Origin of the sequence: Fictibacillus macauensis ZFHKF-1, assembly GCF_000269865.1 — a bacterium.
Taxonomy (GTDB): domain Bacteria; phylum Bacillota; class Bacilli; order Bacillales; family Fictibacillaceae; genus Fictibacillus_C; species Fictibacillus_C macauensis.
Genome location: NZ_AKKV01000022.1, coordinates 1 through 57671, shown reverse-complemented (window position 1 = coordinate 57671; position 57671 = coordinate 1). Strand labels below are relative to the sequence as shown.

Below are 57671 nucleotides of genomic sequence, written 5' to 3'. Positions count from 1 at the left end.
TACACGTAATTTAGCAGTGACTTCTCTTCCAAACTTGTAAAGCTAATACCGTTTTGCACCCCATAGTGTGGGCGCTCTTCGCGATGCACAGGACTGCGAGTTGTGGAATGGTAGGCCGTAACCCCAAGATGTCCTGCTATTTTCATAGGAATGTACATAAATTCCCCTGTGCCTAGACATAGCGTCCGTTCGGGCGAGATGACGAATGGCTGTAAAGAGCGAGCTACTTCGGAACAATACGTATCTACTGCTGCTTGCTGCTCTGCTTGTAAGCCAAATCGTCCCGTATAGACAAGGTACGGCGAATCATTTTGTTCGGTTCCAGCGCTATAAAGGGCGGATGCAGATACGTTTTGCCCTAGCGCATGATGCTTAATTGTTGGCGCTGGACTGTCTTGTAAAGCGTGATATTCATACGGTTTTTCTTGAGCAAGCGGTGAACCCTTTACTTCTATGTCGCCTCGCAATAAGGAACAGAACGTAATTGTAATGCCAAGTGCTTGCTCTACGGCTCGACAGGCTGCTACATGCTCACTCGTTCGCCAATCTAATAGTGAAAGAACGGTATAGGCTTTTCGTGGATAGCGCGCATGAAGATCTTCAATAATGTTGAGTGCTGTTTTCCCTGTCGTAATTTCATCATCAACAAGAACGACGGGTCCGTCATGTTGCAGCCAATTTTCTTGTACATAACAGCGCTGAGCCGTCGCATGCGAATGCTCCTCTTCAAAGGTAAGCGTCTCGGGCTGATGCAGAAGCTGTTCGCGGGTCGTATGAACGTACATACCGTTTTCAAACGCTTCAAACACAGCATGTCCAAGGGCCGTTGCCGTTTCCGCAAAACCGATAAATAGCGTCTGTTCTTGGAGACGATAGCGATCGTTACGAATGGTTTCATAGAAGGCAATCGCCGCCTGTTCTTCTCCTTGTTTCAACACTTCTTTTAGCGTTGGTTCATACGACAATGGTGCGAGCTGCTGCATATTTACATACGTAGCTGCCAACGCTCGACCGTATAAAAGAGAGACAGCAGGTACGACGGAAATATGCTTTCCAAGCACATTACTTACGAATAAAAAGCTCCGTTTTTTATTTTTTCGTGCCGCCATCGTAAACAATTGCGATAGCGCCAGATCATACGTATTTTCGGTCACACGCACATCAACTTCGATAGAATCCAAGATGTGGTACTTCTTTGTAATGGGACAGTAAGTCGATGCTTGTTTTGTCATGTCGTAACACTCCATATATCTTTGATTGTTGCATAACGTTTTTTGCCCAAGCATAATGTGGCTTGGCTTCATTCATTTTATTGCTATACGTGCTTTTCATCACGCCACCCGCACCTCGTTCGAGAATGCTTTTGGCATCACAATATTCTTCATGCGAGACGGTATACATGGCCTGCACCGGTATAATATGCGTTGGATGAATAATCGTTTTCCCGATGAAACCATTTAATTGATCGAGCCGCACTTCTTTTAAAAGTCCTGTAAACGATTGTAGAGATGGTTGCGATTCGAAATATTCCCAAACAGGACCAGAAAGTACGAAGGGATAGGGCTCCCGACGAAAGGTATTCACAAGATCGGCGAAGCAATCTGCAATCACACCGACATCATAAATCGTCTCATCCGGACGACGTCGCAAACCGAACAATCCGGAAAAATCAGTCGCTCCTATACGGATATTTAAAATCCATTCCTCATAGAGCAGAAAGAGTTTTAATAGCGCTTGCAATTCGTTCAGGCGACTTTCTTTATACATGATGACCGGTGATTCTAAAATGGGCATGCCATAAAGCATCGTGCGATAACGACCATTGAGCTGTGCTAATACTGCCAAATAACGCGGCCCATTTTCTGATGTGAACTTTGGAAACACAAACCCGGTTACGAGTCGCAAGGATTGATCTAATCCACGCGCAAGCCGCTCCATCTGCTCCTCGTTCCGCACACGGATAAAAAGAAAAGGCAGTGCTTCTTCCTCTAGCACTCCATTTGCTACGTACCGTGCTAGTGTTGTTAGTTCTTGAATGATATTGTGTTCTGCTTCTGGAACGCGCTCATCTTCAATGCTATCTTCTAAGCACAGAATCATCGTCATAAGACCTCGGTGCTTTTTCGTTACAATATCTTGCGCAATACGCGCTCGTGTTGCCGGCATATATAAAGCGGCCCCTAAGCCATGAGCAATCCATGCCTTATCACTGTTTTTCGAAAAGGATTGGGGAAGCTGGTAAAAGAGGCGCTGCTCTAGCTCCTGACTTAAATATTGAAAATGTCGCAAGCAAATCCTCCTTTCTTTCTTAAATTGAGTAAAAAGAAAGGCAAAGCACTGATTGCAGTGATTGCCTTTACTTTCTATTATTAATGCGTTTCTTTTGGTTTGCGCACAGCATGAACGATAAATGTTGCTCCAAAGATCGCTAGTAAAATACCAAAGAACAATAGTTCTGGTACGTGGAAGCCAAAGGCACCCGCAATCATTTTCACCCCAATAATGGCAATTAAAATGAAGGCTGTTTTCTCAAGCTCTGGTACTTTCTCAATTAATTTTAAGAACAATTGAGCGACACCACGCATCATCAGTACGCCAAGAAGTCCACCAAGGAACAATACCCACACTTGGTTTGAGACACCAAACGCTGCAATGACGCTATCTAAACTAAATGCGATGTCCATAATTTCAACAGCAATAACCGTTTTCCAGAAACCTTGCCCTTTGTTTTTTGTTTCGCCTTCCTCTTCACCATTTTTCAAGTTAGAATAAGCTAACCAGAGTAAGTACAGACCACCGATAATTTTAATGGCTGTAAATTTAACGAGGAATACCCCGATACCAATGGCAAGAAAACGGAAAACATAAGCACCAATAATACCATAGAACAAGGCTTTCTTTTGCTGATCTTTTGGTAAGTGACGAACCATAACGGCTAACACAAGCGCATTATCCGCCGACAGCAATCCTTCTAAAATAACAAGCGTCCCAATGACACCCCACGCAGCAGGATTTGTGAATACTTGTTGCAAAGCATCCAGCGAAAAGAATGATCCGTACGTTTCAACTAATTGTCTAAAAAAATCCATGTAGTTTAATGACCCCTTTGCTTAAAGCAACCTTTTTTTTCAATAGCGAAAGGGTGCATGTGCACCCTTCTCCCTCACTTACACGCTTAGTCCATAATTTTGACAAAGCGCTGCTAGTCCACCTTGAAACCCGCTTCCAATGGCATTGAATTTCCATTCACCATTATGACGATATAGTTCCGCGACGACGATCGCTGTCTCAATGGAAAAGTCTTCTCCTAAATCATAACGAAGCACTTCTCGATTCGTATCTTCATCTACAAGTCGTACGAAGGCATTTGATACTTGACCGAAGTTTTGCGAGCGCGCCAGGGCATCATGAATCGTTACGGTAATCGCAATGCGATGGACGTGCGCTGGCACTTTGCTAAAGTCGATTTTGATTTGCTCATCATCGCCTTCACCTTCACCCGTGCGATTATCCCCTGTATGAACAACCGCTTCGCTCGGATCTTGTAAATTGTTATAGAAGATAAATTCACGCTCGTTCGTGACTTTACCCGCTTCATCTGCCAGAAAAGCCGAAGCATCCAAGTCAAAATCATAGCCACCTGAATAGTTATTCGTGTCCCAACCAAGTCCTGCAATCACTCGGGTCAAACCTGGGTTTGTCTTCGTTAAATCAATGCGTTGTCCTTTTGATAGTTGAATCACTGTGCCGGCTCCCTTCGTTTGTTCTCTCGTAAATTAGTTAACTTGTAATCCGAAATTTGTTGCAAGTGCAGCTAGTCCACCTTGGAAGCCACTGCCGATTGCGTTGAATTTCCACTCGCCATTATGACGGTAAAGCTCAGCAACGACGATCGCTGTTTCAATAGAGAAGTCTTCTCCTAGGTCATAGCGAATTAATTCTTCGCCGCTTTGCTCGTTAATAACACGAACGAACGAATTTGATACTTGACCGAAGTTTTGGCTGCGCGCCTCTGCATCGTGAATCGTAATTGTAAAAGCAACCTTATCGATTTCAGCTGGAATCTTCGCAAGATCGATTTTAATTTGCTCATCGTCTCCGTCTCCAGCACCTGTTAAGTTATCGCCTGTATGTACGACAGAACCATTACCACCTTGTAGGTTGTTAAAGAATACAAAATCTTTTTCGTTGCCTACTTTACCTGTGTTTGTTAATAAGAACGCTGATGAGTCAAGGTCAAAATCAGAACCGCCGTCATACTTGTTCGTATCCCAACCAAGTCCGATTACAACAGACGTTAAACCAGGATTTCCTTTTGTTAAATCTACTTTTTGTCCTTTAGCTAATGAAATACCCATGTGGATCCCTACCTTTTAGTTTTATAGTTTATTAGTGTTTCTTAACGATAGCGGCGTACGATTTCTTCAAGGGAGGTATCTTTTGTCCCATCACCAATCGCATTAAATTTCCACTCTCCGTTGTAACGATAGATTTCGCCAGCGACGAGAGAAGTAAGACCGCCGTAATGATCGGATAAATTAAAATGAAGTAGTGACTCATTTGATGAAGAATTTAAGACGCGAATATACGCATTCTCAATCATTCCAAAATCTTGTTTTCTGCTCACACAACTATAGATGTTCACGACAAACACAAGACGGTGAATGTTTTGAGGAATACGGCTCAGGTCAACAAATACTTGTTCATCATCACCTTCGCCTTCGCCCGTGAGGTTATCGCCCATGTGCTTCACACTTTTGCAAAGACTTTGTTGGTTTCCAAAATAAATAACGTCTTTATTATTCGCCACTTTCCCCTGTTCGTCCAACATAAGCACGGATGCATCGCAATCAATATTCGCGCTAGGCTTTAATGAAGCGAAAAAACCGGCTTTCTTCGGTTGCACAGGATCCCAGCCTAATCCGACCATTAAGGACGTTAGACCTGCTTTACCTTTGGTTAAATCAACCTTTTGTCCTTTTTGTAATGTGATTGCCAAAATATTACCACCTTTTTTTGTTAGTCGCGAAATCACTCCAGCGTGATTCTACACAATAATCGTATCAAATATTACCTAAACTGACAAATTATTATCTTTTTCGTCGTCGTTCCAACACCATGCCTAAGCGCAACGAATGTCATTCTAGTCATTTGTACATACCTAGTATCGGAACAATGCTGAAGTAATTGAACTAGTGTACTAGCTTTATAGTACACCGTTTTTAACAGCTACAGCACAAATATGAAAATTTTTTTATACTATTGGTACAAAAAAAGCACTTTCTCTTCTTTACCCGAAGAAAAAGCACTCTAATGACGAGCAATCTGCACTTACATCCATCCAAACTTGCTAGAAATCATTAAAAACGCTGTATAAAGGACGCCGAGCGCACCCATGCCAAGCAGGACACTGGTCGCCATTAGGCGCCACTTCCCTTTTTCGGTGAGCAGCAGAAAAATGATGGCAAGAGCAAGCATGAATACAAACCAGAAATCGGAAGAATCACCTATGTAATCAGCATCAATCGCTATCCAATAAAAAAACAATACAGCAGCCAGTGAACACAGAACCGATAATAAGCCAGCTAGTCTTTTCACATTATATCCCCTTGTAAAATAGGTTGATTTAACATATATTAACATCACTATTCCTGTTGACACAATCGTTTTTCATAAAAGTATTTAGCATGCGATGCTGGAAAATCTTCAATTACACCCACTTGTACGAAGCCTTTTTTCTCGTAAAAAGCGGGTGCTTGAAAACTAAAGGTATCAACGACGATCAAGCGGCACTGCTCATCCCGCGCATATTGCTCCATGGAATCGATCAGCTGTGAGCCATAGTCTTGACCACGTAACGACTCATCTACCCATAAAAAATCGATATATAGATGTTGCCAATACATCGTTCCGGTAATACCGCCAACAATTTTGTCATGCTCGTCGCGAATGATATAGCTTTGTTTTTTCGTGGGCGTTATTTGACGAGGCCCGAGACACCGAAGATTATGTTCAATTACTTTGAGACGAATATACTCACTATCTTGGTCGTTCCACTGCTCTACAATTTTCACCAAAATCGCTCCTCGCTGTTATAACGTATGTTCTTCAATTAATTCAATGGAACGTTGTTGCTTTACATAGTCTAAAAGCTGAGGTGCGATATTTGCATAAAGCTCGACCTCATGCATCTGTGAAAGCGGCAACCAAACTACATCGACTTCATACGGATCGGGTGTAGCAGGTAAAGAGGGTACTGAGGATGCTTGTAGCTTGCAGTCAAATAACATGACGAGTGTATGCTGACTGCCATACTTTTTCTGATTATGTTGCGGTACATACTCATACACAACCGCGATAGGGCCTACGATCACGTCGGCATTCGCCTCTTCTTTTGCTTCGCGTAAAACCGTTTCGCTTAGCGATTCACCGGGCTCAGCTCCACCGGCGGGAAAATCATAAAACACACCGCGCGTCGGATGATCATATTTCACCATTAATAGCGCTTCATCTTGCATGATTAGTGCGCCTGCACGCACACGAATATGAGACAACATCATCATTCCTTTCCTATTTCTGTTGTCTTATTATACCAAATCTCTTACGTTACACATGAAAAAAACCGCCAATTGACGGTTTTTACACAGTAGTTATTGCTTTTTGCGGAGTATAATCAAGCGCCACAAAGTCTTTGCGCAGAACGCCCATCATGACCGTATCATAATACATACCGTCACAATACACATCTTCACGACGACGCCCTTCTTCTACAAAACCGCATTTTTTATACGATTGCACGGCCCGTTCATTCCCGCTAAACGTATCGAGTTGAACGCGGTGCATATTCATCGTTTGAAATAAATAATGCAGCAATGCTTTCATGGCATCGGTTCCGTAGCCATTACCCCAATATCGCTTGTCGCCAATCCCAATACCGACCGCACATTTACGGGAAACAAGATGCACATCGCGATAGCCGATCATCCCAATATGTACTGGTGTTTCTTCCTTCGTATAAATGGCAAACTCGCCCATTTCCCGCGCATCGAGCTTTAAAATTTCCTCATACGCCTTTTCAATGCGCGCTAATGGCACATGGCTATGACGATACAACCAATCCGCTGCCTCTAGTCGCGCAATTTCTTCATCATTGCGCCATTCATACGTTCGCTTAAAATCATCCATTGAAATGGGACGTAATTCTGTTTGTATTCCTTGAATCATACGTAACCCCCCCTTCTCAAATAACCTACACAACAGAATTTCTACAAAAGTTGACACAATCCTTTATTTACCACCCTTAGATTCATTGCTAATTTCCTAGTTTTCACAATGACTAAACTACCATTTTTCATATGTATTGTGTAAAAAATAAATAATCAGTTAATATCTGGTATAGTTTGAGGTATATGAAGAAAAGAGGAGGTTTTTACATGCGTAGTTCAAATCCAAGTTTACGAGAAAAAACGTTCCGACAATTGCGAGGACTCGGCGGCGATGCGCCTATGACAATTTCAGGAACCATTAACAAAACATTGATTCTCCTTGTATTCCTTGCAGCTACCGCGCTGTACACATGGTATCAAGCCTATCAAGGAATCGACGTTTCATCACTCATCATTGCCGGAGCCATTGGTGCTTTTATTACAGCTTTTATCTTAACGTTTGCTCCACAAGCATCGCCTTACCTCGGGCCACTATACGCGATGTTAGAAGGACTGGCACTCGGCGGCATTAGCGCCTATTATTCCATGCAATATAGCGGGATTACGACACAAGCACTGCTTCTAACCTTTAGTATATTACTAGCGATGCTCCTTGTTTATCGATTAGGATGGATCAAGGTGACCGCGAAGTTTCGCAGTGGTGTCATCGCCGCGTCATTTGGCGTGTTGCTCGTTTATTTATTTGATTTTGTTCTGCGTCTTTTTTCTATGAATGTACCGTTTCTACATGAAACGGGCTGGATTGGGATTGGCATTTCTTTAATCATTATCGGAATTGCAGCCTTGAATCTAATTCTTGACTTTAACTTTATTGAGTCAGGTGCTCACCAACAAGCGCCAAAATATATGGAATGGTATGCGGGCTTTTCCCTCATTCTGACACTCGTTTGGCTGTACCTTGAAATTCTGCGTTTTCTTTCAAAACTGAATCGTAACTAATACAAAAAGGACTTCGGACACACCATATCCACAGTTTTGTGACTAATTTGCTCTCTTTTTGGTCCCTTGCACATGGTCGGAGAGAGGATTTGACTTGTTTGCGCGTGAATTGAGTGCTCCTGCGCGCGAATCAAAGGTCCCTGCGCGCGAAACAAGTGCTCCTGCGCGCGATTTGAGGGTCTCTGCGCGCGAACCGAGCATCCCTGCGCGCGATTTGAGGGTCCCTGCGCGCGAATCGATCTTTTCGAGATCATCACATGGCTTACATGCTTTTTCACTCGTTTTTGGGTGCATTTACAAGCTTAGCTCTTGATTTTCTCTCTTTTTGGTCCCTTGCACATGCTCGGAAAGAGGATTTGACTTGTTTGCGCGCGAAACGAGCGTCCCTGCGCGCGAATCGGATGCTCCGGCGCGCGAACCAAGTGCCTCTGCGCGCGAATCGGGTTCCCTTGCGCGCGAACTAAGCGCCCCCGCGTGCAATTCACTTTTTCCAAGATCATTCAATATTATTTATAGAGAGTTCTACCCTCTCTGACATGCTTTTGCATTGGACCTACTACAGGTAAGAACAAAAATGAGACGTTGCGTTCACGACAGAAAACTTGAGCGCAAGCCGATCTAAAATGAAAAAGAACAAGCGTCACAAAAAAATGGCTTCAGCATCCAAAAACGATGATGAAGCCATTTTTTATGAGTTTGTCCCATCCTCTGTTGCTTATTCTACTGCCTCAGCTGACACTTGCCACATCACTCCGAACCGATCGGTTACTTGACCGTACGCGGGGCTCCAAAATGTAGGCTGTAGTTCCATCGTAACCGTGCCACCTTCTTTTAACCGTGAGAATACGGCTTCTGTTGTTGGCTGATCGGAGAACGTAAGCGCCGCTGTTACATGCGAGCCTACGTCATGTCCTTGACCTGGAAAGGTATCCGACAGCATAAACTCCGCTTCACCAATCGTTAAATGAGCGTTCATGATACGATTTTTCACTTCAGCTGGCAAAGGTCGTTCTTGATCTTCCGGTAAATCACCAAACGTTTGTAAGCTCACAACCGTTGCGCCTAACGCTTCCTTATAGAACGCTACAGCTTCCTGTCCATTACCATTCATTACGAAATACGGAAAAAGCTTCGTCACCATGCAGAGCACCTCATTTAGTTTTTTAGAACATATGTTCTTATTTAGAGTATAACAGAAACTCGCCATCGCTACAAATTTTTTACAAATCGATACATCAACACATCATCCACATAGTCACCACTACGCATCTTCACTTCATTAATTTTTCGCCCTTCTTCTTGAAAACCAAGCTTCGTATAGAGCGCGATGGCAGCCGTATTCGTTGCTAATACACCTAAACAAACCTTTTCAATGACCGGATGATGCTCGGCCCACTCTAGCAGGGCTTGTAACAGAAGCGTCCCAATACCTTTATTGCGCGCTTCTTTTCTGAGCATCATGCCAAATGATCCTGTATGTCGCAAGCGTTGCCGCGAAGACGATTGAAAGACGATCCATCCGATTACCCGCTCCCCATCTTGTGCTACAAGAATCGTTTCAAGATCGTTCGCTAAAATTCGCTGCATTCTCTTTGTTGTGAGATCGTTTGATTCCATTCAGCAAGTGTAGTGAGTAAAAAAAGCTCTTCTGCGATGACATCTTGTTGAATGGCTACTAGCGACTCGGCGTCAGCGATTGTTGCTTCTCGAATGATCATTTCTTCCTGCTACTAAAAATATAGACTCGTAGTAGCAGTTTCACCTCGCTTTCGTTTCTCTAACTTTCGCCTTTACACGCCTTTTTTCCTTCCATAAAAAAAGAAGCCCTTACTCGGACTTCTTCCCTGTTTGTATCGATTGTACTTTTTTTCGAAATGCTTCATCACGCAGAATCGCAACTACCCATGGATTCATATTTCGGGTTAATTTTTCATATGAGCGCTCGGGAACGTGTTCTGCGAAATAGACGATTTCCGTATGGTTGCCGTGCTTATCGGTCGCATACACGACATTGGTGGCTACTGTCGTTGTAGAGCCACCTTTTTGACCTGCATAGCGCAGCCATTTTTGATTGCGAGGATGATCCATTACACCTTCCATCACCGCATCTAGCCGTGTTTGCATGGCTTTTGAAAATTCTTTTTTTGCATTTAGACGTCGCATTAAGGCAGCATACTCTGCGGCCGTGCCTTTCGGTAAGCGATCTCCCCATAAGGCATCGAACTGTTTATTCCATACATGATGAGTAAACGTCTTGCCTTTTCCTATTTGCTTAAATAGCTTCTCACTTAAGCTCCGGTATTGTCTTGGTGGTAATCGTTTTACGTGTTCATAAAGCGCACGCTCGGAAAGCTTAGGATGCTTTTCTTTATAATAGGTTGGAATGAGTACAGCGGAGCTAAAGGGATACAGTGGTTCTTGGTGAGGCATGTTCATCCATTTTCGTACATTATTTACTGCCTGCATGCCAAGGCGATGCATCATGTACTCTGTATTCGCATTCGAGCTAAATTGAATCATTCCTTTGGCAACACTTTCAAGCGCTACCGTTTCGTTCACAATTTCCTTGCGTTCTTTCATCACGTGAAGCCAATTCTCATGAGCACCGCCATCGGTTCCCTTCACATAATAGCGAGCTAAGTCAGCGAGCGGAATACGTTCTGTTGGCTGGAGCTTACCTTTTGCTGCTTGGCGCGCATATTCAAGGGCAACGAGTACTTTCATTGTGCTTGCTAACACACGTGGCTTATGTGCTTGATACGAAACAAGCGTTTTACCATTTCTCGTCACAACAACACTCGTCTCCGTATGATTTTGCGCATAGTGCGTTACATACGATGGTTCTTCTTTTTGTGACAAGGCAGAGCTAGTCGTACATCCAGCAAGCATCATGGATGATAAGGCAATCAAAGTTACTATTTTACGCATCTTTTCAGCTGCCATATCGGCAACGGTGTTCCCCCTTTAAATTCCAATTACTCCCTATAGTATACTGCTTTTACAAAAAGTTAACAGGTCCTATTTTATAAAAACTTTCTACAAAAACTGCACGTCCATCTTCTTTTGCATGATACACTATGACTACCAGATTTTATGCTATAAAAGATATCTATCGAACAAAGGGAGTTGTTGAGACATTTATGAAAACAGGAAAAACACTCGTATTACTCATAGCATTATCTTCTCTCATCGCGTGTTCAAATCAAAAAACAAATACAACGGCTGAATCAAAAACACAGCATCAGCCGTCTGCAGAGCACGGAGCAGCTGATCTCCGGCAAGAAACAACTGGAGTAGCTACGTTACCATCATTTTTACAAAAGAAACCAGAAGAAATGCAAGTACTTTATCAAGCCGTAGCACAGCATAAGAAATTATTAGAGAAGATTCCTTGCTACTGTGGCTGTGGTGATAGTGTTCATCATAAAAATAATTATGATTGTTTTGTTCATGAAAATAAGCAAAATGGGGCGATTGTTTGGGATGATCACGGAACAAAATGCGGAGTTTGTTTAGAAATCGCGGCTCAGTCTATCATGGACTATAAAAACGGAAAATCTGTGAAGGAGATTAGAAAAAAAATCGATACTACTTATGAAAAGAAGCAGGGAAAGCCCACACCTACACCTTCCATTTAGAAGCAATGAAAAGAGATTCTTATCACGGTGAAAGGATCTCTTTTCATTCTATTCAGTACGATGATGTCGAGCTCGTTGATACCGATACAGCCACCGCTGCCATGACAGCTGCTTGTTGGGCTTGCATAATGGCTTCAATCGATGCGACTAACCCGGTTTTTAAGAACGACGCATCATCCATATGATCACTTAAATAGAGCTGTGCTGACATCATGATATTAATGTCCTTTGACCAGCGAAAATGTTTGGAATAACCCATTTCCTGTGCACCTTGTAGGATCGTTTTAACCGCCTGTTCACCATCTTTTAAAAGTGCAAGCATGCCGATGATTGGGTAAAACATCCCTTTTGGACGCTGTCCTTCATTTTTGAATGTACGATACACAGATTCAGCACGTTCAATAAGCAGCTGTTCATCGCTATTTCCTAACGATAAAATATGACTTAAAAACTGCAGATCATTGCCACGTGTAAACGACCCTTTCACGAGTGCGCTATAAAAAATCTCCATTTTTTCTAACAGTAGCTCTACCGATTCGTTGCGACCTGCCAATAAAGCAGCCAGCGGATAATCACTTTCTGACGTTAGAAACGCATGATGCTTAGCCATTCCCCGGTAGATGGCCATCGTTCTTGCAATGTCTTCATCTAATACTTCTTGCGCATGACTTAGCATAATTTCAGCCGCCATATACGTAAAGATTCCTCGCTTAAAACGCGCCGCCACCAGGCGATTATAAAGAGACACAAGCTGTTGAAACGCCTCTTCTGGATAATCGAATTGAACGTCCATAATGGCAGCCATTGAATAACGGTACACCGATTTTAAGGGACTAAAGCGACCCGCATGTTCTTTTATATAAAGCGTGAGATCATTAAACTGATCTTTTTGAAACGGCTTTTGGTGAATCGTATAGAGGGCAGCAATCATCATCATCGATTGTTTCGGCAAACTCGACCATCGATGCGCTTCCCTTACCTGCTGAAACGTTTCACTATAGCTACTTAGCTTTTGATAAAATCCGCTCCCGCCCATACTAGGCCTCATCCTTTCGAATAATGCCATGACTCGTTGCCAGCAACACTTCTTTACCCTGTTGATTGCGCGTAACCGATTCAATGCTCACTTTCACATAGCCGTCGCTCGGCTCGACATTCATCAATGTTACCTCACATGTAATCACATCGCCCGTAAAGACAGGACGCACAAATTCACTATTCATTTGGCGTGCGATATAGTGCATATCACCGCCAATTTTCGTTCCTAAACTTGCCGTTAATAAGCCTTGTACCATCAAGCGTCCTTTGTCGTCTAGCTCCACATGATGGCGCCCTTGATCGCCAGATAATTCGCCGAAATGAAGCACTTCTTCTACTGTAAAAGATCGAGAATACGAAAAAACATCACCTTTTTGCATCACACATTCCCCTTCACACTATTTCTTTGTCTCTTATACAAATTTCGGCAAAAAGTGGCATATTCCTTTTCTCTTTTTTACAGCAGCCGTTGCTATAGCTTATGAGTGGAATGATTCTTTCTGACCTGCTTTTGTTTCTTCCATAAAACGAATAATCATATAACTATATGCGGCAATAAACATGCCATATAGCAGTTTAATAGGTATTATACAGCCTCGTTGTGACGGAAATACTAGCAACGCGCCCACTAGCAAAAAGACGGCCATCTAATTTAAATGTCACAGGTACTCATCCCGAAGTGACTGCTTCACATAATTATTGAAACATACCCTCGCTTGCTTCACGACATCTATAATCTTATTCTAGTTTTTTAGTACCATTTATGTATTTTTTAGTAAAAAAACACAAACCAAAGGAGGTTATTAACAGAAAATACAGAATAAATAGAATTATATTAAAGGGGGTGAATATGTTGAAAATTGTCGCAAAAAAAGTTGAAAAAGTGAAAGCTACTATGGATGCTGAGTTATGCCCTGGCTTAGGTAGTTGCTAAGCCCTAATAAAAAAAACACTGGGAGGTGTAACTATGAAAATCGTCGCAAAAAAGGTTGAAAAGGTAAAAGCTACTATGGACGCTGAATTATGCCCTGGCTTAGGTAGTTGCTAATTATAAAAAGGAATATTGTAGGGTTTCCCACAATATTCCTTTCATTCCATAAGGGGGTTTAAATGTGTACAGTAGACCTAAATTTAATCCATTGTATCCTTTCCACCACTTACTCTCTGGACATCTTAGATTGGGTGTAACTGCAGATAAAGTATACGATATAGAAGATCCTACTGGTTCTATCTATCGTCTTATAACTTTACTAGATGGTTCCCATAATGCAAAAACAATTTTTCATCTCCTGAATCAAGATTTTCCGTGTATTACTCTAGAAGAAGTTAATGAAGCCATTTTATCATTAAAAGATCTTGGTTTTTTATTGCATACTGACCCATCTCAACACTCTCTATCTATTAAAGAAAAAGAAAGATTTAAAGGTAATATTAATTATTTTTCACACTTCACCGCTCCAAACGAAGATCCATGTAAATACCAAGATATTCTTTCTAAAAAAAGAATTACAATCATTGGCATGGGGGCTTTTGGATGTAGTATTCTATTTAATCTTGCAGGACTTGGTATAAAAAATGTTAAAATTATAGATTTCGATACCGTAAGTTTAAGTAATTTTAATCGACAAATGTTATTTAAAGAGAATGATATTGGGAGATTCAAAATTGATGTCGCTAAAGAATTTATGGATAAATATTATTCAGATATGATTATTGAAACTTGTAATATGGAAATTGACAGTTTACACACTGCTGATTCATGTATAGAAAATACAGATTTAGTAGTTTTAGCTGCAGACCAACCATACTTATTACTTCCAAGATGGATTAATGAGGTATGTGTAAATAAAAATATACCTTTTATTTCAGGAGGAATAAACATACATTTAGGACAGTTTCAAACTATAATACCTAATATTACAGGTTGTATAGATTGTATGTACACAAAAAATATAAGAGAAATAGAGAATTACTATACAATCATAAAAAATTTTCTAGAATTGAATTTTATTCCCTCTAACATGGCCACTTCTCCAAATATTATGATTATTACTGGTATAATCTGTTCTGAAATTTTCAAGCTATTAAGTGATATACAAGCACCTGAATCTTCCGGGAAATTATTAATGATAGATTTTATGAATTTTGAGTTAACTGAACTAACCAAATGGGATAAAGAAGTTTCCTGTCCAACCTGTGGTGATAAACCTCAAAATGAAACTCTATTTGAGTTATTTGACCAATATTATGATTTCAATAAAGGCGTAGTAAAACGATAGAGGTGACTTGTCTTGGTAAATGAATCATCCTTTCTTACAATGCATAATCTTCAAAGACGTAAAGAGAATTCAGAAGAATATTTAATTGGTAGAACTGATGAAAGTAACTTTGTAATCTTACCGAATATAGCTATTGAAATAATAGATTTATATGACCAACAATTAACAACTAGTGACATTTCTAAAATCATGCAAGAACGTGGCATAGAAGTCGACGTTTTAGATTTTGCAGAAAATTTAGTAAACGATTTACAATTTGTATATAAAGTAGATGGTGTCATTATAAATGATGTTGTAGAGGATAAAAGTCACTTCAAAAATTTAAGTCCTACTGTTTCAAGGCTCTTATTTAGTAATTTTGCTTATTTTATTTATATCTTATTTTTATTGGTAGGTATGTGTATATGTATTTCAAATACTACTTTTATTCCTACATATCAAGATATTTTTGTATTTGATTCAATCTCCTCATCTATTATTTTTGCAACTTTACTAGGTTGGATCTTAATATTTAAGCATGAATTTGCACATTTAATGGCAGCTAAATCATTAGGTATAAACAGTCGAATTGGTTTAGGACACCGACTTGTTTTTCCAGTAGTGGAAACTGATATGTCTAACATAGTACTTCTACCACATAACAAAAGATATAGAGCTTTACTTGCAGGTATGGCATGGGATGGCGCATTATTCGGTATAGGAGTAGTATTTCTTTTACTCAATACAATAGGTATAGAAATGAATATCGTATTATTAAACATAATAAAATTAATAAATTTACATTGTGTACTAGCTATTGCTTTTCAATTTATGTTTTATTTAGAGACTGATATGTATTATGTTTTTACTACTTATTTTAAATGCAATAATCTTTTGCATAATACAAGATTGTATATAAGAAAGTTAACTAAAAGAATATCTAAAGAGCAAACTATAGAACTTCAAAACATTGATCAATACGAAAAAAAAATCATGCAAAAATACGTATGGTTTTATTTATTAGGTGTAATTTGGGCTATAGGTATATTTATTATAGTGTCTATACCTGCTTTATTAAAATTTTTATCTATCGCAATAATGAAAGCTTTGCATAGTAATATACTCTCTATTGCATTTTGGGATGCATTAATTTTTATTGCTATTTCAAGTATTCCAACTGGTATACTAATCTATTCTTGGATTAAAACCTGGAAATCTAACCGAGTGTCTAATAGACCAATCTCATTAGATTAAACATTTAAAGAATACTTAATTTATGTTTTATAATCATAAGGACATCTTCGAAGCTTGAATACGAAGGTGTCTTTGATAATGTTAAATATTAATTGTTTTTTTAACTTAGTCCTTTGTTTCTACATTTTAAAGTAGATAGCAATCTTGATTTGGTTTTAACAGTTAAAAGGTGATTCCGGTATTGTTCTGGAATCATCTATTTAAATTTATTGAGTTGAGAGATGGTATTATTCAGCTAATCATATAGAGCAATGGAAAGCAAAAAAAAACTAAACCGTATAAAGCAAACGAGAGCAATCTACTTCTTTATAATTCACTACCCTTAGAATAGTTTATAACTTTTCCCTGTCGCATACATCACAGTAAATGCCATTTTGCTAGATTTACTATTCATTTTTTCTCCAGCTGTAACGTCATATTCGCCACCTAACAATATAAATACGACAAAAAGCACAAATACTCGCTCATTGATATATTTTCTCCGCAAATAAACGTATTTTCATAACATTAAGACCCGCACAACTCCTTGAAGATGTTGTGCGGATTGCTCCTTCCTTATTCCCCACAATGACATGAAACCGTTGCAAATGTGTCCTTCCCTGTATCTGCGTTGTGTTATTTTTAATTTCCTTAATGAAATATAGCATCAGCCTGCAGCATTAATCTGACCTCGATAAAGTTAACGATCAGCAAACTAGGATAAATCTACTATAGATGATTACGTATTTCCGCCTATTGAATCACACATAATTTAATTGGATAATTTATCCTAAGGAGTATTATGCAGAAGATTAAATTTTTTATATTAAAACAGTGAAGGATTGGTGGTGTTGACTTGCTTGATCTCTCTCCTTTAAACAGTCAGTTAAGCAGGAATAAGGAAGATATTCTTGACTTACAACGCTGTCAAAAAAAATTAGAGTCGTTACAAGAACATTTCACTCAAGGTGAAAGTAAGTGTACTGAGCCTAAATTGCACAAAAACGAATGGTCTGGGAGTAAAGCCGATCAATTCGATAAAAAACGTGCTACCCTTTATACCGGCTACAAAGAACTAATGAAACAACTCTCTGGAGCGATAACAATAATTCAAAACAAAATTAGTGCGTTACAAACATCGAGTTCTCAGTTAGAAAAAACAATAAAAACTGAGCTTGTTCAACATCAACAAGCACTTAAGAAATAAAGAAATAAGGAGTGGTATTCATGAATATGGAAATTGCAATTCAGTTTCAAGCAGTCGAGCAAGCATTAGCTGACATGCGTAAAAAAGCAGAATCGGTAAAAACCGCCATTCCTCATACCATCGGTCATGGTAATACATTAGCTACGGTTGAACAAATCAATAAAATAAGCAAACAGCTACAAACACTATTAGAAAACTATCATAGCTTTATTCTCGAAAATCAAGATATGGCTAAAAAGTCCGTCGATCGTATGAAAAAAGTCGATCAACAAGCGGGGGAACAATTTCTTATGAAATAACACAGGTAGGTGGTAAAATGAAGGTTGTAGACGTCCAGTCATTTCAGGCAGGAACCAAAGCCATTGAACAAGCCATTAGTCCCATTGACGAGCAATTAAAAGCCCTTCAACTCTCTATTAAACATCTTACTAGCTTACAAAATGAGTTGAAAGGTCAAACTGGAAATGGCATTCGAACATACTTTAAAACCGTGCACGACCCCTTTCTCACTTACTTGCATCACACACTAACTACGTATAAGAAAACATTAACTACTATTACGAAATCCTTACAGCACGTAGAGACCAATCCTCAAGGTCATATTAGAACTTCTTTTTTACAACATGATCTTCTTCAAGGTCTCAGCCGTTCGCAATTAGATGCCCACTCATTAATAGACAATGTAAACAATGCTCTGAGCAATGTAAGCCATATCGTGGACGTAAGGAAGTTAAATGAAGTACACATCTCTGATGCTATTAGCCAGGCGAAACAAGCCATTTTAACTACGCTAACCGATGTAACCGAATTTGATCAAACGTCCGAAAAAGCACTAAAAACGATTGAACATGAGCTTACTACATTAACAAACTATCTACAGAAAATGAGCAATGCTTATAATAAGAATAGCGATGAAGTACTGGGTTCTCTCGCCGGGAATAAAGACCTATTTACCAGATTCAAACCTGAATCTTTAGCCAAAGAAGGGGCTTATCGACGCTTAACAGGCGAACTTTTTCAAAAAGGTACGACTAAACCTGTAAAAACACTCCACCTCAACGGCAATGATTATCAAGTGTTCCCAGATGGAACCATTGTAAAAGTTACACGCAAAGGTGGTATAACTGAATACGAATGGGTGACCGAGCTTCCTGAGATGAACAATGAAGACACGGAAGAAGACGTGCTTGACACTGTTAAAGGATGGGGTCACGCAATTTGGGACAAAGCCAGTGCTGTAGTCGACTATACAAAAGACAAAGCAGTTACTATATGGCAGGGAAATGCCGCTATCGTAAAAAACCCAGTATTTTATGCTGAATTATTCCTATTAGGATATAAAATTAATAAGGGGTTTAAAGATGGTGTATTAAACACTGTTAAAGGCATTGGAGAAGGTGCCCTTGGATTAGGAGAAGGAGTAGTCCACGTTCTATATGAACTAGGTCTAGACCGGGGCTATTTGGCAAAAAAAACAGTGGGATTTATTGAGAATGTAATTTACCATCCTGAGAAAATTAGAAACAAAGTTATTGATTGGGCAGAGCATGTCCGAAGAAGCATAGAACAAGCTTATGAACGAGATGTGGTCAACGGGGATGCTGAATCACGAACTCGTTTTTTTACAGAAGGTGCATTAAATCTAGCAACCTTTTTATTCGGAGGAGAAGTACTTGGTGGTAGTAGGGCTGTAAGTCTAGCTAGTAAGGCTAAAGCCGCCTCTAATGCGACCTCCAAAGTAACAAAATCAATACCAAAAGTACACATTGTGACAACACCTGAGGGTCTATCTCTGCCCTTTAATACATTGAATAATCCTTTAGGACAATTAATGTTTTTCAGGGGTAGAGGTACGGGTGAAATGGTTAAGAATATAGGTGATATTAATGATCCTATTAGAACATATCGTGGTGCTGATTTAGTTAAGCTAGAGGCTAAATATACTGCAGATCCACGGTTAACTGTTGAGATGCCCTATGTTGGTAAAGGGCAAAAAAATACAAATGCAGAGGGTTGGTTACGCGATAAAGATTTTTATTGGAAAGAGATGTTAAAGAAGTACCCAGAAGCATTTAGTAAGTCAAATAGACAAAAAATAGAATTAGGATTCTCACCTATAAACAATACAAAGTTTAGAAAACATTTTCCCCAATATGATTTAAAAGAATTATATAATGACACTTTAATTCATCATCACATTGGTGGTGGAGGTCAAGCTGTGGCTGTTCCCTCAAAGCTACATCCAGGTTTAGGAGGGATTCATAATGCTGAGAAAAGCTCAGGAGTTTGGGGAAATGATCAAAAATATGCTGACCTATTAGAAAAATTCTTAGAAAAGTAAGGGTGATTATTTTGGTAATGAAGGATGCTATGAGCAACTATTTTAATTTAAGAAAAGAATATTTTGATAAAGGGTTAGATTTTTTATTTAAAATGCCCTATAACGAAGAAGTTGATTCATTAATCTATCAGGGTGAAATGGATGATGAAGAAGAAATTTCATGGAAACCTATTGAAAAAAATAATAAAAATGATTTAACGAAGATTGAGGAAAGATTTGAAATTAAACTGCACAGTTCGATTAATGATTATTTTAATTCTTTTTGGTTTGCTGATTTAGATGGATTTATTGATCATCATTACATTAGGCTGGAACCTGTATTACCAAATATTGAATTGGACTCCTTCGAAAGTAATTTAGAAGGGTATAAAAACAATCATAATAAGGTTGATAAGACTCCAATAGGTGTAGAGGGGAACGGTTTGTTAGTTGTTTTAGATAATGTAAGTGGAAAGATAGAATTGGAGGATTTTGAACGAGGTTCATTCGAAGATCTTTCGGACAGTTTAGATGAGTTAATTGTTAGTTTAAAGTTACAAAAATAATATACTATAAACAAGGTGCGTTGATTAACCATAATTATACAGTATATCATTGGGTGAATAACCGATAAAAACCGAGTGATCTTTTGAGGTAGATTCGCCATTTCAGGTGCAGTGTATGACAAGGAAGCAGGCATGTGAAGCCTACGAACATCAATGGTTATAGGTCGTTTTGTTTGCACCCTCTCGTCTGAAGAAACTTGAGTAAAACGTACGCCATCATGGCCGCGAATAACTGATTGAACACAGCGTTGGGTGTTGTACCGTAAAGAACCGCACATTTAGATGTTGTTTAATCCAACGAAAAAAAGATTCGATGGCCCAGCGTGATTTATACATTTCCGCAATCTCTTCAGCGGCAACGTTCATTAAATCGGTGACGACACGGGTGGCTTTGCCTTCATAGTCGGTAAACTCGACGACACGGTGTCGTTTTTTCGTTTGTTTTTGCGGCGTTCCCATGGTGCAAGTGAAATCGGCCGTGACATTCGAGCCTTGCGGACGGCTTCTTTGTAGGGATTTCTTTCGATTCAACTGGATATTGTCTTTTAGGCGAAGGACAAACGATTGTTTTTGTTCTTTTGAAACATAGCGATTCACTTTATCGATGGAAAAGTACGCTCGGTCACCAACTAAAATGAAGCGCGTGTCTTCGAGTTCTTTTCCGATGGGTCCATCGTGTTTCAGACCTGTGGTTTCTATGATTTGAAGAGGCATCTCGGTTTCGTTCGTAAAGCTCACATGGAGTTTGATGCCGGAGCGATGGCCGTGATAAAGGGCCCAAGGCAACCTGGATTTTCCGACCGTAATCGTGGTGGAGTCCATGGATAGAAGGGTTTTTGGTAGGCGTAAAGCCCGCCGTCTGGCCCGATTTAACTTTCCAACAAGGACTTGAAAGATCCGTTTCATGATGGCATAATCAAGCTTCTTTATGTGTTTGGATAAAGAGGAATGATCCACCGCAGTGAGGCCAACGCTCGGTCCAACATCCGCGGCGTGAGAATGGAGGCCTCTACTAAGTACGCAAGTAACATCGACACGGTGCATTTTCGGGCGGTTTCTTTAAAGTGAAAGGCTGCTAGAATGTCTTGGAGTTCTTCTTCTGATAGAAAGTTTTGAATCAACGCGTGTGTAGTGGTATGGCTTGGTCATGAGAGTTCCTCGTTTTGTTTAATGTGTTGGTTCGCACCTTACATTTTACGAGAGGACTCTCTTTTTTTACAACATTTTTTGGAATATTTTAGATAATCAACACGCGTGAAAAACGATAAAAATACCCATTATCCAGATTAGGAAAAACAAAATATCTTTTTTATAAATGTTGAATTTGTTCATTCCTTCTCCCCCACAATAAACTACATTTTCTTGTCGTAATACTTTAGAGCAGAATACTCTACTATATTCCGTGACATTATAAACACAGCCATGACGAGGAAAATATTAGATAATGCAACTTCAATAGTCATGTCAACTACTGTTCCAAGAAAAAAGCCTAACAAAACTAACAACGAAAGTAAATTATAGAATTTGAGAGTAACATTATTCACTTTAATCAAAATTAATTGCCATCTTTCATCATTTTTATAAGACGTTTGAAGATTTCTTCTTATCTGATCATTTTTCCATATGAAAAAACCTAAAATAGTAATTACAGCTAAACCAAAAAAATTAATAGTCATTGTTCTTCCTCCTCAAATAAAAATACATCTACTATGCTTACATCCAATGCTTTTGCCATTTTAAATGCAAGTTCAAGAGAAGGTGTGTATTTATACTTTTCTATTGATATTACAGCTTGTCTTGAAATACCAACTTTTTCTGCCAAGGCTTCCTGTGTCCAATTTCTTTCAGCCCTTAAAATCTTAATTCGATTTTTAATCAAAACAAACACCTCCAATGTAATGGCTTATTTACATTAATCGTAACACTATAGTTACTTTTTGTAAATAAATCGTTACATTTTTTGTGTTCCATTTCTATTCTAGTTACCCTACTAATATGTCGATATCTGAAATTCTGGAGATATGAATCCAAATCATGCTACTTTAATTACCTCAGATTTCATTTAAAAAATAAAAGGTAGGGGATTCAGATGAATTTTTATAAGCTAAGCATAGATGCCACACGCAAAAATGACATCATTTGTTATTATAAGAATGATTTAGGTATTCACCAATACAAATTAAATGCGGGGAAGTCCTTTAATCGTTGGGATGAACGCTTTATATTTCAATATGATCACCATGAAGGGGAAGTACCTACAGATTATCTTGACAATGATATGGGATGGTTTGTTGTCTCTAGTAGATTGAAAACGATTATGGAGACATTACATACAAAAATTGAGTATTTTCCAGTTGATGTTGTAGAAATACAAAGCGGTGAACGTGTAGAAGGATATTATATTGCCAATATACTCAAAGTCGTTCATGCACTATGTCTAGAAGAATCAGATTACCATGAAATGCAAACAAAAAGTGCCGGAACTATATACAATGTACGAAAATATGCAATCTATGAAAGTAAAGTAGAAAATAGCGATATTTTCAAATTAGGTGATAGACAGGAAATACCTATTTTCGTGTCAGAACGATTTAAAACTGTAATTGAAAAAATGAATTAACAGGAATGCACTTTCGCGAAATTACATCGGTCTAGATGGTAGGTTTTAAACCTATTCATGATATCTCTAATCGTCTAACAATTGCGGCTATTCTATGATTGTCACGAACAACGAGCGCCTAAAATTGAAGTTAGCGCTCGTTACATATTTTCTAAATTGCTAAGAATACCGCGACATCCGTGTCAATGAAAACCTTCTTCAGAAACAGCACTCCAAAAGACTTTTGAAACTTTCACTATAAGGAAGCACTAGATCGTTTTCCGTCTCCATGTTGCTTACATACTTTATAAAATCCGCAACTCATGAATAAAAAAACTTACGTCATACTGCCGATATGGAATCAAGTGTTGGTCTCAGAGTTGTCGATTATTTCTCATTATTTAAGCACATCAAGTCATTTGAAAAATTAAATTGGGCACCATACTTAAGGTAAAGCTATTTATGCTGACTCTTCCCTAACAGTAATCAAAAGTTAATAGCCTTTTCCTGTCGCATCCGTCACAGTAAATGCCGTTTTGCTTGATGTACTATCCATTTTTTCTGCAGCTGTTATATCATATATAAGGCCGAAGTATCCTAATGCAGTCGACCATTACAATGTAGAAATACAAACTAAAAACTCTGCTGGTAAGTGGAAATCTAGAGAGTCATATCACATTATAGTGGATAAAAGCGGAAAAATTATTGATAGATTTTAGGAAGGTGGATAAATGTTATGAACTATTTGATTGATCTAGAGAACGATGAAAATGATGACTTTGAAAGATTGGCAGATAATGTAGGTGTGTTACAAGTTTTTGATAGCAATGGAAACGAAATAACTAAATCATCAAAAGTATCCTTATTTTTGAGCAAAAATGCCCTAATAGGTTTAGGAACTGAGTTGATAAGGTTAGCTCATAATTACAAAGAAGGTAAGCATCACCACATAGATCCAGCAAGCAAAGAAATGATGGTTCAAACATTAGGGGTTTTTCTGACACCCGATAGTTGTGAATTAATTGTAGGCTGTAGTGATGAAAAAGTTATTGATGATTATTTTAAAGATTAATATAGAAGAAATACCTACGTTTGCACAAGATATAGTCATTTAATAAGCAATAAGACAGATGTAAGCCGCTGAAGAAAAAGCTGTAGAAACTTACTGTACTATATGGCGTTTTCATCTTCTTTTTTTACTAATATATTACATTATTAGTAAAGCTATCAAAACAACTTAAAGATATTTTTAGTCTTCGATCGCTACTATTCTTTCTAACAGTGAAATACAAAACTAATCGTTTAGGGCTAAACAAAATCTATTTTTCCAATTTTAAACTTCATATACAACCCAACAAAACGAGAGCAATCACGCTCTCGTTTTGTTGTCGATCATCCTTATCCCCGCCAGCTCGGTTTCCATTTCTTTATAATTGCCTTTCCTTTAGAAAAGCTATAATATTTCTCCTTTTTAATGTTAAAAGAACCTTTTACAGGTGAAAAAGTATACGTAGTGATTAACCACTTAAATGTAGTATTATCATAAGAGGCTGTTTCGAACAGGTTTTTCCCTATTAAATGAGGTCTTATTGAATACAATAGTTCTTTCTTTACTTTAACTACTTTTCCTTTGTTTACATAGTAAAAATGGATGGACTCTAAGTTTGAACTTTCTGTTTCAGCAAAACCAAATAGGTCTGGTTGGCCTTTAAATGTAGAGGGAATATAATACATCATTTTTCTCGTTTTGTTATACACATAGTTACTTTTTTTATAGTTTGTATTGAGTGGTTTGTTCGCTCCTGTTTGTAGATATATTTTATAGTTGCCTTTATAAAGATGGTCTCCCTTACTAATTCCTGCCCAAGCACAGTTCCAAGAGCAGTGATCATAAGCACCTCTTTTATGCTGATCTTTAGGATCTTTAATCAATATTTTATAGCCTTTCCCTTTCGCATCCGTCACCGTAAATGCCATTCTACTAGATTTACTATCAACCTTTTCGGCTGCTGTAACGTCGTATACACCACCTAACACGACAAAAATGACAAGAAAAAGCGCAACTACTCGTCTCATTGATCTATCGCCTCCATAAGTAAACGAATCTTTACAACATGAAAACCCGCACAACTCCTTGCCTGTGCTGTGCGGATCGTTCCTCTCTTATTCCCCACAATGACATGAAACCGTCCCAAGTATGCCAAAGCTAGCTTGAATGGTATCGCCTGCATTTAGTGGAATGGCTTCGGATAAGGCGCCGCTTAGGACGATATCGCCTTTTTTTAAGCCCTCATTTTGCTGAGCTAGTTTGCGCACGCACCAGGCGACGGCTTCGGCAGGATCGCCGAGGACGGCGGCACCTGCGCCGGTGGTGGCAACGGCTCCGTTCTTACTCATGACCATGCCGATGCTTTTTAAATCGACAGTGCTAGGTTCGATCCATGTGCTGCCAATGAGAAAGCGAGCGGAAGAACAGTTATCAGCGACAACGTCGACGTGGGTAAATTTAAAATCTTGATAGCGACTATCGATGATTTCAAGTGCTGGTGCAACATAGCTCGTCGCCCGTATGACGTCTTCTGCTGTAACGCTTGCGCCTGCCAAGTCTTCTTTCATCATAAAAGCGATTTCTGGTTCAATTTTTGGATGAATAAGTGTGGAGCGGGACACCGGCTCCCACTCTAAGGCAAGCATGTCGGAAACTAAATAGCCGTAGATGGCTTCGTGAATGCCCATCATCTGTTGCTTTGCTTGACTCGTTAAGCCGAGCTTTACGCCGAGGCGGCGGGCGCCTTGTTGAATTTTTTGTTGAATCCATTGCGATTGCATGGCGTACGCGTCTTGGATTGTTAAAGCGGGATGTTGCTCGGTTAAGCGCGGCACTTCGCGACACGTTCGTTCTGCGCTCGCTAACACATCAATCATTTCTAAAAACTGCTCTCGCACGACGGTCATAACAACGCCTCCTTTTTCTTAGCCATCTCAGCGGCTACGTCCATAATGAGATCTTCTTGGCCGCCGACTGCTTTTCGTTTCCCCACTTCAACTAACACATCACGGCTTTCCAAACCAAAGCGCGTAGCCGCTCGTTGCGCATGTAGCAAAAAGCTTGAATACACGCCCGCGTAGCCCATAATGAGTGAATCGGTCGTAATTTCTTGCGAATGTGGCAGTAGCTTAGCGATTGTGTGCTCAGCAAGATCTTGCAGTTCATACAAATTGATACCAAGCTGCATTCCAAGCCGATCTAACACCGCAACCAGCACTTCTGTCTGAGCATTGCCCGCGCCTGCGCCTAGACAGCGTACACTCCCATCGATGCGCGTTGCCCCTGCTTCAACGGCGACGAGCGTATTCGCAACCGCGAGCGATAAATTGTTATGACCATGAAAGCCAATTTCAATAGTCAAAGCTTCGCGTAAGGCGGTGATGACCGCCTTTACTTCATGTGGTAACATCGCTCCGGCTGAATCAGTGACATACACAGCTTGCGCTCCATAGCGCTCCATTTTCAGCGCTTGTATTACCGTCTCTTCAACAGATGCCATATGCGCCATCATTAGAAAACCACACGTTTCCATACCTAGTTCACGAGCTACACGTATATGTTCGGCGGTTACGTCCGCTTCTGTCACATGGGACGCGACTCGAACAAGCGACGCACCTACGTCACGTGCGGCTTTTAAATCCCGTACCGTTCCGATGCCGGGAATGAGTAAAACAGCGATTTTGGCGTTGCGACAAACAGAAACAGCCTCTTCAATGAGCGTCAGTTCACTAACGAGCGAACGACCATATTGTAACGTTGAGCCGCCAAGTCCGTCACCATGACTCACTTCAATGTAATGAACACCCGCATGATCCAATGCAGCGGCAATATGTTTCACCTGTTGCACCGTAAACTGATGATTCATTACATGACTGCCGTCGCGCAAACATACTTCAGTAAGCGTGATGGGACGATTCATAATGCTTTCCTCCTTGCACGCGTGCCATCTGCTCGCCAACCATCGTGGCAGCAGCCGTCATAATGTCTAAATTTCCTGCATACGGCGGAAAATAATGACCGGCGCCTTCTACTTCTAGTAAGATGGTCACTCTGTTTTCATCAAAAAGAGGCTCTTGTCGTAAGCGATAACCAGGAACGTACCGTTGTACCCGCTCGACAACATCATGAATGGCAGCCACCACCACCTTAGCGTCTACCTCACGATCCAACTCACAATAAACAGTGTTGCGCATGAAAATCGGCGGCTCGGCAGGATTTAATAAAATAATCGCTTTACCTACTGCAGCACCACCTACTTCTTCAATGCCTTTTTTCGTCGTTACGGTAAATTCATCAATATTGGCACGCGTGCCGGGTCCCGCACTTCTGCTCGCAATCGTCGCCACAATTTCCGCGTACGAAACAGGTGTTACAGCCCCAATTGCCGCTATGATTGGAATCGTTGCTTGTCCTCCACACGTCATCATGTTGACACTCGGTTCGTTGTACACCTCTTTTGAAGAAACGGCTGGGCAGACGAATGGACCGAGCGCTGCTGGTGTTAGATCGATGACGCGTTTTTGTAACGACTGTAAAATAGGCGCGTGTTCTCTATGTGTTTGTGCCGACGTCGCATCAAAAATAAGCTGTGCCATGTCGGGGTTCGCGACAAGTGCGTCTATGCCGTTATGATACGTTTGTACCCCAGCCTCTGCTGCTCGTCGCAACCCTTCTGACGTTTCGTCAATGCCGATCATCGCGACGAGCTGTAGCGTATCGCTTTGCAACAGTTTATACATCAAATCGGTGCCAATATTACCTGATCCGAGAAGTGCTACTTTCATAACAATCCCTCCCTATACGAACGAAACGCAAACGTCACCGAGCACCCCGAACTGCGCTGTGAATTGATCGCCCGCTAGCACCGTTTCAGCGGCAGCAAGCGCTCCTGGTAAAATGAGTTCGCCCGCTTGTAGTGGCATGCCACGTTCATAGAGTGTATTGGCAAGCCAGGCAATCGCTTGTGCTGGATGGCCGAGCGCCGCTGCGCCAGCTCCTGTGGCGATCATCTTTTCATTTCGCGATAAAATCATCGGCGAACTGCGAAAATCAATGCCCGCAATGCTCGTTTTCTGCTCACCAAGAACAACGAGCGCACTTGAGCCGTTATCTGCTACCGTATCTGCTAATGTAATGTCCCAATTCTCAATGCGACTATCAATGATTTCAAGCGTTGGTACGACATAATCGGTTGCTTGTAGCACATCGGTAAATGTCACATTGCGATGCGCTAACGGTTCTTTTAATACGAAGCCGATTTCCGCCTCTATTTTCGGTGCAATGAGCGCATCAAGAGAGACGCTACCCCCATTACGAATCACCATTGCATCAAATAACAAACCGTAGTCCGGCTCGTTCACGCCCAACATGTGTTGCATGGCAACGCTTGTTAATCCTACTTTACGACCGATCATGCGTTGACCGAGTCCTTGTTTTTTTTGCGCCACTAATTGCTGTACGTAATAGGCATCTTCAACACTCATTTCCTGCAATTGTTGCGTTAAGGGCGAAATCGGATTTCCTCTTCGTTCCGCTTCCCATAACGCATCCGCAACATCGCTCCACTCCATGTGCCACACTCCTTATAATTTCATCGTTACGGTCTTAACCTCGCTATAAAATTCAAAGCTATGTCGTCCGCCTTCGCGCCCAATGCCGCTCGCTTTTGAGCCACCAAATGGTGTGCGCAAATCGCGAATATACCAGCAATTCACCCATAATAGCCCCGCATCCACACGCGCTGTGACGCGCTGTGCACGGCGCACATCATTCGTCCAGACGACACCGGCTAGCCCGTACTTTGAATCATTTGCAATCACAATCGCATCTTCTTCTGTTTTAAACGGAATAACGGTTAAAACCGGTCCGAAGATCTCTTCTTGGGCAACCGTCATCGCATTGTCCACGTCATACAAAACGGTCGGCTCATAGTAATTGCCGTGCGCTAGTCCTTCGACGCGACGTCCGCCATGACCAAGCTTCGCACCTTGCGCGATTCCTAACTCGACGTAGCGATGAATGCTTTCTAAATGAGAGGCGGATACGATCGCTCCCATATCGGTCGTTTCATCGAGCGGATTGCCTACTTTAATTGCTTGAACGGCATGCACTAATTTTTCTAAAAACAGATCATAGATACTTTCTTGCAGCAACAGGCGTGAGCCTGCTAAGCATATTTCTCCTTGATTGCGATAAATGGCATCTAGCGTGCCTTGTAGTGCTTCATCAAGATCAGCATCTTCAAATACGATGTTCGCTGACTTTCCACCAAGCTCAAGTGATACCGGAATCAAGTGCTTGGCAGCATTGCTCATCACCGTTTTGCCAGTAGCTGATTCTCCAACAAACGAAATGCGCCGCACGAGTGGATTCATCGTTAAGGCGGCACCCATCGTCTGCCCTGGGCCGGTGACAATGTTCAGCACACCCGGAGGTAAGCCGGCCTCATTCGCAATCTCACCAAGCATAACCGCGCTTAGTGGTGTATAAGAAGCCGGTTTAACGACGACGGTATTGCCTGCTGCGAGCGCCGCCGATGCTTTCCACGTTAATTGCATAAAAGGCAAGTTCCACGGAATGATCAGGCTCGTGACGCCAGCGGGGGCATATTTGCTATACGACATGATGTGATGCTGCTCATAATGTTCATGCACCATGTATTTCGCCATCTCGGCAAAAAAACGAAAATTAGCGGCAGCACGGGGAATATCAAAACCGCGGCTTTCCTTAATCGGCTTCCCAACATCGAGCGTTTCAATCAGCGCAAGCTCCTCGCACCGCTCTTCGATGAGGTCCGCCATTTTGCATAAAATACGCGAGCGTTCTTCTACCGGACGTCTACTCCAGCACCCATTCGTAAAAGCGGCCTGTGCGGCTTCGATGGCTCGGTGCGCATCATGAGGCGAGCCTAACGCCACACGCGCTAACTCTTGATTACTCGCTGGATTGATAGAGGCAAACGTTCTGCCTCCTTCTGCTTCCACATACTCACCATTAATAAATAACTGCGCATCTTTCATTGCCACCTTCTGAATCACACGATTCGCCTCCCTACTCGACTTCTACGATTAATTCGATTTCAATGATTGTGCCGCTTGGCAATTGAGCCATTCCGACAGCTGAGCGCGCGTGTTTCCCTTGGTCTCCAAACACTTCACGCAATAAGTCAGAAGCGCCATCTGCCACTTGCGGTAACTGTGTAAAATCTTCCGTGCAATTGATCATTGCGAGCATTTTAACGATGCGGGTAACCCGCGACAGCTCACCGAACTCTGCTTTTAGCACACTTAATAGATTGAGCGCTGCCTGCTGAGCCGCTTCGTAGCCTTCTTGTAACGAGCGCTCTCCACCAATTTTTCCATAACAGCCATCCACACCTTGACCTGATGTAAAAAAGAGATTGCCTACACGTAAGCCTGGTACGTAATTGCCATGCGGCGCTCGCAACGGTGGAAGCTGTAAGCCTAAGGCCGCAAGTCTAACTTCTGGCGTTTGGATCGTTTGCAAGTGCTACACCCCGTTTCGCAAGTGATAGATTCAAAAAGCGAGCCGCATTGTCACCTAACAACAGCTGGCGCTCTTCCGCTGTAAAGCTCTCTTCGGTTACAATCACCTTTCCTGGATCCATTTCTCGTAATAAAAACGGATAGTCCGATCCCATGACAATTTTGTCAACGCCAACACGCTCCATCATGTAGCGTACATTTTGGGCATCGTACGTCAGCGAATCGTAGTAAAACTGCTTCGCATAATAGCTTGGTGGATGTGATGTTAGACGTAAATGCGGCCAGACGTCAAAGCCTTGATCCAGGCGTGGTAACAAATAAGGAAACGAACCACCGCCATGCGCCAAACAAATTTTCAACCGTGGATACTTTTCCATCATGCCGCTCCAGACGAGCGACGCAGCAGCAAGGGCCGTTTCACTTGGCATGCCGATTGTATACATCAGATTGTGGCGTGGCATACGCTCGCGTCCTAACGTTTCCCACGGATGAATAAAGAGCGGCACGTCCCATCTTTCTGCCATTTCAAAAAACGATAGAAAGCTTGGATCGTCTAAATTTTTGCCGTTGACATTCGTACCGATTTCAATGCCGACGAGCCCTAACTCATGGATACAATGATCCATTTCCGCAATCGCCACTTCCGCATCTTGCATCGGCACCGTTCCTAAGCCAACGAAACGATCCGGATGCTCGGAAACGACCTCGGCAATGTACTCATTTTGTAAGCGCGCCATATCACGCGCAGCATGAGCGTCTGCCCAGTACGAAAAGGTCACTGGAATTGGCGAAAGCACTTGTACGTCTACGCCTTCTCGATCCATATCTTGTATGCGTTTTTCCGGACACCATACTTGATCCGTCACATCGCGAAAGTTCTTACCACCAACCATGATGGATGCGCCGCAAGCACAGTTTCGTTGCAGCACGGGCCAGCGTTCACCGCCATATTTTTCGGTAAAATCAGGAAAGTCTTCTGAGATGATATGCGTATGAAAATCTATTACCATGTCCACTCTCCTACCTCTGCTGACATCATATGGCCACACGACTTACAGCGCCGTACATTCTCATCGCTATTAAAGCTATGAATAGCCTCCTTCACTTGTACTTCAATATCCGTCAATTGCACCGTCACCCGGTGCATTTCTTCATTACAGTGATCACAAAACCATACAAAATCTTCAAGCTCGCCCTTTTTACGTTTTCGCTCAATAACGAGACCGTATGAATCGGCTACCCGATGTGGTGAATGCGGAACAAACGCCGGTAGCATAAACACTTCGCCCTCTTTTACCGTCACCACTTTGCGACTGCCATCTTCTGTAATGCATTCCACATAACAATCACCTTTTACTTGATAAAAAAACTCATCCGACGGATCGACGTGAAAATCACGGCGACGGTTCGGACCACCAATCATCATGCAAATAAACTCAGAATCTTGCCAAAGCACTTTATTATTAACCGGTGGCTGTAGCGCCTCTTTATTGTCTTGTATCCACTGTAAGAGATTCATAGAATATAAACGATCATGCGTTACCGTCATTATAAAACCCTCCACATCCTATTTTAGACACCAATATACCCAAGCTCTTTCGATAAACAAGCGGCCGTCGCTTTAAGATGTTCGCGAATGCCCATCTGATCTCTCCCCTTCATATAACAGCCTTCTCCCACAAGATTTAAAGCAGCAATTGTTTGGCCTTCATACGAAGTAATAGGATATGCAATTCCATATAATCCGAGTTCGTTTTCATTATCACTCGTAGAATAGCCTTCTTTGTTAATACGCTGAAATTCCTGTTCTAGCTTTCTAGCACATGTAATCGTGTTCGGTGCTCGCTGCTTCAGTTCATACGTAAATGCATAATCGGAACGCGCAGAGAGTAATAGTTTTCCAGAGCTTGTACAGTACGCAGGCTTGCGTGAACCTACATACGTTGGAATGGCCGGCGTTTCTTTTGGAGCTGACTTTAGGACGAAAACAACTTCCGCACCATCAAGCATGCCAATATGAACAGTGCCATTAAAGCGGCGATTCAAGCCTTCAATACGTGGAAATGCTTCTGAAAGCACCTCTCGCTGATGCATGACGCGCTGTCCCCACTCAAGTAATTTCCACCCTAAACGATAGTGCTTGCTGCTATCTTTAATCAGCATTCCTTCGACGACGAGTGTATGCAGCAAATGATGCGTAGTACTTGGTTTCATACCGAGTTTCTGAGCAATTTCCATATTTCCAAGTACAGGCTCTTCTTCGGAAAAGCAATTTAAAATATTCGCGATTTTATGAACAGAACCAATCACAGTGCCGCCTCCTTCAAAAAGAACGTGCTATTGTAAGGTTTCCGTTTGCTGTGAAGACTTCATGATGTGATCGGCTTCAGCAAACACTTGATCCACGCGAGTAAAATGCGTCTGCTTTTTATAGTTAGCATAAAAAATGGCACGCTTTCGGATGGGGTCACCCGTATAATAGCGTTCGTATTGCAGCGCGCGCTGTCCAAATGCTTCGCCACACAAATCCCAAGCAAGCTTGAATAAGCGCACGCGTTCTGTAGCAGATACCCCCTCGCGTCCTACATAATAGCGCTCCATATCTTCCTGCAACTCTGGCTGATTAAAATCGGCTTCTGTTGGCGACATGAGCAGCCCACCTGCACCAATGATTTGAATGACTTCAATTGCTCGTGGATAAAAAACTGGCAGTAGCCCACGAATTGTTTCAAGCGGCGCATAAGCAGGCATCCATTCGCCAGAAGGTAATTGCTCCGCCTCTTGTTCAGATTGCCGTAAAAGCGCGCGAATCGTTTCTACACTTTGAACGAGTTCACCTAATTGATTTTGGACGTGTAAATACCCGTCTACTCCAATAGCATCAGCAAGGCGACACGCTACATCAACGGCAAACGAAAGCTTCGTTAAGCCACGGACACCCGACTGATGAGCTGGCTGCTGAGCAATACCTGTTTTTGGATACAATAAATTAGCCGCCTCTACATTGTTATAAAGAAATACGCGATCCCACGGAACGAGCACATCGTGAAAAACAAGCAAAGCGTCCATCTCTTCAAAGCGCGAGGCAAGTGGATGATCAAATAAGGAGCGCGTCCCATCTTGTGCCGGTTCACGACAAATAATGCGTAAGCCTGGCGTATCAAGTGGTAATGCAAAGGCAAGTGCATAGCGTTCGTCACCTGGCTGAAATCCGGGAAACGAATAAATAATGACCTCATCGGTAATCGGTGCCAGCGTCGCGAGCATTTTTGCACCGCGTACGAGCAGGCCGTCCGGTCGTTCTTCAACTGCACCTAAGTGTGTGTAAGGATCTTGTTGTTCATGAGAAGTTTTACTACGATCATTTTGCGGGTTAATAATAGCGTGGGTTAAAAAGAGGTCTTGATCACGAATATAGCGGAAATAGTTTTGAATATTGGTTGCCCAGTCAGGATGATACGCATTAAGAAACCAGGCGTTGCTTGCCATACCGGTTACGACTACATTTAGAAAATCGGGCGTGCGCCCCATTAAGCCATACGTCGCCTCGGCATACACTTCAAATAAAGAGCGCCGAGCTTGTACATCTTCTGCACTGCGAGGAACGATAAAGGCATTGGACACACGTTCTTGCGTTTCTTCACATACGTGCGTAATGCGATGCTGATACAGCGGATCATGCTGTAGGTCATACAAGCGGGCAATCTCTAACATCGGCTGCCGAAAGACTGGTTCATGAACAACATCCGTAATGCGCCGGCCACCGAGCCATATTTCAGGACTGCGTGCCTGTAAACCTTCGATATATTGAGCTCCAGTACGAATTCCCACCTAAAAACCTCCTTCAATTCAATAGCTTGTCCAAACTATAATTGAAAGCGCTTACTATGTTCAATGTTAGGATTTCATATTATGAAAGTTGCGACATTTTTCCGAAAAATACATTCATTTTTTTCCAGTTTATCACATACAGTTAGTATTGTCTTTTAGGAAGGAGGGGCGTAGCATGCCAAACGGTCAAACGATGCCAGACGGCTTATACGAAGGTAATAATGAATATTACGAACCGCCAAACATTCCCTTAATCATTCCAAACCCACAAACATACATTCAACCGTGGAGTGGTTATAACCCAACATGTACACGTGTTCCACTGAGTCAATGCAAGTACTTTCCCTCGCAAACTTCAAATATTAAACCATATGGCGTCTATACAGGGCTTGAATTAATCGGCAATAAATGGTTGCGTCTCGCATGCCAAGCGGCGATTTATCGCACGTTGTATCCTTATGCTGCCGTCATTGTGCAAATTGATAATGAAACGAATACAATTCTCCGCTATTGGTTGCAACGAAATCAAGTAACAGCTACTAGTGATATTACAGCGCATGCTGAACTGTTAGCGATTCGCAGAGCCTGTCAAGATCTAGGGGTGCTGTCTCTTTCTAACATCCCGAAAGGAGCCGCCAAGCTTCCACAACAAGGTGCCACTTCTCGTTGTGAATTGTATGCCAATGCCGAACCGTGTGCAATGTGCTATTCTGCGAGCTACTGGGCTAATATTCCTGCGATTTATTTCGCCGCTACCCGATTTGATTTGGCTCAGCAAGGCGTTGGGAATGATACGCAGGAAAAACTTTATATGGAAGTATCACTTCCGTATCAAGAGCGGACGCTACCTGCCTATCAATGCACCGTCGATAATTCTCTTGATACGTATAATTTATTAAAACGAAGTCCGCCACCACTCAATAAAAATCAGAAAATTTAAAATATTATTTCCCCTTTGAACCTTTTTCCTTTATGCTAAAAGTACGCTGTGTATCATTTTTCTTTTTTCTCCTTGTCGCTCGTTGCGGTCTTCTACCACAGCACATGACGCATAAAGGAGTGATTCGTATGTTGTTACAAGACAAAGTGGTGCTCATTTATGGTGGAAGTGGTGCTATTGGTCGTTCGATCGCACTGGCTGTCGCAAAAGCAGGTGCCAGCGAATATGTAGGAGGGCGAACGCAAGCGCCACTAGAAGAAGTCGCCCATCATATCAAAAAAAAATGGAAGGCACGCAACAACGGTCGTTGTGGATGCCCGCGACGAAGAACGTGTACAAGCCATCACCCAACAGATTGCAGAAGAAGCAGGTGGTATTGATGTGCTCGTGAATGCCATTGGAATGGAACTCCTTTTCTTGAGCTATCGTATGCTGCGTTCTTTTCCCCGTCGAATACGATATACAAATCCACTATACCATTTCTCGTGGTGCTATTCCTTTCATGAAACATCGTTCTAATAGTCTCATTCTCTCCCTTTCTACGCCCGTTTCCAAAATGACCGGTCCCGGCTTTCTCGGTCATTGTGTCGCTTGTAGCAGTATCGAAGCGATGAATCGCCATCTCGCCGGTGAGCTTAGCACCTACCGCATACGCACGATTTGCATCCGCTCCCATATGATTCCCGAGACGACAGAACTTGGGTCGCATAGTCGTGCGGTCTTCTCCCGTAATGCAACGCTCGCTGACATGACGCTTGAAACGATGCTTGCTAAAAGCAGCAACCCATACATTAACAGGACATTTGCCTACTTTAGCGCAAATAGCCGACACAGCCGTCTTTCTGGCGAGTGATGCTGCCAACGCAATGACAGGCACGGTACTTAATATGACGAGTGGTATTATTGTGGATTAAACTGAAAATAACAGGGAGATGGTTTCTATGACATCTCCCCGATCATAATTTTTTAAAAAAACTTCTTAACATTTAGCGCTTATTAGCCGATACTTACATTAAAGAAGGGTGGTTATATTATACATGCCAAATTTATACCAATCACAGTCAACATCGTACACGTTTGATTCTATACAAGCCTTCCCTGTACCGACTGTGAAGCAACCAGAACAAACACGTTATATTACAACTAACAAAGAACATAATCATATAGATCAACCGCTTGTTCCTCGATGGACATTAGCTAGTCTAGCTAACAATCATGCAGCCTTTCGCGATTTACTCTCAACACGAAATGCGCATTTTTTTTATTGGACCCTCCCACTTCCATTATTGCAAGATGTGAATCCAACTGATGTACCCTATCCGGTCATTTTAAAAACCAATCGAACGATTAAGGGCGTCCCTCCAAAGCTCGTTACGCATCGTGGGGAATGGCATTTAGCGATTGAATCATTAATAGATGATCTTTTTACAGCTGTCGAACATGAAATTTCCTGGCGCTCTGAGAACGAAGCGATTGTCATTGAACAATGGCAAGAGGGCCCAGAATATATAGTAAACGGTTATTTTAAACGTGAAGGTGAACCGATTCCCTTATCAATTATTACGAAGAGTCCCTCGTTTTCTCTTTCTGCGATTCAAGAAGAACTCTCTGCTTACCTATCTGCTTTTTCTCTTATGCTGCAGGCTTCCAATAGCCCCTTTCATATGACGATGCGTCAAAGTAACAAAGGGATAGAAGCTGTCTCCTTTTCACCCTATTACTTTGCTTCATGCGGATCAGAAGATGTGAAACAAAGAACAACAGATGCTTATTTAGCCGGTCTTGAACCCTCATGGTCAGACATCCTGGTACAACGCCATATTTAGTCTCCCCATTTCACAATTGTTTTTGGTACACTTAATAAAAGGCTTTACGAAAGCCTTTTATTATAATGTATGCTACAATAACTTACAATAACTTACATATATTGTACCACATGATAAAGGATGGGATTACTATGTTAAAAGCAGCCACGCACATTATGGCAGCAGAAATGGAGAAACTCGAAAATTTAGAAGTCGCTTTGACCGCTTTTAACTCTAAACGCGCGCTTTTTTTAGAAAAAACCCAGTTAAAAACGCATGTGATTGGTTCCTCGCACATTATGGCAGATGAACACGTCCCAAACTCCCACACGTATAATGTCGTTAAGGGCTTTGGCGTTGATTCTATTCCGTTTTTAGATGAGATTCTCGATTGGTACGAAGCACAAAACATTTCACCTGCTTTTGAACTTACTCCGGGCGTACTCACGAAAGATGTTGCTAAAGCCCTTGCGAGCAAAGGCTTTGTTTGTACGGATCAAAAAACGTATGTAACGGCGAAGCCACTCGAAACCATTGAACGTCGTCAAGGTATTTCCATCATTCCTGTCACCGAAGAAAATGTTCAAGATTTTCTCGATTTAATTGAACAATCGAGCGGTCGCAAAATTGATGCGCAGCGTCGCAAAGAGAAAGCTCACTTTTATTACGACGAGCATTTTCCAAATTACATTGCCTACTATGATGGCAAGCCCGCTGGCATTGGTTCATTATTTATTGCTGGTACAGAAGGCTACATTGCCAATGATTTTACGTTTCCTCTATATTGGGGCTATGATGTGCAAAAAGCATTGTTGCATCATCGCATGAATGTAGCCCATCAAAAAGGCATTACTGCACTCTATACCGATGTTGAATTTGGTTCGATTACGCATCAAAATATGATGGATGACGGCTTTTCTACACTTTGTATTAACACGCTATGGAAAAAGCTATCTGACTAATTTTTTAAGCTTCCCGTTCAGGGTGTTGTCAGCACGTTAGGCAAAACAGTGCCACTCCCTCGTAACGTTTTTTATATGCGGAACAATAAAAAAGAGACGTTATGAAATTCTATTCATAACAGCCTCTCCCTAGATTTAAGAGTTATTTAATGGTTTTCGACACGTTTCTACATTACAATAAAAGCATATCCAAATTCCCTTAAGATGAACGTCTTGAGAATCCAACTCCATTGCCGCACTCTCCCAACAAGAGTGCGGTTTTTTCAATCTAACAAAACGCTCTTCAATCGCTGTACTCCTGTCACAATGGCCGCTTCGTCTTCCATACTAAACGACAGGCGCACATACTCCTTACCCTCTTCCTGACGTAAGAAAAAATGCTCACCAGGAATATAGGACACCCCAGCTTTCAACGCATCAGCAAGTTTTGCTTGCGCATCAATCCCTGGAACGTGTAACCATAAAAAGTAGCCACCACCTGGAACGTACCAGGAAGCTTGCTCACCGAACGCCTCCTGCAAGGCCGTTTGTAGCACACGGCATTTCTGCTCGTATCGGTTCTGCAGCTTCTTCAAGTGCGCCTCATAGGAAACATTTTCTAATAGCGTCATGATCAGTGCCTGACTGTACGGATGCTCTAAATCTTTCTTAAACCAAGCAGCCGCTTTAATAAAGGCCGCATCTCCTGCCATCCAGCCAATGCGCAAACCAGGGGCAATTACTTTTGATAATGAACCAACGTAGAGCACCCGGTTTTCAGTGTCCATTGCCTTTAACGACGTCGGACGCGCCCCAAAAGCAAGCTCTCCATAGGCATCATCTTCTAAAATTAAAAAGTTATAGGTAAGAGCTAACTGCAAGACGTGATGACGACGCTTTGTGCTCATTGACGTACCTGTTGGATTTTGAAACGTAGGAATCAAATACAGAAGCTGCGGTAATGGCTTGCCCTCACGACTTCGCTTCTGCAGCAATGCTTCTAGCACTTCTGTTTGTAAGCCTTCGCCATCGATCGGAACACTAAGCAGTTGATCCGTATAATTACGGAAAATCTCAATAGCTTCCATGTACGTAGGTGCCTCCATTACAACGAGCGCTTCCTCATCCAAAAGAATACGAGCAATTAAGTCGAGCGCTTGGCTAGCTCCAGCCGTTATGAGTAGCTCGTGACGAGAAGCAGTCATTCCTCGCTGCGCCATTCGTTCTTGAATAAAGGTATAAAGTCTCTCTGTGCGTGGACTCCCTATGTAGTGAAGCGGTAAATCTTTTTCTTCGACTAATAGTTGCTCTGTTGCTTGTTGCAATGGGCCAACTGGAATAAGACTAGGTTCAGGATATCCTGAACTTAGGCGAATACACGCTGGCGGTATAGTTGGCATCCACGCACCAGGTGCTGGCTTACCTAACGCTTTCTTAATGTTTTCTGGAAAAAAAGACACTGGATTCATGGCGGTCCACCCTTTCAAGCTTTGTAAATAATCATATTATAGTATGAATATACAATGTTTCATAGCTTTTAAGGCTGTTCTTCTATTTAATTGCTACTTTTTTAAGACGTTCACTTTCTGTTGTTCGTACATACAAGCCACTGTATAACAGCAAGGCACCGCTCATAATAATGATACCAATATAAAGCGACATGAATGCTGGTAGGAGAAAGGCACCAAGGACGATACTAAAACGTGCAACGAGGTCGGCGCCACTAAACGATACATTGGCAAGCGCAGAATAGGAGCCTCGCTTATCGTCCGGAATCATATTGGCTTGCTCGGCATTACGAATCGGCGAATACAGTAATTCTCCGATTGTTGCTAAAAAACTAAAGGTAATTAAGAGAATAAAAGAATTCGCAAACGTTATCGTACTATATCCGATGCCATACAACAGAAGACCGATGATGAGCACGTTTTTCGGCGGCCAGCGATTGCTCAAGCGATTGGCGACAAAGGCTAGGCATACAACGAGCAGCATATTTTCAATGTTCAAGAAACTTAACATTCGCACACCATCAATCCTAAAATCCCCGAGCATTATCGGTGTAAACGTGTCAGCGAGCCGGACGCCAATGTAACTATTCATTGAAAATTCCGCCGCAAAAATGCAGAGCGATCCTCCAACGACTTTAACAAAATCAGAATCGCGTAACGCTTTTGAATAATTGGCAACGACGTCGCGCACCACATTGTTATGTACTTTTTTCAATAAGCCTTGTGTGGAATCTTGTAGCCAAATGAGATACGCAATCGGAATGGCCGTAGAGGTTGCACTTAAGACCGTAAAAAGCAAAAGCTTATGCTCGCTATACAACAAGCCACCAAGCGCCGCTCCAATGGCCAGCGATAAATTGGTCAGCCAATAATCAAGCGCATAAATTTCTTTGCGATTTTCTTTCGTTGTCGAATCAATAATGAGTGCATTCATCGATGGTCGGCCGATACTGCTTGCCACTGATAATCCGACGTAAGACAGTGCAAACAAAACAATGAGATTGTTACGTGGTATTAGTGACAGCGTCATAAGGATAAACATAACTGCTGATGAAAAAGACGTCAGGATGAGCACCTTTTTACGATGAAAACGATCCGATATGTAGCCGCCAATTAAATTCATAAGAAAGCCTAGAAACACAGTCGCCATTAAGAACAATCCCGCCCACACTTTACTTAATTCATGTGCGAAATAGAGGGCCATAAACGGCATGACTGCCGATGTCACCATACGATTGAAAAACGATGATAAGAGCCGTACTTTAATATTGATTGGATAGTGTGTCCATCCCATTTCCTCACCCTCCTTTTGTATGCTCCATCATAAACGAGACACGAAAAGGAAAAAAGAGACACTTTTTACATCCCATGTCTCCTTTTTATGATGAAAAGCCTCTTGCAGCAAGCCCTTCTATGATAAACTAATGGTAATCATTGACGGAACAGAAAGAGGGTGAGATGTTTGAGTACTCGAACATCTACGAAGGAAAAATTATTACAACTACTAAAAAAAGAACAACAGTCAACTGTCGCTCTGCTTGCTAAGCACATGGGTATTACTGAAATGGCGGTACGCAAGCATTTAAACGTTCTTGATCGCGATGGTTTACTGCAGGTTCAAGAAATGAAACAACCGATGGGGCGACCCATTGCCGTGTTTTCACTCAGCGCCAAAGGCAAAGCACAGTTTCCGAACAACTATGAAACGTTAACAACCGAATTGCTTAACGACCTCGAAGCATTACATGGCCAAGATACGATTCACTATTTATTGCAACAGCGCAGTGCGCGCCAAAAGGACAGCTATAGTCGGGAACTTGCCTCGTTATCCTTTGCAGAGAGAGTAGAAAAATTAGCCTCCCTACAGGATGCTAGAGGCTATATGACAGAACTGCGGGAAGAAGATGAACATACATACGAACTAATTGAATACAATTGCCCCATCTTTGCCGTCGCGAATCAGTATAAAAAGGCGTGTCATTGTGAGACAGAAATGTTTCAACATGTGCTCGATACACCTCACGTAACGCGGACAACATGTCGTGCGGATAACGGTGATCATTGCCGCTTTCGCATCACAGCACCAGCACATAAGGAGCACGATCAGCATGGATCCTAAGCTGTTACAGCTTTTTCAAAACACACCGAGCGGTCCTGTTCGTATTGATGAATTAGCAGATATCCTAGCTCTTAGTACGAAACAGCTGACTCGCTCTCTTCGCAAATGGGAGCAGGACGGCTGGTTAACGTATGTGAGCGGTCGTGGTCGCGGTGTGCTATCGCAGCTTCATTGGCAAAAACATGTCGAGCAAACATATGTGGAGTTCGTGCTAGAGGAAATGGATACTGAGCCACTTGAAGTGAGCAGTAAATATTTATCCTACAATTGGTCGCCGCCTTATAAACAGCAACTGATGAAAGCTTTGCAAGCAACGTTTGGTGATCAGCAACAAACACGCGATAAAGTGATCGTGCCACGCCGAAATCCGTTTTTAGCCACGCATCCGATTATAGCCGCAGATGCGAAGAGCGCAATGCTCGTGGCGAACGTATACAATCGGCTCGTTTCACTTTCGGCAGCAGGCGTGTTTACACCGGAACTTGCCCACAGCTGGGACCTTTTACATGATCGCTTGCGTCTTTTTATACGAAAAGATATTACCTTTCATGACGGCTCCTGTCTCACCGCCGATGATGTCGTGTATTGCCTGCAAAAGCTCCTACATCATCCGTATTGTCAGCAAGTATGGCAACCCATTCAAGCCGTAACGTCACCAGCACCGCTTGTCGTCGATCTTCTCTATCGAGATCAGTGTAGCTATAGTTTGCATTTGCTTAGTATGGTGACGGCGAGTATTTATAAAGAAACCGCACACAGCCTTCATGGTACGGGCGCCTTTATGCTTCAACAAAACGATGAACAAAAAACGAGCTTACTCGCCTTTAAAGACCATTTTCGCGAGCGCCCATTGTTAGATGCGGTAGAGTTTATTAAAGTCCCGTCCGATTTCCCTAGAATCTATCAATCAACGGTACAGCCAGTTGACACAACCGCTGTCCCTCATCAAGTTGACTATAGCTTCGGCTTTGGCATTCTTATTTTATCGAATGCCGTTCCAGAAGCATTGCGACATTACATTCATCGCCTTGTCGTCGATCATCGGCATAGTCTCGAAAGCATCAATCTTACGCCGAACGAGCACGGCTGTTTACATCATCCGGTTATTCCACCGCCAGCATCGGTTTCTTTACCACAAACGATGAAACCTTTATCCATTGTTGTGCAGCGTTATACAGAACACATCGTTCAATGGCTAACAGCCTTACTTGATCAGCATAACATTCCTTACGAGCTTCACTACCTCTCTTTTGATGAAACGGTCTATCGAAAACAAGAACAGTGCTATGATGTGTTAATTCATGGCGAAGTGTTTGAGATGAATGAGCAGTTTGCCTTTTTTTACTTTTTAAGGAATGGGCTCTCGCCGTTTTCAACAATGCTAGAAGATGAAAAGTGGCGCACCATACTTCTGCGTTATCCATCCACACCATTTGAGGAGTGGCCTATGCTCAATCAAGAAATGGAAGCAAGCCTTATTCACGCTTCCCACCTCATCCCTCTCTATTACGATCGCAAACAAACACAGCTATCCTCTGATTTGATGAACATACAGCCTACTCAATTTGGCTACATCGACTTGTCGAGCCTCTGGATCCGCCCAACGATTGAAGCGTAGGACGGATTGGGAGGTTTTTTTGTGCATGCTTAGCTGTCGCGTTCTTCCTTCTCCTACACACTTTTTATCATTTCACAATAATATTGCTAAGGATGACAAACATTGGTATTATATGTGTACTAGTCGATTTAGTACACACAAACATCAGAAAGGACGAAAGCTTTATGATGCACTTCTGGACGTTACGGTTACAACGTCGTTCTTGTTATTACGCCTTACTCATCGGGACAGCATTAGCAGTCTTTCAGTTGATCATGAAAGTAGGAGAAATAAACACGTACGATGATATTATTTTCACACCGTATACATCATGGTTATCCATCGATAGCACTCCTATTACACTTGTGTTTTTCTTAGTCTTGCCATTGTTAGCAAGTATTCCAGCCGCTACCCTTTTTCAGGAGGACTCAAAGAATGGTTTACTCTCTTCTCTATTTGTAACGTTACGGAGAAGGACGTATTTTTCCCACCTATTTTTCACTACCTTCCTGACTGGAATGATCGTAGTTGGTCTTCCGTTACTTCTCAACGCGTTCGGCTTTTTCTTATTTTTACCGAACACCCCACCTGATGAAATGATTAATCGTAATGTGGGTATTTATGAAGGATTTGCTCTTTTCTCTTCTCTTTTTTATTCACACCCTTTCGTACATATGTTGCTCAATATTGTACTTTGTTCCGTCTTTGCTGGCCTTTATGCTGTGTTTTCGTTAAGTGTCTCTTTTTGGGTAAAAAATACGTTTTTGGTCGTGACAGGAGGCTTTCTTTTGCAAGTTCTTCTGTATAGCGTGAATATCGTATTCTTTCCTGGGATTGACATAACACCACTGAATTTTTTACCCGTCCATTCGTTGTTCTTTCAAGTCAACGGTAGTCTTGTAGTATGGGTCGGCAGCGCCATGTTCTTAGGAGCATGCTTACTCTATTACACCGGAGCACGCAGACATGAAACGATGTAAGAACGTATTGCTCAATCAGCTTCAGATGCTGCTACTTCATTGGAAAGTGATGTTGATTTGTTGTGCCTTACTTGGAATCTACCTTCACTACTTAGTGCAGTTCGAACGTAAGCACGCTGAAGTATTTCACACAATGGAACTTATGAATATTGTACAAAATCGCTACTTCTATTTGTTCATGTGGGTGCCGTTAGCCTTACTGCACTTTAGTACGTATAGGATGCCAACTACCTCAGAAATCGTTGCGTGGCAAAAAAGAAATTACGGCTTACTCGCCGGACTTCTCCAAGGGTGCTTCATCATTATGATGAATCTCATCTTTGTCTGGAGTGTGGTGTATATACTCTCGGATCCTTATATGAACGACGCGTATGACTTTAGTAGATTGCTGCCTTTATCTCTTTTTATCTTCTTTGGCTTTCTAACTGTGTACCTTGTGTGGCTTGCCATATGGGTTGCAACAAATTCTAGGATTCTTGCATTTATTCTAGCCTTTAGCATCACCGTAGTTGACTTAACGGTTTGCCCCATTTTTTCTCTTCACACGTTTACCGTGTCGCTAGAGGAACGATGGTTCTCCTTTTTTCTAATCATAGGAATAGATGGATGTTTACTCGCTTTATGCTATGAACTGTTTACTCGAAAGGATTATGTATCATGAAGGTTTGGTTATTATTGAAACGAGATGTCTATTTATTCACGGCGACTTGCTATAAAAGGTTCAGTGTAACAGTATGTTGCTTATTGTTACTCGTATTTTTCCAACATACGGTACGTCCGCATGACAGCGCGCTTGCACTTGTTCAAGCCGTATTTCGAGGCTTTTCGAGAGAGTCTCACTATACCTTTCCCATCTACTGGCTGAGCTTTCATCTGGCAAGTTCTTTGATTGTTAGCAATCAGTGGCGCCGAGACTTACTATGGGGCTCAACGACACGTTTTATGAATGGCTACGCTAGATGGGAGGTTTGGTGTAGTAAGCTACTGTTGATTGGCTTTTCGACCTTTCTTTTTACGAGTACTTACTTTGGACTGATCCTAATTTTCACTTCATTGATTCCGAGCGTTCCTGCACTCTCATTCGTTGATGTGCGTGTCTTTCTCTTAATCTATAGCATTCAGTTACTGGTTACATTTGTCCTACATGTACTGTATGTCGTGTGTAATCTCGTACTTCCTGCCGTATTTTCGTTTCTCATTATGATTGTATGGCTATCGATGACAGCGCTTCTCAATGTTCCGTATAATCCGTTTAATCTGAGTCTGACGAATCGCTTGGTGGCTACCCCAGCTCTTCATGTCATCGCACTACTTGCATTGTCGATCCTCTTAGCACTAGCAGGATCGATCATTTTTAAAAATAAAGAGATCATCAGTCAAAAGGAGAATTCTGAATGAAGTTTATTGAAGCACGTACCATTACGAAACGGTTTCGAAAAAATACGGTTTTACAGCACATTTCATTGTCTTTAGAAAAGGGCAAAATATATGGGTTTCAAGGAATTAACGGCTCCGGAAAAACGATGTTATTTCGAGCGCTCTTAGGTTTAATTCAGGTGAATGAAGGAGCTATATACATAAAGGGCGAACGACTGCAGCGCTCAAAGCCATTTCCCGTACGCGCGGGTGTACTTCTTGAAAATCCAGGCTTTATTAAAGAATTTACGGGCAGGAAAAACCTACAACTACTCGCCTCCTTACAAAAAGATACAAGCAACGCTGACATTACATCTCTGCTACAAGAAGTTGGTTTACAACCAGATGATCCTCGCAAAGTAAAAAAATATTCATTAGGCATGAAACAAAAACTTGGCATTGCGCAAGCATTGTTAGGCTCCCCGGAATTTATTGTGCTAGATGAACCGACCAATGCATTAGACGAAAACAGCCTTACTGCGTTAGAAAATTTGTTACATGCTTATAAAAGAGCGGGTGCTACGTTATGCATCGCAAGTCATGATAAAGCCTTTTTACAGCGTATGAGCGATCAGATCTTTACAATTCATGAAGGGACACTCACATCATGAGAAAAATTCATTTTCTTTTTATAGGTGTCATCGTGATCATCGCCTGTAGTTTTCGATACCATCACGTGAACAGTACACCCTTTACCATTCATGAAAAAACGTTCTCCTTTCATCAACAAATCACCACGCCGAAACTAACGTTTACGCTGCAATCGTATACGGTGACAGAAGAGGCGAATGACGAAATCGTGTATCATGTAAAACTACGCATCAAAAATAATACCAAACAACCTCTGAGTTCCTTTGAGACCTTTTATATTAATCCACCTGGACAAGGTCCTAACCAAGTAGAAGGCATGATGCCGCGTGACGGTAATCACGTAATCGGTATGTTAAAACCAGGCATCACCTATGAGGGCGTTGTGGATTTTTCCTTACCGAAAAAAAGAGTAACAGCTAGCAACCATGTGATTGATCTTGTGTTCCTTGACGACGCACATGCTCGCACGGTGACGAAGTATACGCTACACCTATCTAAAAAAAATCCCCATCACAGCTGACGGGGATTTTGTCTTTATTTTACGACTTGAAAGGGAACGGTTTGCGTTACATTCATTTTTTTCATACGTGCAAAACGCTCATCTAGGTTGTTTTCTAGTACCCATTCGTGGTGTGTTTCGGCGATCATTTTTTCGCCAGCTTGCGTTAGGCCTTCCCAATCAAAGTCAACAGAAACCGTAATAGTGCCGTCTGCTGCTTGTTCAGCACTGAAATTTTTCACAGTATGAGCGCTATCTTTGACAGAGCTTGCTGTTGTTGTAAGCCAAGCTTGGAACGCCTCCCACGTCGTAACAGGTGCTGACGTGCTTAGGTTCAGTTTAAAGCTTGGTGCTAGCAATTCTTTGAATGCTTCCTGATGCGTACTTGCTGTTTCCATTAAATACAGCCAATAGTGCATAAAGGAGCGCCCGCGGTTGTCAGCATACGCATCTTGAAACTCAAATTCGCCAAGTTCGCCCGTTGGTTGAATGTTCACTACTGTAAACTTCGGAAGCCCGTCTTGTTGAAGAGCTAGCTCTGTTGTGTACGTAATCGCATAGCTATAGCGGCTTTCATCCGGACGGATATTTTGATAATGGATATCTGCTTGTAGTTTAAGCGTTGTGTCATTTAGACGCTCTACGTTTGCACGTTGTACATGATGTGCATTGCGCCATCCTTTAAACTGGAGAAGACGCTCTCCGATGCCGTCTGTACCTTTTGTTGTGCCAAGATGACCAGAAGTAATCTCTACTTCAGGATCTAGAATATCTAATTGATTGGCAATGCGTGCATCATTCATTTCTACTTCATACGCTTGATACCAGCGATGATATTGGGCAAGGGCCATATGTGTATCTTTTGTGTGTTGGAAATTTGTCATTGTGTATTACGCTCCTTTAGTTGTTTACCGGTCGGCTAGCATGTGGAAAAATAGGTGCTTTTAATTCAAATTCAAACGTCGCACCGTTCACAAAACCGACTGTTTGTGATGAATCATATAGTTGGACTAGAAAGTGGGCCATTTCCTTTGCTGTATGATACTTTGGAATGTTTTTTTCATAAGAAAAGGCGTCCACTCCTAGGGAATGCTGTAAAAATTCTGATTGTGTTGTAGCCGGAGCTAGCACTTTTGCTTGTAGTGCTGCACCTTTTGCTTTTAATTCATGCGCTAATCCTTCTGTAAAGGCACTCACATAAAACTTCGTCGCACAATACGTAACAACCTGATCAACGAGTAGATATCCGCCTCCAGATGAGACATTAATGAGCTGTGCTCCTTGTGTATTCGCATAGTCTCGCGCGTATAGAGTAGAGAGAATCGTTACCGCTTCAACATTCAAACGCATCATCTGTTCCACTTTTTGCAAATCTTGCGTTTCAATCGCCCCAACATGGCCCATTCCTGCGTTATTGATCCACGTTTTAATAGAGCGATCCTTCACGGCTTCATATAGGGCATAACATTGCGCGATGTCGGCTAAGTCATACGTGTGAATATCCACCTCAACAGCGTACTTGCTTCGAAGTTCTTGTTGCAGCGCTTCTAGCTTGTCTAGTCTTCGCGCTACTAAAATGAGATGGTCACCACGCTCAGCAAATGCATGCGCTGCTTCATAACCTATTCCTGAGCTAGCTCCTGTAATGAGAGTGAAATTCTTCATATGCCGCTCCTTTCTACCCTCTTATCGTAAAACTTAGTGTGCGCTCTAACGCAAGTTAAAAATTCATTAAAACTCATTTTCTTTCTCTTTTTTGCATACATAATGTGTGATGGAAAAAACACGATCGTGAGGTGTCACATGAGAACATGGAATGCACCTGAAGGAATCCCGCAACCCATTCGTCGCAATGCTGAAGGGAAAATCATTGCTGGTACGTATGACTTTGGGCCACGCGACGTCATGATTGATCGGCAAAACCCAGATCTTCTCGTTCCTCCTGTTACCGATGCTGGGATTGTTCCGAATTTAAAATTTTCTTTTTCTAACACCTCGATGATTTTAAAGCCTGGCGGGTGGTCACGGGAAATTACCATTCGCGAGCTACCAGTAGCTACAACGCTTGCTGGTGTTAATATGTGTTTAACAGCTGGCGGCGTACGCGAGTTGCATTGGCATAAAGAAGCAGAATGGGCTTTTTTATTGTTAGGGCGCGCCCGTATTACTTCTGTGAATCAAAATGGCCAAAATTTCATTGCCGATATTAATCCCGGTGATCTCTGGTATTTCCCACCTGGCATTCCGCACTCGATTCAAGGATTAGAGCATTGTGAATTTCTGCTTATTTTTGATAACGGTGATTTCTCAGATCAATCTACGCTATCACTGTCTGATTGGTTTTCTCGTACACCTAAGGATGTTCTTTCGGCAAACTTCGGTGTGCCGGTCAGTGAATTTGCGAACATTCCGCAAGAGCAGCTGTACATTTATCAAAGCACCGTTCCTGGCCCAATCGCCACACAAGCCGTTTCCTCTCCCTACGGCGTCGTTCCAGAAAGCTTTAAATACGAGCTCCTCAAACAACCACCGATTCGAACGTCCGGCGGTACTGTTCGGATCGTTGACTCGACCAATTTTCCAGCGTCCAAAACGATTGCCGGGGCGCTCGTTGAAGTAGAGCCTGGTGGCATGCGCGAACTGCACTGGCATCCGAATAACGATGAATGGCAATATTACATGACCGGTCAAGGCCGAATGACCGTCTTTCTCGGTAACGGTACAGCGCGTACCTTCGATTATCGCGCTGGCGATGTTGGTTACGTTCCGTTTGCTACAGGCCATTATATCCAAAATACCGGCACTGAAACATTGCGCTTTTTAGAAATGTTTAAAAGCAATCGATTTGAAGATGTTTCTCTTGCTCAATGGCTCGCACTCACCCCGAAAGCATTAGTAGAAAGCAATTTAAATGTTGGATCCGCCTTTGTCGATTCCTTACGCAAAGAAGATAGTCCCGTCGTGAAATATCCGGGCTTTACGTTCAATCCGAATCTTCCACCGACGGAGCAAGACCAATAGATGCTCGTCAAAAAGAGAGAATGATTTTAAAAGCCAAGGTTGGGGTAAGTATACACAGATCGTGTGCTATATTTACTCCTTTTTTCAGTTGTAAACCATCACTTATCACCCTTAGCCATCATCGTTGCATAGTAACCTCTCGTCTCATACCTACTAGTCACAAAATCCAAGGAAAAAGGAAAGTAAGGAAAGAAATCCCTTTAAACTTATTAAACTTTTATGTATAATAAGTTGGTGAAGAATAGAAAGGAAGGTGCAGTTGGATGAATGATTCTGCAACACGACCTAAAATTGTGGCAATTGCCTTACTGATCGCGACGTTTTTAACGGCGATTGAGGGTACGATTGTATCGACCGCTATGCCGAAAATTGTGGGAGACCTTGGAGGCAGTCAGTTATATACGTGGGTTATTTCTGTCTATTTGCTTGCAACCGTCATTAGTACGCCGATTTTTGGAAAGTTAGCTGATTTATATGGACGGAAAAAAATGTTTGCTAGCGGTGTGATCATTTTTTTAATCGGTAGTCTTCTATCAGGCTTTGCAGCCACGATGGGACAGCTTGTACTTTTTCGTTTAATTCAAGGAATTGGTGCTGGGGCGCTCACCACCATTCCATTTACAATTATTGGTGATATCTTCACCTATGAACAACGCGCCAAAGTGCAAGGCTATATTAGTAGTGTGTGGGGAATTGCCGGCATCATTGGTCCGCTAGCTGGCGGCTTTATTGTTGATCAAATTTCATGGCATTGGGTCTTTTTTATGAATTTACCTTTTGGCATTGTCGCTCTCTTTATTTTATGGACCAGCCTTCATGAGCACGTTGAAAAGAAAAAACAAAAAATCGATTATGGTGGCATTGTGACGTTTGCCATTAGCATGAGTGCCTTTTTATATGCGCTCACGCTCCTAAAAGAAACAAAATCACTATCTGGTAGCATTGTCGGATGGTTTTTGCTTGCCTTCATTGGGGTGATGGTCTTTTTACGCATTGAACGGAAAACGTCCGAACCGATGCTGCCGCTTCAGCTTTTTCGTATTCGCGCGATTACGGTAGCCAATATTGCCGGCTTTCTACTTGGTTTCATTCTTGTCGCCATTACGTTTTACATTCCATTATGGATTCAAGGCGTGAACCATTCGAATGCTACATATTCCGGCATTGCGATGCTGCCAATGTCTCTCACCTGGCCTACCGGTGCTGTGTTATCAGGAAAATGGTTACCAAAAAGTTCCGCGGGACGCCTATCCCTCGTTGGGATTGCGATTATTTTTATCGGGCTACTACCGACCGTGTTCTTTCAAGCAAGTACGTCACTTCTTTGGATGATGATCGCTACGTCGATTCTTGGGCTCGGCTTCGGCTTATCGCTCACGACCTTTACGGTTGCCGTTCAATCGGCGGTTGGTTGGAACTTACGAGGCGCGGCGATGGGTTCTAACAATTTAATGCGCAACCTCGGGCAAGCAGTCGGTATTGCTGTTTCAGGTTTATGGTTAAGCAGTGAATTAGCAGGTACCGCCCTAGCAAACAGTCTACATCAGATTTTTTATATCCTCGTCGGGCTTGCGATCGTTGGTTGCCTAACGACCTTTTCCCTCATTACAAAAGAGAAAAAAGCATCAGAAGCTGCTTAAGCGAAGCGGTTGGCCTCGGTCAACCGCTTACGTTACATATGAAGGAGAATGACTATGAAACGGCCCTTTTTTTTGTATTGGTATAGTTCAACAAGTCTTTCACTTGCTGATGTTATGTACATCATGGTTCTCACCACTTTTTTATACGAACAAACCGGTTCTGCTCTCCAAGCGGCTATTCTTCCCCTCGTTAATGCGCTCACAAGCTTTGTCGCTGGGATGACAATTAGCGTCATTCGGCGCTTTGCTTCCTTTCGTCAGCTATTGCTGCTATTACAAATCGTGAAAGCAAGTGCCATTACCATTTTCACGTTTGGCTTTTCGTATTTTTCTTCTCAGTACAGTTATTTGCTTTTCATTTTACTCATTGTGTCGTTGGCAGAAGGTTGGGGCAATCCTTTATTGCGCACAACCATTATTCATCTCGTGCCACAACCATCGCTTCTTAAAGCCAATAGTCTATTATCTCTTAGCTCGCAAACCGTGCAAATTGCTGGTTATTCGCTAACAGGTTTTCTTGTGATCGCAATGGGAAATACAATTCCTCTGCTTATTACCGTTGCCTTATTATGGAGCGGCGTGCTAACGCTCTTCTTTACGCTTCCTCATATACCCGAAACGACAACCGAAAAAGCCTCTCCAGTAACAACGATGAAAGCCGGCTGGGTAACGTTATGGCGGCAACCGACCTTACGTCTCGTTACCCTTATGGATGTTATTGAAGGCATGGCGGGCACGATTTGGATTGGCGCATTAACACTTGTGTATGTAACAGAGGCACTCCATGAATCACCGCAATGGTGGGGATATATTAATGGCAGTTATTACATTGGAACGATTGTGGGCGGCTTTTTAACGTTAGCGCTTGCTTCCTTCGTCAAACGACATCTTGTACTCGCTATGATAGTCGGCTCGGCTTGCTTTAGTTTACTTACGCTTTTGTATGGACTCAGTACGATGCCGTTGCTCTCCCTTGTGCTTTGTGTGTTGATGGGACCAAGCTATCAGCTCCGCGATGTTTCACAGGAAACGGCGTTTCAGAGCAGTGTTCATGCAGAACAGTTACCGAACGTCTATGGTGCGCGCAGCGTTCTCCTATCATTAACGTCAGCAAGCTCTATTCCATTGTTCGGTTTTATTGCCGATCACTATGGTATTCGTAGCGTGTATGTCATTGCCTCTATTTTCATTAGTTTTTCAGCATTATTAGCCTTTATGTTATTACAGAAACAACGCTCACTTTCAACTGTAAACAACCTGTAACATGGCACGTCTTGTTAAAAGTTAGAAAAGAAGCTATTCTTTAGAAAGAGAACGTCCCTCATTTTGCACTGTATAAAAACCACATTTTTCCTTACACTACTAGAGAATAATTCCTGTAAAAGTTAAAGAGGTGACTCTATGCTTTCTATTATTTTAAGGCTTGTTGCCGTTATTGGTTGTATTTTATACTTCGTCTTTTTAACGGACGTGAACGAAGGTTTTAGCTTATTACAACTAGAAACGCTATTGCCGATGGTAAGTGCTACGCTCGTTTTACTTGCGCTCTATTCCGCAGTGTACCTTCTATGGGATGCTTTTACCTTCTTCTCTCAAAAAAATCGCAAAGTCTAACACAAAACGTTAGCTTGCTTTTTTATGTGAAGGCACCTGGTGTTGTTTGCCATAACATGCAGTCTTGTTAAAAGTCAGAAAAAAAGCTATTCTTTAGAAAGAGAACGCCCCTTCACTCTGTTGCTAGAGCATGATTCTTGGGGAAAAGTTAAAGAGGTGACTCTATGCTTTCTATTACGTTAAGACTCATTGCAGTCATTGGTTGTGCTTTATACTTTGTTTTTCTAACTGACGTGAACGAAGGCTTTAGCTTTTTGGAACTAGAATCGCTATTGCCGATGGTAAGTGCCACGCTCGTTTTACTTGCGCTCTATTCCGCAGTTTATCTCTTATGGGATGCTTTTACCTTCTTCTCTCAAAAAAATCGCAAAGTTTAACACAACAACAAAACGCCAGGTTGCCCTTTTATGAAGGCACCTGGCGTTTTTGATTATTCATGTGGCGCAACGTCAATAATGTCAGTAAGCTTTAACGTATGTCTGTCGCCATGAAAATCAACAATTCTTAGCGCCTGTTGCTGCGTATCTGCATAATGAACACGCCCAATTAACAGATGAAAGTCCCCTTTCTGATAGTACGTGAAACAAATCGGTACATTGTACGCCATCGCTTCATGAATGGTTTCCTCCATCCGTTGTAATTGTTGTTCATCAAGCTCTGGTTGTTTTTTTTGACTTTGATTCCAATTCAGTTCTTTTAGCGCTTGGATATGCTCTGGTAAGAACATACCTTGCCATTTAAGCTTGCCACGATCCCGAAGCATTCGCATCACCATCCTTGTTCTATTATATGCGAATATACGTTCGGTTTACACTGAGAAATTTAGACAATTTTTTCATAACCTAGCCTTTTAGCAAGCGCAGGCCATTCATAATCACAAGAATGGTACTGCCTTCATGGCCGATTACACCAAGTGGCAAGTTCATTTGTTGCGTTAGTGTAGCTATTATTAAGCCTACGATGACCGCGCTTGAAAACCATAAATTTTGCTTAATAATTGTATTCATTCGTTTTGAAAGCAAGACCGCTTTCGGGAGTTTTTGCAGCTCATTTTTCATTAAAATAACGTCTGCCGTATCAATCGCCACATCGGTTCCTTCTCCCATCGCAATCCCTACATTTGCAGTGGCTAGCGCGGGGGCATCGTTAATGCCATCTCCAACCATCGCCACGCTCTCATACTGTTCTTTTAATTTTTGAATATGCTGTCCTTTCGTTTCTGGTAAACACTCCGCAATGTACGCTTCCATCTGCAAGGCCGCCGTCAGCCGTTGCGCCGTTTTTTCATGATCGCCCGTTAACATAATAGAATGGATGCCGATTGTTTTTAAAGAATGAAGGGCGTCGTGGGCATCATGACGAATCGTATCTAACAACGCACAATAACCGACGATTTCCTCATTCACTTGAAAGAAAATTAACGTTTTCCCTTCATTTCTACGTGAAGTAAGCACCTCACCAAACCGTTCGTCAAGCGCAGCTTCACCAACAAAAGCAGCTTTGCCAATTTTCCATACGTCGGCCCCAATCTGTGCTCGCACCCCAGCACCCGGCACATCTTGAAAGTGATGTAGTCCATAAGCTGCTTGTGCATCGCCAATATACTGCACAATAGCCTTTGCCAATGGGTGATTGGAATGTTGCTCAATACTGCTAACCGACCGTCGAACGTCTTGTTCATCGTATCCCTCTACAACAACAAAATCCGTCACCGTTAACTTTCCAGCCGTCAGTGTGCCTGTTTTATCAAAAACGATCGCTTGAATTTTACCCAGATTTTCGAGATGAACGCCCCCTTTAAATAAAATGCCACTGCGAGCACAATTCGAAATAGCAGACAAGGTAGCCGGCATAATAGAGGCTACAACGGCACAAGGAGAAGCCACAACAAGCAAAACAATCGCATGGTAAAACGTCGTCTCCCAACTCCACTCTAGGAGATAGTGAGGCACCACCATCATAAGAGCTACAAAAAGGAGCACGCCCTTTACATACTTGCCTTCAAATGACTCGATAAATTGCTGAGAAGGCGACTTTTCTTGTTGCGCTTGCTGAACGAGATGAATGATTTTTTGAAAAAGTGTTTCCGTTGATCGCTTCGTCACACGGACAACTATAGAGCCGCTAATGTTCATCGTGCCTGCAAATACTTCTCCTGTTACTTCTTTTGTCACCGGCAGCGGTTCACCGGTAATGGACGATTCATCGATCGTCGTCAGTCCTTTTTCAATGACCCCGTCAATGCCAATACGCTCTCCAGCCTTGACAAGAATCAAATCACCTATTTGTAACGAAGAAACATGAACATACTGCTGTTTGTCAGAAGTAAGTAATAATGCTTCTTCGGGCTGTAACTCCATTAATGAGGCAATTTCCTGATTGCTTTTATTTAACGTATACGTTTCAAGCGCACCACTCATCGCAAAAATAAAAATTAAGATGGCGCCCTCTGCCCAATAGCCGATGATCATGGATCCAATCGCCGCCAACACCATCAACAATTCTACATTTAAGGTCCGCTCTGTAATCGTCTCTTGAAGCCCCTCTTTTGCCTTCGCAAAGCCACCAATCATAAATGCAATACAATAGGAGAAAATAGAGGCATACGTAAAATCGTTTCGTTGAAGCAACCAGCCGGTAATAATAAGCACACCACTAATTAGCGCGCACATGAGCTCGCTATGCTGAAACAACGAATGTCTTAGGAACCTTTTCGATGGTTCATTTTTGGGGACGACTGCATTCATATCCATTGACACTCCTCCTTACTGAGAATTAGAATCAATTTCATTACCTTTAAAAATGCAGAAAAGCTGCCATTTACTTGGCAGCTTTCGGACAACCTTCCGAGGTGATACACTTATTTTTTTGAATTTTGCATGGAGGAAACTTTATCTCCATAGTATGTGAGAAACTTCAAAAAAGTCAATATTCAGAAATATATTTTTCTTACTTTTTCCGTTGGGCAACTTTTTTTTATAAATAAAATCCTATTGCTTGATGGAAACATTTATGTTCGCTACAATATACTACAAAGGAAGACTATACGAACGTTGAATCGTTACCTTTGAAAAAGGACTTCATAAGAACGGCGCACGTGAGGAGGAACGACTTATGCAAAAAGCTAGACCAGCTAAAGAAAAAGAAAACAACGGCTGGAAACAAGAGCAAGAAATGGCGAGTTTACAAGAAGTCAATCGGAGCATCGCTATTAAAAAAGACGGTAGTTTTTTTCGCCGCCTTCTTGGCTTTATCGGACCCGGCTATTTAGTCGCTGTTGGTTATATGGACCCTGGAAACTGGGCCACGTCCATTGCTGGTGGTTCACAGTTCGGCTATACGCTGCTTTCGGTTATCTTAATCTCCAATCTCATGGCAATTTTACTGCAAGCATTATCGGCGAAATTAGGGATTGTTTCTGGCAGAGATTTAGCGCAAGCTTGTCGCGATCACTATAGCAAGCCGGTATCATTTATGCTTTGGATCTTATGTGAGCTTGCGATTGCCGCTTGCGACTTAGCCGAAGTCATCGGAGCCGCCATCGCCTTAAACTTATTATTTGATATTCCACTCGTCTATGGTGTGTGCATTACCGCCTTTGATGTATTGTTAATTTTACTGTTACAAAACAAAGGCTTTCGCTATATCGAAGCGTTCGTCATTGCGCTTATTGCCACCATTGCCGTTTGTTTTGGCATTGAGCTCTTTTTATCCAAACCGGAAATCGGTGGGGTCGTACAAGGTTTTCTTCCAAGCACGGAAATCGTCAGCAATCCACAAATGCTTTACATTGCATTAGGGATCTTAGGAGCAACAGTTATGCCACATAACTTATACCTTCACTCCTCCATCGTGCAAACGCGGGAATACGACCGCTCTCTTGAAGGAAAACGTTCTGCGATTCGCTTTGCGACCATCGATTCAACCGTCGCGCTCATGCTCGCGCTCTTTATTAATGCAGCCATCTTAATTTTGTCAGCCGCTGCTTTTCACACATCCGGTCATACCGAAGTGGCGGAAATTCAAGATGCTTACCATCTACTTGATCCGCTACTCGGCTCAGGCATCGCTGGCATCATGTTCGGTGTGGCGCTACTCGCCTCCGGACAAAACTCAACACTAACAGGCACGCTCGCTGGGCAAATCGTGATGGAAGGCTTTCTACGCATTCGCCTGAAACCGTGGATTCGCCGTCTCATTACACGCATGATCGCCATTATCCCAGCCGTCATCGTCACGCTTCTCTATGGCGAAAAAGGAACCGGACAGCTACTCATCCTAAGCCAAGTCATTTTATCCCTACAGCTCTCCTTTGCTGTGATTCCACTTGTTAAATTCACAAGTGATAAAAATAAAATGGGCCCATTCGTCAATAAGCCTATTACCAAATGGCTCGCTTGGTTCGTCGCCCTCCTCATCCTCGTATTGAACGTTTACTTGTTATGGGGAACATTTTTTAACTAGCTTTAAACCCACACGGTGTGTGGGTTTTTTTTGTGGGGTGGGCGGAGGCGGGACCGAGATGTGGGGGCGAGCACAGATGGCGTGGGGCGCGGGCGGAGGCGAGATGTGGGCGCGGGCACAGATGGCG

The 57671-nt window shown here is 42.1% G+C and carries 66 protein-coding genes (1 of these 66 running past the window's edge); 29 read left to right on the top strand and 37 right to left on the bottom strand.

Annotation, left to right across the window (positions count from 1 at the left end; translation table 11 throughout):
* The 10 genes from A374_RS06320 to A374_RS06275 all read right to left on the bottom strand — a co-directional run.
* Positions 1–1181, bottom strand: partial view of a phosphoribosyltransferase family protein gene (locus tag A374_RS06320; RefSeq protein WP_007201368.1) — the 5' portion only. It extends 163 nt beyond the left edge of the window; only the first 1181 of its 1344 coding nucleotides appear in the window; the start codon lies at positions 1179–1181; its stop codon lies off the left edge, out of view.
* Complete coding sequence (locus tag A374_RS06315; protein WP_007201367.1) at positions 1162–2289, bottom strand: HpcH/HpaI aldolase/citrate lyase family protein; 1128 nt, start codon at positions 2287–2289, stop codon at positions 1162–1164. Before A374_RS06315 ends, A374_RS06320 begins: the two co-directional genes overlap by 20 nt.
* A gap of 80 nt (positions 2290–2369) precedes the next feature.
* Positions 2370–3089: a DUF475 domain-containing protein gene (locus tag A374_RS06310; RefSeq protein WP_007201366.1), complete on the bottom strand. Its 720-nt coding sequence runs from the start codon at positions 3087–3089 to the stop codon at positions 2370–2372.
* A gap of 78 nt (positions 3090–3167) precedes the next feature.
* Entirely contained in the window at positions 3168–3743 is a 576-nt protein-coding gene (locus A374_RS06305) for a TerD family protein (protein ID WP_007201365.1), read from the bottom strand.
* A gap of 33 nt (positions 3744–3776) precedes the next feature.
* Positions 3777–4358, bottom strand: a complete 582-nt coding sequence (locus A374_RS06300) for a TerD family protein (protein ID WP_007201364.1) — start codon at positions 4356–4358, stop codon at positions 3777–3779.
* A gap of 41 nt (positions 4359–4399) precedes the next feature.
* Positions 4400–4999 carry a TerD family protein gene (locus A374_RS06295; RefSeq protein ID WP_007201363.1) on the bottom strand — a complete coding sequence of 200 codons (600 nt, stop codon included), beginning with the start codon at positions 4997–4999 and terminating at the stop codon, positions 4400–4402.
* Between the two features lie 332 nt (positions 5000–5331).
* Complete coding sequence (locus A374_RS06290) at positions 5332–5598, bottom strand: hypothetical protein (RefSeq protein WP_007201362.1); 267 nt, start codon at positions 5596–5598, stop codon at positions 5332–5334.
* A 47-nt stretch (positions 5599–5645) separates the two neighbouring features.
* Positions 5646–6074, bottom strand: coding sequence for a GNAT family N-acetyltransferase (locus tag A374_RS06285; protein WP_007201361.1), 429 nt, complete (start codon positions 6072–6074; stop codon positions 5646–5648).
* Between the two features lie 18 nt (positions 6075–6092).
* Positions 6093–6563 carry an NUDIX domain-containing protein gene (locus tag A374_RS06280; RefSeq protein ID WP_238535161.1) on the bottom strand — a complete coding sequence of 157 codons (471 nt, stop codon included), beginning with the start codon at positions 6561–6563 and terminating at the stop codon, positions 6093–6095.
* A 76-nt stretch (positions 6564–6639) separates the two neighbouring features.
* A complete protein-coding gene (locus A374_RS06275) occupies positions 6640–7224 on the bottom strand; it encodes a GNAT family N-acetyltransferase (protein ID WP_007201359.1) in 585 nt (194 codons plus the stop codon).
* Positions 7225–7433: 209 nt separating this feature from the next.
* On the opposite strand from A374_RS06275, the gene A374_RS06270 reads away from it, so the two are divergent.
* Positions 7434–8165 (top strand): Bax inhibitor-1/YccA family protein, encoded by a 732-nt coding sequence (locus A374_RS06270; RefSeq protein WP_007201358.1) that lies wholly within the window; start codon positions 7434–7436, stop codon positions 8163–8165.
* 715 nt (positions 8166–8880) lie between these two features.
* Here the strand turns inward: A374_RS06270 and A374_RS06255 are convergent.
* The 4 genes from A374_RS06255 to A374_RS06245 all read right to left on the bottom strand — a co-directional run bounded on the left by A374_RS06255 (position 8881) and on the right by A374_RS06245 (position 11093).
* Complete coding sequence (locus A374_RS06255) at positions 8881–9306, bottom strand: VOC family protein (RefSeq protein ID WP_007201355.1); 426 nt, start codon at positions 9304–9306, stop codon at positions 8881–8883.
* 68 nt (positions 9307–9374) lie between these two features.
* Complete coding sequence (locus A374_RS06250) at positions 9375–9752, bottom strand: GNAT family N-acetyltransferase (protein ID WP_007201354.1); 378 nt, start codon at positions 9750–9752, stop codon at positions 9375–9377.
* A complete protein-coding gene (locus A374_RS21360) occupies positions 9737–9883 on the bottom strand; it encodes a hypothetical protein (protein ID WP_338009613.1) in 147 nt (48 codons plus the stop codon). Before A374_RS21360 ends, A374_RS06250 begins: the two co-directional genes overlap by 16 nt.
* A 109-nt stretch (positions 9884–9992) precedes the next feature.
* The gene (locus A374_RS06245) at positions 9993–11093 is read right to left on the bottom strand and encodes a serine hydrolase (protein WP_162098287.1); all 1101 of its coding nucleotides are present in this window, start codon (positions 11091–11093) and stop codon (positions 9993–9995) included.
* A 212-nt stretch (positions 11094–11305) separates the two neighbouring features.
* Here A374_RS06245 and A374_RS06240 point away from each other — a divergent pair, with 212 nt between their 5' ends.
* Entirely contained in the window at positions 11306–11803 is a 498-nt protein-coding gene (locus tag A374_RS06240) for a PCYCGC motif-containing (lipo)protein (RefSeq protein ID WP_007201352.1), read from the top strand.
* 52 nt (positions 11804–11855) lie between these two features.
* Here the strand turns inward: A374_RS06240 and A374_RS06235 are convergent, their stop codons facing one another.
* Both A374_RS06235 and A374_RS06230 read right to left on the bottom strand, forming a co-directional pair.
* Entirely contained in the window at positions 11856–12839 is a 984-nt protein-coding gene (locus A374_RS06235; RefSeq protein WP_007201351.1) for a DUF4003 family protein, read from the bottom strand.
* 1 nt (position 12840) lies between these two features.
* On the bottom strand, positions 12841–13221 hold the full coding sequence (locus A374_RS06230) for a hotdog family protein (RefSeq protein WP_007201350.1): 381 nt from the start codon (positions 13219–13221) through the stop codon (positions 12841–12843).
* 732 nt (positions 13222–13953) lie between these two features.
* Here A374_RS06230 and A374_RS06225 point away from each other — a divergent pair.
* Both A374_RS06225 and A374_RS06220 read left to right on the top strand, forming a co-directional pair.
* A complete protein-coding gene (locus A374_RS06225; RefSeq protein ID WP_007201349.1) occupies positions 13954–15120 on the top strand; it encodes a HesA/MoeB/ThiF family protein in 1167 nt (388 codons plus the stop codon).
* Between the two features lie 12 nt (positions 15121–15132).
* The gene (locus tag A374_RS06220) at positions 15133–16353 is read left to right on the top strand and encodes a hypothetical protein (protein ID WP_007201348.1); all 1221 of its coding nucleotides are present in this window, start codon (positions 15133–15135) and stop codon (positions 16351–16353) included.
* Between the two features lie 322 nt (positions 16354–16675).
* Here the strand turns inward: A374_RS06220 and A374_RS21275 are convergent, their stop codons facing one another.
* Positions 16676–16807, bottom strand: coding sequence for a hypothetical protein (locus tag A374_RS21275; RefSeq protein ID WP_274517047.1), 132 nt, complete (start codon positions 16805–16807; stop codon positions 16676–16678).
* A 381-nt stretch (positions 16808–17188) separates the two neighbouring features.
* Between A374_RS21275 and A374_RS06215 the strand changes: the two genes are divergently transcribed.
* From A374_RS06215 to A374_RS06200, 4 genes are read left to right on the top strand one after another with little or no spacing between them, the layout of a single operon-like run.
* Positions 17189–17539 carry a YwqH-like family protein gene (locus tag A374_RS06215; protein WP_007201347.1) on the top strand — a complete coding sequence of 117 codons (351 nt, stop codon included), beginning with the start codon at positions 17189–17191 and terminating at the stop codon, positions 17537–17539.
* 20 nt (positions 17540–17559) lie between these two features.
* Positions 17560–17838, top strand: a complete 279-nt coding sequence (locus A374_RS06210) for a YwqI/YxiC family protein (RefSeq protein ID WP_007201346.1) — start codon at positions 17560–17562, stop codon at positions 17836–17838.
* 17 nt (positions 17839–17855) lie between these two features.
* Positions 17856–19880 (top strand): T7SS effector LXG polymorphic toxin, encoded by a 2025-nt coding sequence (locus A374_RS19890; RefSeq protein ID WP_007201345.1) that lies wholly within the window; start codon positions 17856–17858, stop codon positions 19878–19880.
* Positions 19881–19909: 29 nt separating this feature from the next.
* Complete coding sequence (locus A374_RS06200; RefSeq protein ID WP_193760838.1) at positions 19910–20425, top strand: SecY-interacting protein Syd; 516 nt, start codon at positions 19910–19912, stop codon at positions 20423–20425.
* Positions 20426–20641: 216 nt separating this feature from the next.
* On the opposite strand, the gene A374_RS06195 is transcribed toward A374_RS06200, so the two are convergent.
* From A374_RS06195 to A374_RS06185, 3 genes are all read right to left on the bottom strand, one after another.
* Positions 20642–21469: an IS4 family transposase gene (locus A374_RS06195; RefSeq protein ID WP_238535160.1), complete on the bottom strand. Its 828-nt coding sequence runs from the start codon at positions 21467–21469 to the stop codon at positions 20642–20644.
* A 308-nt stretch (positions 21470–21777) separates the two neighbouring features.
* A complete protein-coding gene (locus tag A374_RS06190; protein WP_007201342.1) occupies positions 21778–22101 on the bottom strand; it encodes a hypothetical protein in 324 nt (107 codons plus the stop codon).
* Positions 22098–22304: a helix-turn-helix transcriptional regulator gene (locus tag A374_RS06185; RefSeq protein ID WP_007201341.1), complete on the bottom strand. Its 207-nt coding sequence runs from the start codon at positions 22302–22304 to the stop codon at positions 22098–22100. Before A374_RS06185 ends, A374_RS06190 begins: the two co-directional genes overlap by 4 nt.
* Before the next feature lie 210 nt (positions 22305–22514).
* Between A374_RS06185 and A374_RS06180 the strand changes: the two genes are divergently transcribed.
* Both A374_RS06180 and A374_RS06175 read left to right on the top strand, forming a co-directional pair.
* A complete protein-coding gene (locus tag A374_RS06180; protein WP_007201340.1) occupies positions 22515–23045 on the top strand; it encodes an imm11 family protein in 531 nt (176 codons plus the stop codon).
* A 715-nt stretch (positions 23046–23760) separates the two neighbouring features.
* Complete coding sequence (locus A374_RS06175) at positions 23761–24096, top strand: Imm32 family immunity protein (RefSeq protein ID WP_007201339.1); 336 nt, start codon at positions 23761–23763, stop codon at positions 24094–24096.
* A gap of 326 nt (positions 24097–24422) precedes the next feature.
* Here the strand turns inward: A374_RS06175 and A374_RS06170 are convergent, their stop codons facing one another.
* The 11 genes from A374_RS06170 to A374_RS06120 form a co-directional block, all read right to left on the bottom strand.
* Positions 24423–25100 (bottom strand): hypothetical protein, encoded by a 678-nt coding sequence (locus tag A374_RS06170; protein WP_007201338.1) that lies wholly within the window; start codon positions 25098–25100, stop codon positions 24423–24425.
* An 87-nt stretch (positions 25101–25187) separates the two neighbouring features.
* Positions 25188–25979, bottom strand: coding sequence for a 2-keto-4-pentenoate hydratase (locus A374_RS06165; RefSeq protein ID WP_007201337.1), 792 nt, complete (start codon positions 25977–25979; stop codon positions 25188–25190).
* On the bottom strand, positions 25976–26992 hold the full coding sequence (gene dmpG / locus A374_RS06160; protein WP_007201336.1) for a 4-hydroxy-2-oxovalerate aldolase: 1017 nt from the start codon (positions 26990–26992) through the stop codon (positions 25976–25978). The genes A374_RS06165 and dmpG overlap by 4 nt, the downstream gene beginning before the upstream one ends.
* A complete protein-coding gene (locus A374_RS06155; RefSeq protein ID WP_007201335.1) occupies positions 26967–27857 on the bottom strand; it encodes an acetaldehyde dehydrogenase (acetylating) in 891 nt (296 codons plus the stop codon). Before A374_RS06155 ends, dmpG begins: the two co-directional genes overlap by 26 nt.
* A gap of 12 nt (positions 27858–27869) precedes the next feature.
* A complete protein-coding gene (locus A374_RS06150) occupies positions 27870–28643 on the bottom strand; it encodes a 2-keto-4-pentenoate hydratase (RefSeq protein WP_007201334.1) in 774 nt (257 codons plus the stop codon).
* A gap of 12 nt (positions 28644–28655) precedes the next feature.
* Positions 28656–30092: an aldehyde dehydrogenase gene (locus tag A374_RS06145; protein WP_040340394.1), complete on the bottom strand. Its 1437-nt coding sequence runs from the start codon at positions 30090–30092 to the stop codon at positions 28656–28658.
* 31 nt (positions 30093–30123) lie between these two features.
* On the bottom strand, positions 30124–30579 hold the full coding sequence (locus tag A374_RS06140) for a RidA family protein (RefSeq protein WP_007201332.1): 456 nt from the start codon (positions 30577–30579) through the stop codon (positions 30124–30126).
* On the bottom strand, positions 30551–31588 hold the full coding sequence (locus A374_RS06135; RefSeq protein WP_007201331.1) for an amidohydrolase family protein: 1038 nt from the start codon (positions 31586–31588) through the stop codon (positions 30551–30553). Before A374_RS06135 ends, A374_RS06140 begins: the two co-directional genes overlap by 29 nt.
* Positions 31582–32127, bottom strand: coding sequence for a 3-hydroxyanthranilate 3,4-dioxygenase (gene nbaC / locus A374_RS06130; RefSeq protein ID WP_007201330.1), 546 nt, complete (start codon positions 32125–32127; stop codon positions 31582–31584). Before nbaC ends, A374_RS06135 begins: the two co-directional genes overlap by 7 nt.
* 23 nt (positions 32128–32150) lie before the next feature.
* Positions 32151–32888, bottom strand: coding sequence for an IclR family transcriptional regulator (locus A374_RS06125; protein ID WP_007201329.1), 738 nt, complete (start codon positions 32886–32888; stop codon positions 32151–32153).
* A gap of 27 nt (positions 32889–32915) precedes the next feature.
* Positions 32916–34409 carry a 4-hydroxyphenylacetate 3-hydroxylase family protein gene (locus tag A374_RS06120; protein ID WP_007201328.1) on the bottom strand — a complete coding sequence of 498 codons (1494 nt, stop codon included), beginning with the start codon at positions 34407–34409 and terminating at the stop codon, positions 32916–32918.
* A gap of 175 nt (positions 34410–34584) precedes the next feature.
* On the opposite strand from A374_RS06120, the gene A374_RS06115 reads away from it, so the two are divergent.
* The 6 genes from A374_RS06115 to A374_RS06100 all read left to right on the top strand — a co-directional run bounded on the left by A374_RS06115 (position 34585) and on the right by A374_RS06100 (position 38116).
* Positions 34585–35349, top strand: coding sequence for a nucleoside deaminase (locus A374_RS06115; RefSeq protein ID WP_007201327.1), 765 nt, complete (start codon positions 34585–34587; stop codon positions 35347–35349).
* A gap of 128 nt (positions 35350–35477) precedes the next feature.
* Positions 35478–35729, top strand: a complete 252-nt coding sequence (locus A374_RS06110; RefSeq protein WP_007201326.1) for an SDR family NAD(P)-dependent oxidoreductase — start codon at positions 35478–35480, stop codon at positions 35727–35729.
* Entirely contained in the window at positions 35659–35868 is a 210-nt protein-coding gene (locus A374_RS21435) for a hypothetical protein (RefSeq protein ID WP_007201325.1), read from the top strand. Before A374_RS06110 ends, A374_RS21435 begins: the two co-directional genes overlap by 71 nt.
* 236 nt (positions 35869–36104) lie before the next feature.
* Positions 36105–36263 carry a hypothetical protein gene (locus tag A374_RS20500; RefSeq protein ID WP_156793150.1) on the top strand — a complete coding sequence of 53 codons (159 nt, stop codon included), beginning with the start codon at positions 36105–36107 and terminating at the stop codon, positions 36261–36263.
* Between the two features lie 123 nt (positions 36264–36386).
* Positions 36387–37175 (top strand): ATP-grasp domain-containing protein, encoded by a 789-nt coding sequence (locus A374_RS06105; protein ID WP_007201324.1) that lies wholly within the window; start codon positions 36387–36389, stop codon positions 37173–37175.
* A 131-nt stretch (positions 37176–37306) separates the two neighbouring features.
* Entirely contained in the window at positions 37307–38116 is an 810-nt protein-coding gene (locus A374_RS06100; protein ID WP_007201323.1) for a GNAT family N-acetyltransferase, read from the top strand.
* A 263-nt stretch (positions 38117–38379) separates the two neighbouring features.
* On the opposite strand, the gene A374_RS06095 is transcribed toward A374_RS06100, so the two are convergent.
* Both A374_RS06095 and A374_RS06090 read right to left on the bottom strand, forming a co-directional pair.
* On the bottom strand, positions 38380–39564 hold the full coding sequence (locus A374_RS06095) for an aminotransferase-like domain-containing protein (RefSeq protein ID WP_007201322.1): 1185 nt from the start codon (positions 39562–39564) through the stop codon (positions 38380–38382).
* 82 nt (positions 39565–39646) lie between these two features.
* On the bottom strand, positions 39647–40897 hold the full coding sequence (locus A374_RS06090) for an MDR family MFS transporter (protein WP_007201321.1): 1251 nt from the start codon (positions 40895–40897) through the stop codon (positions 39647–39649).
* Between the two features lie 168 nt (positions 40898–41065).
* Between A374_RS06090 and A374_RS06085 the strand changes: the two genes are divergently transcribed.
* From A374_RS06085 to A374_RS06055, 7 genes are all read left to right on the top strand, one after another.
* The gene (locus tag A374_RS06085; protein ID WP_007201320.1) at positions 41066–41722 is read left to right on the top strand and encodes a helix-turn-helix transcriptional regulator; all 657 of its coding nucleotides are present in this window, start codon (positions 41066–41068) and stop codon (positions 41720–41722) included.
* Positions 41712–43340: an ABC transporter substrate-binding protein gene (locus A374_RS06080; RefSeq protein ID WP_007201319.1), complete on the top strand. Its 1629-nt coding sequence runs from the start codon at positions 41712–41714 to the stop codon at positions 43338–43340. Before A374_RS06085 ends, A374_RS06080 begins: the two co-directional genes overlap by 11 nt.
* A gap of 164 nt (positions 43341–43504) precedes the next feature.
* On the top strand, positions 43505–44299 hold the full coding sequence (locus A374_RS06075; protein ID WP_007201318.1) for a hypothetical protein: 795 nt from the start codon (positions 43505–43507) through the stop codon (positions 44297–44299).
* Entirely contained in the window at positions 44286–44960 is a 675-nt protein-coding gene (locus A374_RS06070; RefSeq protein WP_007201317.1) for a hypothetical protein, read from the top strand. Before A374_RS06075 ends, A374_RS06070 begins: the two co-directional genes overlap by 14 nt.
* The gene (locus tag A374_RS06065) at positions 44957–45697 is read left to right on the top strand and encodes a hypothetical protein (protein WP_007201316.1); all 741 of its coding nucleotides are present in this window, start codon (positions 44957–44959) and stop codon (positions 45695–45697) included. Before A374_RS06070 ends, A374_RS06065 begins: the two co-directional genes overlap by 4 nt.
* A complete protein-coding gene (locus tag A374_RS06060) occupies positions 45694–46326 on the top strand; it encodes an ATP-binding cassette domain-containing protein (RefSeq protein WP_007201315.1) in 633 nt (210 codons plus the stop codon). The genes A374_RS06065 and A374_RS06060 overlap by 4 nt, the downstream gene beginning before the upstream one ends.
* The gene (locus A374_RS06055) at positions 46323–46826 is read left to right on the top strand and encodes a hypothetical protein (RefSeq protein WP_007201314.1); all 504 of its coding nucleotides are present in this window, start codon (positions 46323–46325) and stop codon (positions 46824–46826) included. Before A374_RS06060 ends, A374_RS06055 begins: the two co-directional genes overlap by 4 nt.
* 14 nt (positions 46827–46840) lie before the next feature.
* Here A374_RS06055 and A374_RS20895 read toward each other — a convergent pair whose 3' ends face one another.
* Together A374_RS20895 and A374_RS06045 are read right to left on the bottom strand one after the other, a co-directional pair.
* Entirely contained in the window at positions 46841–47689 is an 849-nt protein-coding gene (locus A374_RS20895) for a hypothetical protein (RefSeq protein ID WP_007201313.1), read from the bottom strand.
* 16 nt (positions 47690–47705) lie between these two features.
* Positions 47706–48470 carry an SDR family NAD(P)-dependent oxidoreductase gene (locus A374_RS06045; protein WP_007201312.1) on the bottom strand — a complete coding sequence of 255 codons (765 nt, stop codon included), beginning with the start codon at positions 48468–48470 and terminating at the stop codon, positions 47706–47708.
* 138 nt (positions 48471–48608) lie between these two features.
* Here A374_RS06045 and A374_RS06040 point away from each other — a divergent pair, with 138 nt between their 5' ends.
* From A374_RS06040 to A374_RS06020, 5 genes are all read left to right on the top strand, one after another.
* Positions 48609–49826, top strand: a complete 1218-nt coding sequence (locus A374_RS06040) for an oxalate decarboxylase family bicupin (RefSeq protein WP_007201311.1) — start codon at positions 48609–48611, stop codon at positions 49824–49826.
* 263 nt (positions 49827–50089) lie between these two features.
* Complete coding sequence (locus A374_RS06035; RefSeq protein WP_007201310.1) at positions 50090–51466, top strand: MDR family MFS transporter; 1377 nt, start codon at positions 50090–50092, stop codon at positions 51464–51466.
* 54 nt (positions 51467–51520) lie between these two features.
* Positions 51521–52729, top strand: coding sequence for an MFS transporter (locus A374_RS06030; protein ID WP_007201309.1), 1209 nt, complete (start codon positions 51521–51523; stop codon positions 52727–52729).
* A gap of 138 nt (positions 52730–52867) precedes the next feature.
* On the top strand, positions 52868–53080 hold the full coding sequence (locus A374_RS06025) for a hypothetical protein (protein ID WP_007201308.1): 213 nt from the start codon (positions 52868–52870) through the stop codon (positions 53078–53080).
* A 164-nt stretch (positions 53081–53244) separates the two neighbouring features.
* On the top strand, positions 53245–53457 hold the full coding sequence (locus A374_RS06020) for a hypothetical protein (protein ID WP_007201307.1): 213 nt from the start codon (positions 53245–53247) through the stop codon (positions 53455–53457).
* A gap of 53 nt (positions 53458–53510) precedes the next feature.
* Here the strand turns inward: A374_RS06020 and A374_RS06015 are convergent, their stop codons facing one another.
* Together A374_RS06015 and A374_RS06010 are read right to left on the bottom strand one after the other, a co-directional pair.
* Positions 53511–53843, bottom strand: a complete 333-nt coding sequence (locus tag A374_RS06015; protein WP_007201306.1) for a YolD-like family protein — start codon at positions 53841–53843, stop codon at positions 53511–53513.
* A gap of 79 nt (positions 53844–53922) precedes the next feature.
* Positions 53923–55833 (bottom strand): heavy metal translocating P-type ATPase, encoded by a 1911-nt coding sequence (locus tag A374_RS06010; RefSeq protein WP_007201305.1) that lies wholly within the window; start codon positions 55831–55833, stop codon positions 53923–53925.
* A 361-nt stretch (positions 55834–56194) separates the two neighbouring features.
* Between A374_RS06010 and A374_RS06005 the strand changes: the two genes are divergently transcribed.
* Complete coding sequence (locus tag A374_RS06005) at positions 56195–57544, top strand: Nramp family divalent metal transporter (protein ID WP_007201304.1); 1350 nt, start codon at positions 56195–56197, stop codon at positions 57542–57544.
* Positions 57545–57671 lie beyond the last annotated feature (127 nt).

What these genes read in the sequence shown, in the direction of transcription:
- A374_RS06105 (WP_007201324.1), top strand. Translation starts at nt 36,387, where the DNA reads ATGCCAAATTTATACCAATCACAGTCAACATCGTACACGTTTGATTCT.
- A374_RS06230 (WP_007201350.1), bottom strand. Translation starts at nt 13,221, where the DNA reads ATGCAAAAAGGTGATGTTTTTTCGTATTCTCGATCTTTTACAGTAGAA.
- A374_RS06190 (WP_007201342.1), bottom strand. Translation starts at nt 22,101, where the DNA reads ATGACTATTAATTTTTTTGGTTTAGCTGTAATTACTATTTTAGGTTTT.
- A374_RS06135 (WP_007201331.1), bottom strand. Translation starts at nt 31,588, where the DNA reads ATGGTAATAGATTTTCATACGCATATCATCTCAGAAGACTTTCCTGAT.
- A374_RS06275 (WP_007201359.1), bottom strand. Translation starts at nt 7,224, where the DNA reads ATGATTCAAGGAATACAAACAGAATTACGTCCCATTTCAATGGATGAT.
- A374_RS06255 (WP_007201355.1), bottom strand. Translation starts at nt 9,306, where the DNA reads ATGGTGACGAAGCTTTTTCCGTATTTCGTAATGAATGGTAATGGACAG.
- A374_RS06025 (WP_007201308.1), top strand. Translation starts at nt 52,868, where the DNA reads ATGCTTTCTATTATTTTAAGGCTTGTTGCCGTTATTGGTTGTATTTTA.
- A374_RS06155 (WP_007201335.1), bottom strand. Translation starts at nt 27,857, where the DNA reads ATGAAAGTAGCACTTCTCGGATCAGGTAATATTGGCACCGATTTGATG.
- A374_RS06070 (WP_007201317.1), top strand. Translation starts at nt 44,286, where the DNA reads ATGAAACGATGTAAGAACGTATTGCTCAATCAGCTTCAGATGCTGCTA.
- A374_RS06280 (WP_238535161.1), bottom strand. Translation starts at nt 6,563, where the DNA reads ATGATGATGTTGTCTCATATTCGTGTGCGTGCAGGCGCACTAATCATG.
- A374_RS21360 (WP_338009613.1), bottom strand. Translation starts at nt 9,883, where the DNA reads ATGATCATTCGAGAAGCAACAATCGCTGACGCCGAGTCGCTAGTAGCC.
- A374_RS06080 (WP_007201319.1), top strand. Translation starts at nt 41,712, where the DNA reads ATGGATCCTAAGCTGTTACAGCTTTTTCAAAACACACCGAGCGGTCCT.
- A374_RS06175 (WP_007201339.1), top strand. Translation starts at nt 23,761, where the DNA reads ATGAACTATTTGATTGATCTAGAGAACGATGAAAATGATGACTTTGAA.
- nbaC (WP_007201330.1), bottom strand. Translation starts at nt 32,127, where the DNA reads ATGACGGTAACGCATGATCGTTTATATTCTATGAATCTCTTACAGTGG.
- A374_RS06020 (WP_007201307.1), top strand. Translation starts at nt 53,245, where the DNA reads ATGCTTTCTATTACGTTAAGACTCATTGCAGTCATTGGTTGTGCTTTA.
- A374_RS06270 (WP_007201358.1), top strand. Translation starts at nt 7,434, where the DNA reads ATGCGTAGTTCAAATCCAAGTTTACGAGAAAAAACGTTCCGACAATTG.
- A374_RS06015 (WP_007201306.1), bottom strand. Translation starts at nt 53,843, where the DNA reads ATGCTTCGGGATCGTGGCAAGCTTAAATGGCAAGGTATGTTCTTACCA.
- A374_RS06060 (WP_007201315.1), top strand. Translation starts at nt 45,694, where the DNA reads ATGAAGTTTATTGAAGCACGTACCATTACGAAACGGTTTCGAAAAAAT.
- A374_RS06045 (WP_007201312.1), bottom strand. Translation starts at nt 48,470, where the DNA reads ATGAAGAATTTCACTCTCATTACAGGAGCTAGCTCAGGAATAGGTTAT.
- A374_RS06240 (WP_007201352.1), top strand. Translation starts at nt 11,306, where the DNA reads ATGAAAACAGGAAAAACACTCGTATTACTCATAGCATTATCTTCTCTC.
- A374_RS06075 (WP_007201318.1), top strand. Translation starts at nt 43,505, where the DNA reads ATGATGCACTTCTGGACGTTACGGTTACAACGTCGTTCTTGTTATTAC.
- A374_RS06300 (WP_007201364.1), bottom strand. Translation starts at nt 4,358, where the DNA reads ATGGGTATTTCATTAGCTAAAGGACAAAAAGTAGATTTAACAAAAGGA.
- A374_RS06035 (WP_007201310.1), top strand. Translation starts at nt 50,090, where the DNA reads ATGAATGATTCTGCAACACGACCTAAAATTGTGGCAATTGCCTTACTG.
- A374_RS06145 (WP_040340394.1), bottom strand. Translation starts at nt 30,092, where the DNA reads ATGAAAGATGCGCAGTTATTTATTAATGGTGAGTATGTGGAAGCAGAA.
- A374_RS06150 (WP_007201334.1), bottom strand. Translation starts at nt 28,643, where the DNA reads ATGGAGTGGAGCGATGTTGCGGATGCGTTATGGGAAGCGGAACGAAGA.
- A374_RS06235 (WP_007201351.1), bottom strand. Translation starts at nt 12,839, where the DNA reads ATGGGCGGGAGCGGATTTTATCAAAAGCTAAGTAGCTATAGTGAAACG.
- A374_RS06195 (WP_238535160.1), bottom strand. Translation starts at nt 21,469, where the DNA reads ATGCACCGTGTCGATGTTACTTGCGTACTTAGTAGAGGCCTCCATTCT.
- A374_RS06245 (WP_162098287.1), bottom strand. Translation starts at nt 11,093, where the DNA reads ATGCGTAAAATAGTAACTTTGATTGCCTTATCATCCATGATGCTTGCT.
- A374_RS06115 (WP_007201327.1), top strand. Translation starts at nt 34,585, where the DNA reads ATGCCAAACGGTCAAACGATGCCAGACGGCTTATACGAAGGTAATAAT.
- A374_RS06165 (WP_007201337.1), bottom strand. Translation starts at nt 25,979, where the DNA reads ATGACCGTCGTGCGAGAGCAGTTTTTAGAAATGATTGATGTGTTAGCG.
- dmpG (WP_007201336.1), bottom strand. Translation starts at nt 26,992, where the DNA reads ATGAATCGTCCCATCACGCTTACTGAAGTATGTTTGCGCGACGGCAGT.
- A374_RS06110 (WP_007201326.1), top strand. Translation starts at nt 35,478, where the DNA reads ATGTTGTTACAAGACAAAGTGGTGCTCATTTATGGTGGAAGTGGTGCT.
- A374_RS06100 (WP_007201323.1), top strand. Translation starts at nt 37,307, where the DNA reads ATGTTAAAAGCAGCCACGCACATTATGGCAGCAGAAATGGAGAAACTC.
- A374_RS06095 (WP_007201322.1), bottom strand. Translation starts at nt 39,564, where the DNA reads ATGAATCCAGTGTCTTTTTTTCCAGAAAACATTAAGAAAGCGTTAGGT.
- A374_RS06210 (WP_007201346.1), top strand. Translation starts at nt 17,560, where the DNA reads ATGAATATGGAAATTGCAATTCAGTTTCAAGCAGTCGAGCAAGCATTA.
- A374_RS06250 (WP_007201354.1), bottom strand. Translation starts at nt 9,752, where the DNA reads ATGCAGCGAATTTTAGCGAACGATCTTGAAACGATTCTTGTAGCACAA.
- A374_RS19890 (WP_007201345.1), top strand. Translation starts at nt 17,856, where the DNA reads ATGAAGGTTGTAGACGTCCAGTCATTTCAGGCAGGAACCAAAGCCATT.
- A374_RS20895 (WP_007201313.1), bottom strand. Translation starts at nt 47,689, where the DNA reads ATGACAAATTTCCAACACACAAAAGATACACATATGGCCCTTGCCCAA.
- A374_RS06065 (WP_007201316.1), top strand. Translation starts at nt 44,957, where the DNA reads ATGAAGGTTTGGTTATTATTGAAACGAGATGTCTATTTATTCACGGCG.
- A374_RS06010 (WP_007201305.1), bottom strand. Translation starts at nt 55,833, where the DNA reads ATGGATATGAATGCAGTCGTCCCCAAAAATGAACCATCGAAAAGGTTC.
- A374_RS06090 (WP_007201321.1), bottom strand. Translation starts at nt 40,897, where the DNA reads ATGGGATGGACACACTATCCAATCAATATTAAAGTACGGCTCTTATCA.
- A374_RS06005 (WP_007201304.1), top strand. Translation starts at nt 56,195, where the DNA reads ATGCAAAAAGCTAGACCAGCTAAAGAAAAAGAAAACAACGGCTGGAAA.
- A374_RS06170 (WP_007201338.1), bottom strand. Translation starts at nt 25,100, where the DNA reads ATGAGACGAGTAGTTGCGCTTTTTCTTGTCATTTTTGTCGTGTTAGGT.
- A374_RS06310 (WP_007201366.1), bottom strand. Translation starts at nt 3,089, where the DNA reads ATGGATTTTTTTAGACAATTAGTTGAAACGTACGGATCATTCTTTTCG.
- A374_RS06055 (WP_007201314.1), top strand. Translation starts at nt 46,323, where the DNA reads ATGAGAAAAATTCATTTTCTTTTTATAGGTGTCATCGTGATCATCGCC.
- A374_RS06200 (WP_193760838.1), top strand. Translation starts at nt 19,910, where the DNA reads ATGAGCAACTATTTTAATTTAAGAAAAGAATATTTTGATAAAGGGTTA.
- A374_RS06040 (WP_007201311.1), top strand. Translation starts at nt 48,609, where the DNA reads ATGAGAACATGGAATGCACCTGAAGGAATCCCGCAACCCATTCGTCGC.
- A374_RS06030 (WP_007201309.1), top strand. Translation starts at nt 51,521, where the DNA reads ATGAAACGGCCCTTTTTTTTGTATTGGTATAGTTCAACAAGTCTTTCA.
- A374_RS06180 (WP_007201340.1), top strand. Translation starts at nt 22,515, where the DNA reads ATGAATTTTTATAAGCTAAGCATAGATGCCACACGCAAAAATGACATC.